Annotated in this window: 45 protein-coding genes and 1 pseudogene; 19 read left to right on the top strand and 27 right to left on the bottom strand. The window is 68.5% G+C overall.

The genetic code is table 11. The features are described from left to right. The coding region (locus IE209_RS30690; RefSeq protein ID WP_189690658.1) for an HD-GYP domain-containing protein at positions 1 to 637 on the top strand (637 nt) is incomplete at its 5' end. Positions 638 to 643: 6 nt separating this feature from the next. Here the strand turns inward: IE209_RS30690 and IE209_RS30685 are convergent. Beyond that, positions 644 to 1,579: an inositol monophosphatase family protein gene (locus IE209_RS30685; RefSeq protein WP_189690657.1), complete on the bottom strand. Its 936-nt coding sequence runs from the start codon at positions 1,577 to 1,579 to the stop codon at positions 644 to 646. Between the two features lie 87 nt (positions 1,580 to 1,666). On the opposite strand from IE209_RS30685, the gene IE209_RS30680 reads away from it, so the two are divergent. Further along, positions 1,667 to 2,404, top strand: a complete 738-nt coding sequence (locus tag IE209_RS30680; RefSeq protein ID WP_189690656.1) for an RNA methyltransferase — start codon at positions 1,667 to 1,669, stop codon at positions 2,402 to 2,404. Positions 2,405 to 2,413: 9 nt separating this feature from the next. Continuing rightward, entirely contained in the window at positions 2,414 to 3,202 is a 789-nt protein-coding gene (gene cysE / locus IE209_RS30675) for a serine O-acetyltransferase (RefSeq protein ID WP_189690655.1), read from the top strand. Positions 3,203 to 3,209: 7 nt separating this feature from the next. Here cysE and mog read toward each other — a convergent pair whose 3' ends face one another. Both mog and yjgA read right to left on the bottom strand, forming a co-directional pair. Further along, positions 3,210 to 3,800 carry a molybdopterin adenylyltransferase gene (gene mog / locus IE209_RS30670; RefSeq protein WP_189690654.1) on the bottom strand — a complete coding sequence of 197 codons (591 nt, stop codon included), beginning with the start codon at positions 3,798 to 3,800 and terminating at the stop codon, positions 3,210 to 3,212. After that, positions 3,790 to 4,431 (bottom strand): ribosome biogenesis factor YjgA, encoded by a 642-nt coding sequence (gene yjgA, locus IE209_RS30665; protein WP_189690653.1) that lies wholly within the window; start codon positions 4,429 to 4,431, stop codon positions 3,790 to 3,792. Before yjgA ends, mog begins: the two co-directional genes overlap by 11 nt. An 86-nt stretch (positions 4,432 to 4,517) precedes the next feature. Here yjgA and pmbA point away from each other — a divergent pair, with 86 nt between their 5' ends. Next, positions 4,518 to 5,888: a metalloprotease PmbA gene (gene pmbA / locus IE209_RS30660; protein WP_189690652.1), complete on the top strand. Its 1,371-nt coding sequence runs from the start codon at positions 4,518 to 4,520 to the stop codon at positions 5,886 to 5,888. Between the two features lie 4 nt (positions 5,889 to 5,892). On the opposite strand, the gene IE209_RS30655 is transcribed toward pmbA, so the two are convergent. The 4 genes from IE209_RS30655 to IE209_RS30640 all read right to left on the bottom strand — a co-directional run bounded on the left by IE209_RS30655 (position 5,893) and on the right by IE209_RS30640 (position 9,661). Further along, entirely contained in the window at positions 5,893 to 7,491 is a 1,599-nt protein-coding gene (locus IE209_RS30655; RefSeq protein WP_189690651.1) for a DUF6600 domain-containing protein, read from the bottom strand. 85 nt (positions 7,492 to 7,576) lie between these two features. After that, positions 7,577 to 8,035 carry a GatB/YqeY domain-containing protein gene (locus tag IE209_RS30650; protein ID WP_189690650.1) on the bottom strand — a complete coding sequence of 153 codons (459 nt, stop codon included), beginning with the start codon at positions 8,033 to 8,035 and terminating at the stop codon, positions 7,577 to 7,579. An 83-nt stretch (positions 8,036 to 8,118) separates the two neighbouring features. Continuing rightward, positions 8,119 to 8,331 (bottom strand): 30S ribosomal protein S21, encoded by a 213-nt coding sequence (rpsU, locus tag IE209_RS30645; RefSeq protein ID WP_007833691.1) that lies wholly within the window; start codon positions 8,329 to 8,331, stop codon positions 8,119 to 8,121. A gap of 118 nt (positions 8,332 to 8,449) precedes the next feature. Beyond that, the gene (locus tag IE209_RS30640) at positions 8,450 to 9,661 is read right to left on the bottom strand and encodes a BaiN/RdsA family NAD(P)/FAD-dependent oxidoreductase (RefSeq protein WP_189690649.1); all 1,212 of its coding nucleotides are present in this window, start codon (positions 9,659 to 9,661) and stop codon (positions 8,450 to 8,452) included. Positions 9,662 to 9,691: 30 nt separating this feature from the next. On the opposite strand from IE209_RS30640, the gene IE209_RS30635 reads away from it, so the two are divergent. The 4 genes from IE209_RS30635 to IE209_RS30620 all read left to right on the top strand — a co-directional run bounded on the left by IE209_RS30635 (position 9,692) and on the right by IE209_RS30620 (position 12,570). Beyond that, on the top strand, positions 9,692 to 9,964 hold the full coding sequence (locus tag IE209_RS30635) for an HPr-rel-A system PqqD family peptide chaperone (RefSeq protein WP_189690648.1): 273 nt from the start codon (positions 9,692 to 9,694) through the stop codon (positions 9,962 to 9,964). Then, positions 9,961 to 10,860 carry an HprK-related kinase A gene (locus IE209_RS30630; RefSeq protein WP_189690647.1) on the top strand — a complete coding sequence of 300 codons (900 nt, stop codon included), beginning with the start codon at positions 9,961 to 9,963 and terminating at the stop codon, positions 10,858 to 10,860. The genes IE209_RS30635 and IE209_RS30630 overlap by 4 nt, the downstream gene beginning before the upstream one ends. Further along, positions 10,857 to 11,927 (top strand): nucleotidyltransferase domain-containing protein, encoded by a 1,071-nt coding sequence (locus IE209_RS30625; RefSeq protein ID WP_189690646.1) that lies wholly within the window; start codon positions 10,857 to 10,859, stop codon positions 11,925 to 11,927. The genes IE209_RS30630 and IE209_RS30625 overlap by 4 nt, the downstream gene beginning before the upstream one ends. A gap of 121 nt (positions 11,928 to 12,048) precedes the next feature. Next, entirely contained in the window at positions 12,049 to 12,570 is a 522-nt protein-coding gene (locus IE209_RS30620) for a hypothetical protein (RefSeq protein ID WP_189690645.1), read from the top strand. A gap of 21 nt (positions 12,571 to 12,591) precedes the next feature. Here the strand turns inward: IE209_RS30620 and cobA are convergent, their stop codons facing one another. The 8 genes and pseudogenes from cobA to IE209_RS30580 all read right to left on the bottom strand — a co-directional run bounded on the left by cobA (position 12,592) and on the right by IE209_RS30580 (position 22,915). After that, entirely contained in the window at positions 12,592 to 13,380 is a 789-nt protein-coding gene (cobA, locus tag IE209_RS30615) for a uroporphyrinogen-III C-methyltransferase (RefSeq protein ID WP_189690644.1), read from the bottom strand. Continuing rightward, positions 13,377 to 14,285, bottom strand: a complete 909-nt coding sequence (gene ybiB, locus IE209_RS30610; RefSeq protein ID WP_189690643.1) for a DNA-binding protein YbiB — start codon at positions 14,283 to 14,285, stop codon at positions 13,377 to 13,379. Before ybiB ends, cobA begins: the two co-directional genes overlap by 4 nt. Positions 14,286 to 14,359: 74 nt before the next feature. Next, entirely contained in the window at positions 14,360 to 17,137 is a 2,778-nt protein-coding gene (locus IE209_RS30605; RefSeq protein WP_189690642.1) for a nitrate reductase, read from the bottom strand. Positions 17,138 to 17,151: 14 nt separating this feature from the next. After that, positions 17,152 to 18,354: pseudogene (locus tag IE209_RS30600) on the bottom strand (NAD(P)/FAD-dependent oxidoreductase); the annotation flags it as partial. A 22-nt stretch (positions 18,355 to 18,376) separates the two neighbouring features. After that, complete coding sequence (locus IE209_RS30595) at positions 18,377 to 19,180, bottom strand: ABC transporter ATP-binding protein (protein WP_189690640.1); 804 nt, start codon at positions 19,178 to 19,180, stop codon at positions 18,377 to 18,379. Beyond that, positions 19,177 to 20,100, bottom strand: a complete 924-nt coding sequence (gene ntrB, locus IE209_RS30590) for a nitrate ABC transporter permease (protein ID WP_189690639.1) — start codon at positions 20,098 to 20,100, stop codon at positions 19,177 to 19,179. The genes IE209_RS30595 and ntrB overlap by 4 nt, the downstream gene beginning before the upstream one ends. Before the next feature lie 21 nt (positions 20,101 to 20,121). After that, positions 20,122 to 21,378, bottom strand: a complete 1,257-nt coding sequence (locus tag IE209_RS30585) for a CmpA/NrtA family ABC transporter substrate-binding protein (protein ID WP_189690638.1) — start codon at positions 21,376 to 21,378, stop codon at positions 20,122 to 20,124. Positions 21,379 to 21,697: 319 nt separating this feature from the next. Next, complete coding sequence (locus IE209_RS30580) at positions 21,698 to 22,915, bottom strand: nitrate regulatory protein (protein ID WP_189690637.1); 1,218 nt, start codon at positions 22,913 to 22,915, stop codon at positions 21,698 to 21,700. Positions 22,916 to 22,981: 66 nt separating this feature from the next. On the opposite strand from IE209_RS30580, the gene tsaD reads away from it, so the two are divergent. Beyond that, positions 22,982 to 24,010, top strand: a complete 1,029-nt coding sequence (gene tsaD / locus IE209_RS30575) for a tRNA (adenosine(37)-N6)-threonylcarbamoyltransferase complex transferase subunit TsaD (RefSeq protein WP_189690636.1) — start codon at positions 22,982 to 22,984, stop codon at positions 24,008 to 24,010. A gap of 42 nt (positions 24,011 to 24,052) precedes the next feature. Here tsaD and IE209_RS30570 read toward each other — a convergent pair whose 3' ends face one another. Beyond that, the gene (locus IE209_RS30570) at positions 24,053 to 24,439 is read right to left on the bottom strand and encodes an Hsp20/alpha crystallin family protein (RefSeq protein ID WP_189690635.1); all 387 of its coding nucleotides are present in this window, start codon (positions 24,437 to 24,439) and stop codon (positions 24,053 to 24,055) included. Between the two features lie 100 nt (positions 24,440 to 24,539). Between IE209_RS30570 and IE209_RS30565 the strand changes: the two genes are divergently transcribed. Further along, positions 24,540 to 25,814, top strand: a complete 1,275-nt coding sequence (locus IE209_RS30565; protein WP_189690634.1) for a branched-chain amino acid ABC transporter substrate-binding protein — start codon at positions 24,540 to 24,542, stop codon at positions 25,812 to 25,814. A gap of 3 nt (positions 25,815 to 25,817) precedes the next feature. Here IE209_RS30565 and IE209_RS30560 read toward each other — a convergent pair whose 3' ends face one another. Continuing rightward, positions 25,818 to 26,042, bottom strand: coding sequence for a hypothetical protein (locus IE209_RS30560; RefSeq protein WP_308433239.1), 225 nt, complete (start codon positions 26,040 to 26,042; stop codon positions 25,818 to 25,820). A 78-nt stretch (positions 26,043 to 26,120) separates the two neighbouring features. Here IE209_RS30560 and IE209_RS30555 point away from each other — a divergent pair, with 78 nt between their 5' ends. Together IE209_RS30555 and IE209_RS30550 are read left to right on the top strand one after the other, a co-directional pair. Beyond that, positions 26,121 to 27,296 carry a pyridoxal phosphate-dependent aminotransferase gene (locus IE209_RS30555; RefSeq protein WP_268245984.1) on the top strand — a complete coding sequence of 392 codons (1,176 nt, stop codon included), beginning with the start codon at positions 26,121 to 26,123 and terminating at the stop codon, positions 27,294 to 27,296. 227 nt (positions 27,297 to 27,523) lie between these two features. Beyond that, entirely contained in the window at positions 27,524 to 28,405 is an 882-nt protein-coding gene (locus IE209_RS30550) for a LysR family transcriptional regulator (RefSeq protein WP_229883144.1), read from the top strand. Here IE209_RS30550 and IE209_RS30545 read toward each other — a convergent pair whose 3' ends face one another. The 5 genes from IE209_RS30545 to IE209_RS30525 form a co-directional block, all read right to left on the bottom strand. After that, entirely contained in the window at positions 28,406 to 29,251 is an 846-nt protein-coding gene (locus IE209_RS30545; protein ID WP_189690630.1) for a M90 family metallopeptidase, read from the bottom strand. After that, the gene (locus IE209_RS30540) at positions 29,248 to 30,060 is read right to left on the bottom strand and encodes a UDP-2,3-diacylglucosamine diphosphatase (protein ID WP_189690629.1); all 813 of its coding nucleotides are present in this window, start codon (positions 30,058 to 30,060) and stop codon (positions 29,248 to 29,250) included. The genes IE209_RS30545 and IE209_RS30540 overlap by 4 nt, the downstream gene beginning before the upstream one ends. Beyond that, the gene (locus IE209_RS30535; RefSeq protein ID WP_189690628.1) at positions 30,060 to 30,566 is read right to left on the bottom strand and encodes a peptidylprolyl isomerase; all 507 of its coding nucleotides are present in this window, start codon (positions 30,564 to 30,566) and stop codon (positions 30,060 to 30,062) included. Before IE209_RS30535 ends, IE209_RS30540 begins: the two co-directional genes overlap by 1 nt. Before the next feature lies 1 nt (position 30,567). Continuing rightward, positions 30,568 to 31,251, bottom strand: coding sequence for a peptidylprolyl isomerase (locus tag IE209_RS30530; RefSeq protein ID WP_189690627.1), 684 nt, complete (start codon positions 31,249 to 31,251; stop codon positions 30,568 to 30,570). Between the two features lie 66 nt (positions 31,252 to 31,317). Then, positions 31,318 to 31,890: a tetratricopeptide repeat protein gene (locus IE209_RS30525; RefSeq protein ID WP_189690626.1), complete on the bottom strand. Its 573-nt coding sequence runs from the start codon at positions 31,888 to 31,890 to the stop codon at positions 31,318 to 31,320. A gap of 186 nt (positions 31,891 to 32,076) precedes the next feature. Here IE209_RS30525 and cysS point away from each other — a divergent pair, with 186 nt between their 5' ends. Genes cysS through IE209_RS30500 form a run of 5 tightly spaced genes read left to right on the top strand, consistent with a single transcriptional unit; the run spans position 32,077 to position 36,407 of the window. Then, on the top strand, positions 32,077 to 33,480 hold the full coding sequence (gene cysS / locus IE209_RS30520) for a cysteine--tRNA ligase (RefSeq protein ID WP_189690625.1): 1,404 nt from the start codon (positions 32,077 to 32,079) through the stop codon (positions 33,478 to 33,480). A gap of 45 nt (positions 33,481 to 33,525) precedes the next feature. Beyond that, positions 33,526 to 34,191 (top strand): DNA-3-methyladenine glycosylase family protein, encoded by a 666-nt coding sequence (locus tag IE209_RS30515; protein WP_229883143.1) that lies wholly within the window; start codon positions 33,526 to 33,528, stop codon positions 34,189 to 34,191. A 22-nt stretch (positions 34,192 to 34,213) separates the two neighbouring features. Next, positions 34,214 to 35,188 carry an acetyl-CoA carboxylase carboxyltransferase subunit alpha gene (locus tag IE209_RS30510; protein WP_145552555.1) on the top strand — a complete coding sequence of 325 codons (975 nt, stop codon included), beginning with the start codon at positions 34,214 to 34,216 and terminating at the stop codon, positions 35,186 to 35,188. Positions 35,189 to 35,195: 7 nt separating this feature from the next. Then, the gene (locus IE209_RS30505; protein ID WP_189690624.1) at positions 35,196 to 35,858 is read left to right on the top strand and encodes a histidine phosphatase family protein; all 663 of its coding nucleotides are present in this window, start codon (positions 35,196 to 35,198) and stop codon (positions 35,856 to 35,858) included. A gap of 9 nt (positions 35,859 to 35,867) precedes the next feature. Continuing rightward, the gene (locus IE209_RS30500) at positions 35,868 to 36,407 is read left to right on the top strand and encodes a methylated-DNA--[protein]-cysteine S-methyltransferase (RefSeq protein ID WP_189690623.1); all 540 of its coding nucleotides are present in this window, start codon (positions 35,868 to 35,870) and stop codon (positions 36,405 to 36,407) included. Here the strand turns inward: IE209_RS30500 and IE209_RS30495 are convergent, their stop codons facing one another. The 5 genes from IE209_RS30495 to IE209_RS30475 all read right to left on the bottom strand — a co-directional run bounded on the left by IE209_RS30495 (position 36,408) and on the right by IE209_RS30475 (position 41,744). Next, positions 36,408 to 37,196, bottom strand: coding sequence for a crotonase/enoyl-CoA hydratase family protein (locus IE209_RS30495; protein WP_189690622.1), 789 nt, complete (start codon positions 37,194 to 37,196; stop codon positions 36,408 to 36,410). It lies immediately after the preceding gene. 181 nt (positions 37,197 to 37,377) lie between these two features. Next, positions 37,378 to 38,376, bottom strand: coding sequence for an acyl-CoA dehydrogenase family protein (locus IE209_RS30490; RefSeq protein WP_189690621.1), 999 nt, complete (start codon positions 38,374 to 38,376; stop codon positions 37,378 to 37,380). Between the two features lie 16 nt (positions 38,377 to 38,392). After that, positions 38,393 to 39,547 carry an acyl-CoA dehydrogenase family protein gene (locus IE209_RS30485; protein ID WP_189690620.1) on the bottom strand — a complete coding sequence of 385 codons (1,155 nt, stop codon included), beginning with the start codon at positions 39,545 to 39,547 and terminating at the stop codon, positions 38,393 to 38,395. Further along, the gene (locus IE209_RS30480; RefSeq protein WP_189690619.1) at positions 39,544 to 40,779 is read right to left on the bottom strand and encodes a CaiB/BaiF CoA transferase family protein; all 1,236 of its coding nucleotides are present in this window, start codon (positions 40,777 to 40,779) and stop codon (positions 39,544 to 39,546) included. Before IE209_RS30480 ends, IE209_RS30485 begins: the two co-directional genes overlap by 4 nt. Next, a complete protein-coding gene (locus tag IE209_RS30475) occupies positions 40,776 to 41,744 on the bottom strand; it encodes a Bug family tripartite tricarboxylate transporter substrate binding protein (protein ID WP_189690618.1) in 969 nt (322 codons plus the stop codon). Before IE209_RS30475 ends, IE209_RS30480 begins: the two co-directional genes overlap by 4 nt. Before the next feature lie 149 nt (positions 41,745 to 41,893). On the opposite strand from IE209_RS30475, the gene IE209_RS30470 reads away from it, so the two are divergent. After that, the gene (locus IE209_RS30470) at positions 41,894 to 42,151 is read left to right on the top strand and encodes a helix-turn-helix domain-containing protein (protein ID WP_189690617.1); all 258 of its coding nucleotides are present in this window, start codon (positions 41,894 to 41,896) and stop codon (positions 42,149 to 42,151) included. A gap of 3 nt (positions 42,152 to 42,154) precedes the next feature. Continuing rightward, positions 42,155 to 43,504 (top strand): M16 family metallopeptidase, encoded by a 1,350-nt coding sequence (locus tag IE209_RS30465; protein WP_189690616.1) that lies wholly within the window; start codon positions 42,155 to 42,157, stop codon positions 43,502 to 43,504. Positions 43,505 to 43,553: the final 49 nt, after the last annotated feature.

Genomic DNA, 43,553 nt, shown 5'->3' with positions numbered 1-43,553 from the left:
GATCCAGGACGTGACCATCATGGCCATGGCCTCGCTCGCGGAGACGCGCGACAACGAGACCGGCGCGCACATCCGGCGCACCCAGCTGTACGTGCGCCGGCTGGCCGAGCAGCTCAAGGACCACCCGCGCTTCTCGGGCCAGCTGAGCGAGCGCACCATCGAGCTGCTGTACAAGTCCGCGCCGCTGCACGACATCGGCAAGGTCGGCATTCCCGACGAGATCCTGCTCAAGCCAGGCAAGCTCACGGCCGAGGAATTCGAGATCATGAAGACCCACACCACGCTGGGCCATACGGCCATCGCCGAGGCGGAACAGCGCCTGGGCATGAAGGTGGACTTCCTGTCGCTGGCCAAGGAGATCGCGCTGTCGCACCAGGAGAAGTGGGACGGCTCGGGCTATCCGCAGGCGCTGGCGGGCGAGGCGATCCCGCTGTCGGCACGGCTCATGGCGCTGGCCGATGTCTACGATGCGCTGATCAGCAAGCGCGTCTACAAGCCGGCCTTCCCGCACGAGGAGGCCGTGCGCATCGTCGTGGAAGGCCGGGGCAAGCATTTCGACCCCGATGTGGTCGATGCCTTCCTGGCTGTGGCGGAGGATTTCCGCCAGATCGCGGTGACGCACCGCGACGAGGACTGACCAGGCTCAGGCAGCGCCCTTGTCGTCCGCGGCATCGCCGTCCGGCATGTCGGTGCTGCCGTCGGCCTTGTCGTCGGTGCTCGCGCTGTCCGACAGCGTGAGCTTCTGGCGCACGCCGGCCTTCTCGCCGGCGCTTGCGAACTTGCTGTACTTGCCGACCAGTCCGATCAACAGGCCATAGATCTTCGGGTTGGCGGCCAGGCATTCCTTCTGGTCCAGGAAGTCGGCCTCGCCCGACAGGTTGCCGATCAGACCGCCGGCCTCGGTCACGAGCAGCGAGCCCGCGGCCGCATCCCAGGGCGACAAGCCCTTTTCGAAGAAGCCGTCGGTGTAGCCGGCCGCCACGTAGGCCAGGTCCAGCGCCGCGGCGCCGGGGCGGCGGATGCCGGCCGTGCGCTGCATCACGTCGCCCATCATGGCCATGTATTCCTTGAAGTTGTCGCCCGGGCGGAACGGGAAGCCCGTGGAGATCAGGCACTCGCCCAGCCGCGTGCGGCGCGAGACGCGGATGCGGCGGTCGTTCAGGTAGGCGCCGCGGCCGCGCGTGGCCGTGAACAGGTCGTTGCGCGTGGGGTCGTAGACCACGGCCTGCTCGATGCGGCCCTTGACGGCCAGCGCGATGCTGACGCAGTAGAACGGGAAGCCGTGGATGAAGTTGGTGGTGCCGTCCAGCGGATCGATGATCCAGACGAATTCGGAGTCCTTGGCACCATGCTCGGAGCCCGATTCTTCCGCCAGGATGCCGTGGCCCGGGTAGGCCTCCAGCAGCGTCTGGATGATCGCGGCCTCCGCGGCCTGGTCGACCTCGGTCACGAAGTCGTTCACCTGCTTCTGCGAGACGCGCACGGCCTCGACGTCGAGCGCGGCGCGGTTGATGATGGCGCCGGCGGCGCGTGCGGCCTTGACGGCCACATTGAGCATGGGGTGCTGGTTGAACGACATGGTTTGTGAGGAGGAGCGGGGCGGGGCGGTCTGCGATCAGGCCGGCGAGAATCGCGGGATTTTACCGATGCTCTCGCCATCCCTGCCATGCGCACCCGTTTTGTCCTGATCCGCACCAGCCATGCCGGCAACGTGGGCGCCGCCGCGCGCGCCATGAAGGTCATGGGCTTCGACGACCTGGTGCTGGTCGCGCCGCGCTGGCCCAACGTGCTGCGACGCCAGGAAACCATCCAGCGCGCGAGCGGCGCGCTCGACGTGCTGGAGAAGGCCCGCATCGTCGAGACGCTGGACGAGGCGCTGGACGGCATGGACCATCTGTGCGCCACGGCCATGGTTGCGCGCGACTTCGGCCCGCCCACGCGCGCGCCGCGGCCGCACTTCGAGACGCTGCTGGCCCCTGGCACTGCGCGCCCCGGCGGCGTTGCCTTTTTGTTCGGCTCCGAGCGCTTCGGCATGGCCAACGAGGATGTCTACCGCTGCAACGTGGCCATGAGCATTCCCACGAATCCGCAGTTCGGCTCCCTGAACCTGGGCGCGGCGATCCAGGTCGTGGCCTACGAATGGCGCCAGGCCCTGGGCGGCTACGCGGTGCAATCGAACACGGCCGAGCACCAACCGGCCGATGCGCGCCAGCTCGGCGGCATGCTGGAGCACTGGCGCGAGGCCCTGATCGCGCTCGACTACCTGGATCCGGCCGCGCCCAAGAAGCTGATGCCGCGGCTGAACCAGCTGTTCAACCGCGCCCAGCCCAGCGCCGAGGAGATCCACATCCTGCGCGGCATCGCCAAGGCCATGCTCAAAGCAGCGGAACGGGCAAATCGCTAGACTCGCCCGATGTTTTTCGCCCGACTGCGCACCGACATCCGCTGCATCCTCGAGCGCGACCCCGCCGCGCGCAGTGCCTGGGAGGTGCTGACCTGTTACCCGGGCATCCATGCGCTGATCCTGCACCGGCGCGCGCACTGGTGCTGGAACCACGGCTTCAAGTGGCTGGGCCGGGCCATCTCGCAGTTTTCGCGCTGGCTCACGGGCATCGAGATCCATCCGGGCGCCAAGATCGGCGAACGCGTGTTCTTCGACCACGCCATGGGGGTGGTGGTCGGCGAGACGGCCGAGATCGGCGACGGCTGCACGATCTACCAGGGCGTGACCCTGGGCGGCACCTCGCTCTACAAGGGCACCAAGCGCCATCCCACGCTGGGCCGCGACGTGGTGGTCAGCGCCGGTGCCAAGGTGCTGGGCGGTTTCGTCGTGGGCGACGGCGCCAAGATCGGCTCGAACGCGGTGGTCATCAAGCCGGTGCCGGCCGGCGCCACCGCTGTGGGCATCCCGGCGCGCATCATCATGCCCAAGGGCGAGAACGCAGGCGACGCGGCCATGTCCACGCCGCGCTTCTCGGCCTACGGCGTCACGCCCGAGGACGATCCGCTGAGCCAGGCGATGCGCGGCCTGATCGACAGCACGGCAGCGCAGGACCACCAGATCGCGCTGCTCTGGAAGGCCGTCGAGCAGCTGTCGCGTCAGCGTTCCTTCGGCAATGCGCAGGGCGACTGCGTGCCGCAGGATGCGGCGCGCGCCGAGTGCTTCGAGGCCGAGAAGCTTGCGCAGCTGATCGGCAAGTAGGCCGCGCTCAGCCGGCCGGCGGGCGCCGCGCCGACTTGGGCCGGAACGCGGCGCAGACTGCGTCGTGCGTTTGCAGGTAGGGGCCGCCGATCAGGTCGATGCAGTAGGGCACGGCGGCGAAGATGCCGGGCACCAGTTGCTGGCCCTCGGCGTTCTTCAAGCCTTCCAGCGTCTCCTGGATCGCCTTGGGCTGGCCGGGCAGGTTGACGATCAGGCAGCGCCCGCGCACCACGGCGACCTGGCGCGACAGGATGGAGGTGGGCACGAAGCGCAGACCGATCTGGCGCATCTGCTCGCCGAAGCCCGGCAGCTCCTTTTCGGCCACGGCCAGTGTGGCCTCGGGCGTCACGTCGCGCGGCGCGGGGCCGGTGCCGCCGGTGGTCAGCACGAGGCTGCAGCCGGCCTCGACCAGTTCGATGAGCGTGGCGCTGATGCCGGCCTGCTCGTCCGGGATCAGGCGCTCGTCGAACGTCAGCGGGTTCTGCAGCGCGCGGGCCAGCCAGTCGCGCAGCGCGGGCAGACCCTTGTCCTCGTAGACGCCGGCGGAGGCGCGGTCGCTGATGGAGACCAGGCCGATGCGTGCGGGTTCATGCGCCATCGTCTTCCTCCTCCTGGGGTGCGGCCTCGTCCGTCTGGTTCAGCTGCTCGCGCAGCAATTGGAAGATCTCGCGGTAAGCGCGGCCGTGGCGCGGCGCCAGGCCGGGCTTCTCGGGCACGGCATCCTTGCGGGCCTGGCGCACCAGCGCGCGCAGCTGCTGGGCGTCGGTCGCGGGGTATTGCGTCATCCAGCGCGCCAGGGCCTCGTCGTCCTCCAGCAGCACGGTGCGCCATTGTTCGGTGTGGTGCAGCAGTGCCGCCTCGCGCGCCGGGCCGCGGCGCTGCTCGGCCAGGGCCGCGCGGGCCTGGTCCACGGTGTCGTCGTCGAGCTTGCGCATGAGCTTGCCAACGAACTGCGCCTGACGGCGCCGGCCTTCGAAGTTGGTGATGCGGCGCAACTCGGCCAGGGCGTCGGTCAGCTTGTCGGGCAGGCCCAGCTGTGCCAGCCGGTCGGCGCGCAGGGTCAGCAGTTCTTCGCCCAGCTCCTGCAGCGCGTCGCTCTCGCGCTTCATGTCGGTGCGGCTGGCACCGTCCGTGCCTTTGAGTTCGGCCTTGAGCTCCAGGTCCAGCGCGCTGCCTTCGGCGACGAACTGGCCCCGCACGAAATAGCCTTTTTTGGGTTTGCGCGACATCGGGAAAACGGTGGGGAAGGGTGGGGGCAGGGATGCTGCCCGGGCGGCCGGGCCAAGCCGGTGCGGCCGGTATCATAGCCGGCAACATGAATGCATCTTCCCAAGCTGCCGCGGCCGGCTTCAGCTACAGCCGTCCGTTTTTCCAGGAACTCGTGGAGCAGGCCCTGGCCCATGCCAAGAAGATCGGCGCCACCGATGCCGGTGCCGAGGCTTCGGAGGGCTGTGGCCTGTCGGTTTCGGTGCGCAAGGGCGAGCTTGAGAACGTGGAGCGCAACCGCGACAAGTCGCTGGGCGTGACGGTCTATGCCGGCAAGCGCCGCGGCAATGCCAGCACCTCGGACTTCTCGCCTGCGGCCATCCGCCAGACCGTGCAGGCTGCGTTCGACATCGCGCGATTCACGGCCGAGGACCCGGCAGCCGGTCTGCCCGATCCGCAGGACATGGCGACCGAACAGCCCGACCTCGACCTGTTCCATCCCTGGGACGTCGACTCCGAAGGGGCGGCCACACTGGCGCTGCGCTGCGAGGCCGCCGCCTTCGCGACCGACAAGCGCATCACCAACAGCGAGGGCGCGGGCGTCTCGGCCCAGCAATCGCACTTCTTCACGGGCCACAGTTCGGGCTTTCGCGGCGGCTACGCGAGTTCGCGCCATTCGATCTCGGTCGCGCCCATCGCGGGCCGTGGCGCGCAAATGCAGCGCGACGCCTGGTACAGCTCGATGCGCAATGCCGAGGAGCTGGCCTCGCCCGAGGCCGTGGGGCGCTACGCCGCCGAGCGTGCCTTGTCGCGCCTGAAGGCGCGCAAGATCAAGACGGTGGAATGCCCGGTGCTGTTCGAGTCGCCGCTGGCGGCCGGGCTGGTGGGAGGCTTCGTGCAGGCTGTCAGCGGTGGCGCGCTGTACCGGCGCAGCAGTTTCCTGCTCGATGCGCTGGGCAAGGCGGTGTTTCCCGAGCACATCGACCTGCTCGAAGACCCCTTCGTGCTGCGCGGCAAGGGCAGCTCGCCGTTCGACGAAGAGGGCGTGCGCGTGGCGGCACGCAAGGTCGTGGACGCAGGGCGCGTGCAGGGCTATTTCCTGTCGACCTATTCGGCGCGCAAACTGGGCATGCGCACGACCGGCAATGCCGGCGGTTCGCACAACCTGGTGCTGCAGTCGCGCCTGACCCACCCCGGCGACGACCTCGATGCCATGCTGCGCAAACTGGGCCGCGGCCTGTTCGTGACCGAACTCATGGGCCAGGGCGTGAACTACGTGACGGGGGACTATTCGCGCGGGGCCAGCGGTTTCTGGGTCGAGAACGGCAGGATCGTCCACCCGGTCGAGGAGATCACCATCGCCGGCAATCTCAAGGACATGTTCCAGGGCATCGTCGCCGTGGGCGCCGATGCCTACAACTACGGCGCCAAGACCGTGGGCTCGGTGCTGGTCGAGCGCATGAAGGTGGCTGGCAGCTGATCGGCTAATCGCGGTTGCCGAAGCGGCCGCCGCGCTCGCGTTCACCGGACGGCTGCCGCAATTCCTGGGGTGGTGCGGCACGCGGAGGCTGCGGCCGGTCCTGGCGCTGCTCACGCATTTCGCGCTGTTCGCGCCGCTCCATGTGATCGCGCAGGAAGTTGCCCTGTGGGCGCTGCGGCTCCTGCATCTGGCGTTGCTGCGCCTCCTGCTGCTGACGCAGCTGTTGCATCTGGCGCATCTGCTGCTCCTGCGCGGCCTGTTGCTGCTGACGGGCCAGGTCCATGCGCTGCTGCTGCTCCTGGCGGACTTGTTGTTCCTGGCGGAGCTGCTGCTGGCGCTGCTGGAACTCCGTGCGGCCCTGGTCCTGCATCTGCTGGCGGCGTTGCTGCTGTTGCCATTCCTGTTCGCGCTGCCAGCGTTCGCGGCGTTCGTCTCCCGCGCGGCCGGGCGCGAAGCCTGGCGCCGGGGTGGCCATGACGGCCCCCGGCGGGCGCTCGCGCTGGGTGTTGCGCAGCGGCAGGCCGGGGTTGCCGCGCTCCGGGTCGCGTGGGGCCGCGCCGAAGCCGGGCCGCCAGGGTTGGCCTGGCGCCAGTGGGAACCAGTCGGTGCCCGGCGTGCGGTGCCGGCCGAAGCCCGGCGGCCGCGGCGCCGGCGTGCCGGCGAAGCCGACGAGCGCGGGGGCGTAGTACGGCCTGGGTCCGCGCGGCCCGGGCACCCAGGCCCAACGGGGGCCGATCCGCACCCAGCGCCCGTAATGGAACGGGGCGAAACCCCAGCGTGCATCGTCGAACCAGGTCCAGCCCCAGGGGTCGACCCAGCGCCACTGGCCGTGCCGGTAAGGCGCCCAATCGACGATGGTCGTGCGCGGGTACCACACCGTGCCGTAGTCGGCCGTGGTGGCCCATTCGCCGTTGGCATCGAGCTCCTGGTAACCCAGCACTTCGCGCGACAGGTATTGGGCGCTGGGCGAGCGGTCTTCGGCGAGGTTGCGGTCGGCGGCCCATTGGTCCAGTGCGTCGCGCGCTCCAGCCCCCTGGATGGCCACGGCGCTGAGGTCGCGGCCGACGTAGCGGGCCTGCTGGGCAGGCGCGAGCGTCGCGGATTGCCCGTTCTCGCCGTAGAGCGTGGCCGTGCCCGTGCGCGCCAGCACCCGGGTGCTGCCAGGTTCCACATCCAGCCGAAACTCACCGGGCCGGTCGACCAGCAGGGCGAGGTTCTGCGTGTTGACCTCGATGCGCTCATCGGGCGCCATGTCGCGGGTGCGCAGGTTGAGGCCGCCCTGCCGTAGCGTCAGGCGCAGGTCGTTCTCGTCGAGGGCGTCGATGGACAGCTCGGCGGGACCCTGCAAACGCAGGGCGTGCGCGCCGGCGTGCAGCTCCGCACGGCTGCCTGCTGCCACACGGATGCTGTCGCCCGCCGTGAACGGCCAGTTCGGATCGCCAGGCCGCCAGCTGCCATCGGGTCCGGACCATTGCACGCCGCTGTCCGACTGCGTGAGGCGGGCTGCGCGGCCGGGCGGGTCCTGCTGGGCGCCGGCGGGCAGACTGACGGCAGCCACCAGCGCGAGCGCGGCAGCCCAAATTCTCCAGATCCTTGCGGCCATGGCGGGCCTCCTTTCCAGCTTAGAACGCGCGAGCGCGCGTTTTGGTTCGCCTGCGCTGTGCAAAGACCTGTAAACCTTGGAAAGTTCAGCCGGCCAAGGCCTGCTTGACGGCGGCGGACACCTGGGCCATCTCGGCCTTGCCAGCCAGTTCGGCCTTGGCCGCGGCCATCACGCGGCCCATGTCGCCGGGGCCCTTGGCCTCGAGCCGGGCGACCAGGGTACGCACGGCGGCCAGCACGGCTTCGGCGTCCATGCGCTCGGGAAGGTAGGCCTGCAGCACGCGCTGTTCGGCGGCTTCCTTGTCGGCGAGGTCCTGGCGGCCGGCCTGCTGGAAGGCCGCGATGGAGTCCTTGCGCTGCTTGATCAGCTTGTCGACGATGGCCACGACGGCCGCATCGTCCAGCGTCACGCGCTCGTCCACTTCCTTTTGCTTCATGGCGGCCAGCAGCAGGCGGATGGTCGCCAGGCGCTCGGCGTCCTTGGCACGCATGGCGTCCTTCATGTCCTGGGTGATGCGGTCCTTGAGGGTCGTGGTGTTGTCCATGGTGCAAACCTCCTGTGAATGAAAAAAGCCCGCGCTGGGTGCACCAGGGCGGGCCTTCAACCGGTAGCCGGTCGGGTGCTGGATCAGTACAGCTTCTTGGGCAGCTGCATGCTGCGCACGCGCTTGTAGTGGCGCTTCACGGCGGCAGCCTTCTTGCGCTTGCGTTCGGCCGTCGGCTTCTCGTAGAACTCGCGGGCGCGCAGGTCGGTCAGCAGGCCCAGCTTTTCGATGGTGCGCTTGAAGCGGCGCAGTGCCACGTCGAACGGCTCGTTTTCTTTAACGCGGATGGTGGTCATGTATCTCGTTGACTGAATGGCCGGGCAAGATCGAAAGCCGTGGCCGGGGTTTCCTCAACTCAAAAGCGTATTGGCCCGCTGAGGGTAGGCCGGAGTTAGCCGGGCATTATAGCCTGATTCATGGGGCTGTAAGGGCTTGGGCGCAACTGTAGGCGCTGGACCAGGCCCATTGGAAGTTGTAGCCGCCGAGCCACCCGGTCACATCGACCACCTCGCCGATGAAGTACAGCCCGGGTTGGCGCGACTCCATGGTCTGCGACGACAGGTCGCGCGTGTCCACGCCGCCGGCTGTGACCTCGGCCTTGCGGTAGCCCTCGGTGCCGGTCGGGACCAGCTGCCAGCCGTGCAGGCTGCTGGCCAGCGCATTGAGCGCCTTGTCGGCCGTTTCGTTGGCCGGTCTCTGCCACCCGGGATCGGCGCCGGTCCAGGCGGCGGCCAGGCGCGCGGGCAGGTGCTCGCCCAGCACGTTCGCGAGCAGGCGGCGCGTGCTGAGCTTGGCGTCCTGCAAGGTGGGCAGCAGTGCGACCTGGGGCGACAGGTCGATGCCGATCGGCGTTCCGGGCTTCCAGTAGCCGGAGATCTGCAGCACGGCGGGCCCGCTGAGGCCGCGGTGCGTGAACAGCAGGTCTTCGGAAAAACTGGTGCGGGCCTTCTTCTCGCCGGTCGCGATGTCCACTGGCAGGGACAGCCCGGCCAGTTGCGCGAAGGGCTCCCAGGCTTGCTCGTCGAAGGTCAGCGGCACCAGCGCCGGCCGCTGTTCGACCAGGCGCAGGCCGAACTGGCGCGCGATCCGGTAGCCGTAATCGCTGGCGCCGATCTTGGGAATCGACAGACCGCCGGTCGCGACCACCACGGAGCGGGTCCGTACCTCGCCGCGGTCGGTGGCCAGCAGGTAGCGGGCGGGCGCATCGCCGGTGGTGCGCACTGCGTGCACGGCACATGGCTGCCAGCGCGTGACAGAGCCAGCCGCGCATTCGCGCAGCAGCAGGTCGATCAAGTCTTCGGCCGAGCGGTCGCAGAACAGCTGGCCACGGTGCTTCTCGTGGAAGCCGATGGCGTCGCGCTGCAGTAGGGCGATGAACTGCTTTGGCGTGAAGCGTGCGAGAGCGCCGCGGCAGAAATGGGGGTTGTCGGACAGGAAGTTGCCCGGGCCGACGTCCAGGTTCGTGAAGTTGGCCCGGCCGCCGCCGGAGATGCGGATCTTTTCCGCGACCTTGGCGCTGTGGTCCAGCAGCAAGACCCGCAGGCCGCGCTGGCCCGCGATGCCAGCGCAGAACAGGCCGGCGGCGCCAGCGCCGATGATCACGGCATCGAAGGAAGGTAAGGTCATTCGCAGTTATGCTACCCGGCCGTGACGACCATGACCCCCACCCATGAGGCCGGCCCGTGTTGGCATTTGGCTGTCGAATCTCGACTTCAGTTTCGCCAATGGGACAGCGAGTGCGTGGTCTTTCACGGTGCAGCGGGCGATACCCATCGCGTACCACAGGCGGTGGCCCAACTGCTGCAGGCGCTGGCTGGGCAGCCAGACGACGCCCAGGCGCTGTCCGAGCGAATCGACCTGCACCTGGACGACGTGCAGGCAGCGCTGGAAGAACTGCGCAGACTGGGCATCGTGGTGCGCGGCGCATGAAGTTGTCCGAGCTCGCCGATGCCCAATTGCGCGAAGCGCTGCGCACCGGGCTTGCGCTGGCAACTGGCCCCTTCAAATTCCGCATCACCTCGCACACCGAGCCGGTGTTTCAAGGCCTGCGCAGGCTATATGGGGACTTTCAGGTCTGCGACGGCGGCTTTTGCGACTACACAGTGCGGGTGGACCGTGTCCGCGGTCTGCGCGCGCGCTTTCGCCCTCAGGTCAGTTTCGATTTCGACGGCGTGCAACCATTCAAGCCATTGCCCGCGAACCACGCCTACGCGTTGCTGGAATGGGGGCTCAACTGGTGCATCGCAGGGCATGCACACCACTATCTGCTGCTGCATGCAGCCGTGTTGGAGCGCAACGGCAAGGCCTTGATCCTGCCCGGTAGCCCTGGCGCCGGCAAGAGCACGCTGACTGCGGCGCTTGCGCTCAGTGGGTACCGCCTGTTGTCCGATGAAATGGCCATCATCGACCGCGACGACGGGCTGCTGGTGCCGCTGGCACGGCCGGTCAATCTCAAGAATGCGTCGATCGACATCGTGCGCCGCCTCTCTGTGGACGCTGTGCTGGGCGAGGTGGCCTACGACACCCACAAGGGCACCGTCGCGCATCTCAAGCCGCCGTCTCCCAGTGTCGCCATGGCGCACCAACGCGCCACGGCCGCCTTCGTCATCTTTCCCCGGTGGCAACCGGATGTGAAGGCCGCCTTGACCACCCGTCCCAAGGCGGACGCCTTCATGCATTTGACCAACCATGCATTCAATTACCCGGTGCTGGGCAGTGTGGGCTTCGATCTCGCGGCAGCACTGATCGATGCCTGTGCGTGCTACGACTTCACTTACACGCAGTTGCCCGAGGCACTGGCGGTCTTCGACGCGCTCACGCGATGAAGCTGCTGGAATCCCCGCTCATCGTTGCCTTGCGCGCTCCGACGCAGATGGCCCGGTTTTCGGACGCGGACTGGGACATCGGTCTCCGCCAGGCCAGGGCCACGGGCCTGCTCGGGCGCCTGGGGGTGCTGGCCGAGGCGGCGGGGGTGGACGTGCCGCCATGCGTCCGGCCGCATTTTTCCGCACTGCGCAGCATTGTGGCGCGCCAGCAGAACGCAGTTCGCTGGGAAGTCCGGCAGATTGCGCAAGCACTGGAAGGGCTGGACGTTCGTACCGTCCTGCTGAAAGGTGCCGCTTATGTCATGGCCGACGCACCGAGTGCTGCCGGCCGCATGTTTGCCGACATCGACATTCTGGTCCCGCGCGAGCGGCTCGGCGATGTCGAGCATGCATTGTTCATGGGCGGTTGGATGATCGAGGGCGTGAGCCGCTACGACAACATGTACTACCGCAGGTGGATGCATGAACTGCCGCCGATGGTCCACTTGCGCCGGCGCACCAGCCTCGATGTGCACCACAACATCCTGCCGCAGACGGCCCGCCTCCAAACCCGCCCCGATTTGATCCTGGCGTCCGCGGTGCCGCTCCCGCAATTCACGCAGGTCTTCGTTCCGGCGCCGCAGGACCGCATCCTGCACTCCGCAACACACCTGTTCCACGAGGGGGAATGGAGCACGGGGGGCCTCCGTGATCTCAGCGACCTGGATCTCCTGATGCGTGCCTATGCGGCCGACGACGCCGACGGGAGCCGCCTGGCAGCGCGCGCGTTCGAGCTGAACCTGCAAAAGCCCCTGCTGTATGCCGCGAAGTACCTGGATGTGGTTTTTTGCACGCCCCTCGCTACCGAACTACGGCAACATCTCGCCCGCGCCGGGCTGCGGGAGTCGGCCTGGATGGACCGGTTGTTCATGACGGCATTTGCGGGAGCCCATGCCAGCACCAGTTCACGCAGTGCTGGAATGGTGAGGACGACGCTCTACGTTCGGGGGCACTGGCTTCGCATGCCTTTGCATCGTTTGATCCCACATTTGGTCTACAAGGCCATCGCAGACGAGCCGTCAAGATAGTCGATTTTTCTTACATTAATGAAGAACGGGCGCAGCGAGAGAGTGTAAGCCTATGATTCTCAAGAATTATTTTTCTGGCGCGAAGCTTGCTGTGCAACGCCAAAATGCTTGAAAGTTTTCAATGAACACGCAAAAGCCTGGAGAAGTGAGCCGCCGCCGACTCGCAAAGGGAGCAGCCATCGCTCCCGTGGTGTTGTCGTCCCTCCTGTCCAAAAGGGCGCTGGGCAACACTTATTTGTGTACTGTGTCTGGTCAAGTCTCCGGCAACATGTCGCCGAATGGCAATGACGAGCCGATTTGCGCCGGGACACCCCTTGCGACCTACGTCGATCAGTACAAGACCAGCCCGGTCAAGTTCAAGGAGCTGTTCGGGACGGACAATCGTTGGCACAACGTGCTGTTGAAGGACATTCTCCAGGGCTACAGCGGTCCTCTAGCGATCTCGGGTTCGAAGCTCTTGGCGCAGCGGGCGGCGGTTGCATATCTCAATGCGTCGAAAGATCCGTCCTACTACGTGAACCAGACCGATGTCCGTGGCATGTTCATCGCCGTGTTGGACAGCAAGGATTACATCCGCCCCAGTGGCGGAACCATGCCTTACGACAAGGCTGACAACCTGCTGCAGTTGCTGGCGGGGTTCTAGACCCGGAAGCAGCGGCCTCGCTTACGAGGCCGTGCGGCACTCCTGCTCCTGTGCCGCGAGCTGGGCGACGCCATGGACGACGTCACCCACCACAATGATCGCCGGACTGGCGATTTTTTTTGCCTCGATCAATGCTGTGAGCCGGTCCAGTCGGCCGGTGCAGTAGGTTTGTGTCGCACGGCTGGCGTCCTGAACGATGGCCACCGGCGTCGCGCTTGGAAGGCCCTTCAGGAGGCCTGCCTGCAGCCGATCGGCTTCCCGTACGCCCATGTAGATCACCAGGGTGAGCTTGAGCGCCCGCGCGCTGGCGCCGGCTTGTTCCCAATCGGTTTCCTCGGCCCCGGGCTTGGCGTGTCCTGTCAGGAAAACCACGCCACGGGCATGCTCGCGGTGGGTCAATGGAACGCCCAGCGAGCTTGCGGCGGCCAGTGCAGAAGTGATGCCGTTCACAACGCTGCAGGGAATGCCCGCAGCTCTCAGATGTTCCACCTCCTCGCCGCCGCGGCCGAAGATGAAGGGATCTCCTCCCTTGAGGCGCACCACATGTTCGCCATCGCGCACGGCCATGACCATGAGCTTCTCGATGAAGGCCTGCGGCGTGCTCTTGCAGCCGCCGCGCTTGCCCACGTGGACGATGCGGGCGTCCGGCCTGGCCCAGGCCAGCACCTCGGGGTTGACGAGGTCGTCGACCAGCAGGACGGTCGCGGCCTGGATCGCCTTGACCGCCTTGAGAGTGAGCAGTTCGGGATCGCCGGGGCCTGCGCCGACCAGCGTGCAGGTGCCCAGCGGCGGGGTGGTGGTCTTGTTCATGCGTGGGACGTCAACTGGAGGATGTGGTCGACCTGGGCGGCGATGGCCGCCGGGACGGGAAGGCGGCCAGCCAGCACGCTGCGCGTGTACTCCGCTGTGTCGGCCGCAGCGATCGACGCCGGCAGCCCGGGCACCTCGGCCTGCGTGCCGGGCTGCTGCGCTTGCAAGGTCATCGGGCGGCCGCGCACGAAGCCGTCGAGCTGCGGGGTGCGGCGCGGATCGCTGACGACTTCGCCTTCCAGGCCGCGCGAGAGCAGGGCCGTCATGCCCAGCAGTTCGAACAGCTCGGTCATGACCGTGGCGAATGCCGGATGGGTGTAGCTGCCGACCACCACCGCCGGGCCATCGACGGGCTGCATGAGCTTGACCACGCTGTGCCCGGCGTTGCGCAGGCCGACCACGCGGCGCACGTCGAGCAGGCGCTTGAGCCCAGGATGCAGCAACTCGGTGCCGACCACCGCCACTTCACCCTCGCCGATCCGACGGATGCCGGTCCAGGCCGGTTGGTCGAGCAAGGCCAGCACCTCGCTGGCCAGCACACGGCTGCCTTCGGTAGCGCTGCCGTGCACCAGCACTGGCAGACCTTCGCGCGCAAGCAGCAGCGCCAGCAGCGGCGTCAGCACCGGCAGCTTGCGCGCACCGTTGTAGCTGGGCAGCACGACCACAGGGCGATGGCTTGCCGGCAGCTTGGCGACACGGGCATGCGTGGCGTCCAGGAAACCGGCCATCTCTGGCGTGGTCTCCCCTTTGACGCGCATGGCCAGGCAGAAGGCGCCGACCTCCAGGTCGGTGACCCTGCCGTCCAGGATCTGTCCGAACAGATCGGCCGCCTGCTCGCGCGCGAGCGGCTTGGCGCCGCGTGCGCCGCGGCCGATTTCCTTGATGTAGTGCGCAATGCTTCCCATGGGTGGGGCGATTGTCCCGCAGGGCTTATGCCGGATCGTGAGTCGGCTTATGCCTTCGGCGCGCTGCAGGGCATTCATGCGAGCGCCGCGGTGGCGCGCACCATGCGCTTGAGCTCGGGCACGCACGAGCCGCAATTGGTGCCGCATTGCAGCGCGCCCTGCAGCGCGGCCAGGCGCTGCGCGCCGCTGCCGCTGCACTGCCCGAGTCTGTCGCGGATGGCCGACTCGCTGACGCCGAAGCAGCTGCACACGATCTTGCCGCGCGACTGGACACCGGCCGGTGCCTTGGCCTGGAACGACAGCAACTGGCGGCCGAAATCCTGCGCCGGCAACCGGTCTTGCAGCAAAGCGCGAAGCCAGGCCTCGGCGCGCGTGTCGCCGGCCAGCAGCACGCCGACCACATGGGCGGTTGCGCCATCGCGCTGCAGCCGCACGGCGCGGCGCTGGCCACGCCGCGGGTCGGCATAGCGCAGCGTGTCCAGACCCGACAGGCCCAGCACTTGCTCGATCTGTGCCAGCAGAGCGCTGTCGGGCGCCGCGCGGTCAGCAGCGCGCAGCAGCACGCCGGTGTGCCCCGTGCCGTTGCCCGTGGCGCCGAATGGCACGCAGCTCACGAAGGGCAGGGCGTCGGCTAGCGCACGCAACTGCGCGCGCGCCTGCAGCGCCTCGCCGTCCGGCAGCCAGGCCATGGCCAGCAGCGACCACGGCAGTTCGGCCTTGAGGATCTTGACGGCCGTGTGCTTGAGCTCGGGCTGTTTGGAGACGGGGCAGTGCTGCGGCGTGGTCAGGGCGTTCACGCCGGCCAGTGCCATGCCCGTGCTGCTGCGCCCGCCCAGGTACTCCGGGCCCCAGTGCATGGCGATGAAGGCCTGCGAGGCGCCCAGGTCGGCGCTGGCCACCACGGGCACCACGATGCTGCCGCGCCGCGAGCTCACATGGACCAGGTCGCCGTCGGCCAGGCGGTGGCGCGCCATGTCCTGCGCATGCATCTGCACCACGGGTTCGGGCACATGGCCGAACAGCCGGCCCAGCGTGCCCGTGCGGCTCATGCCGTGCCATTGGTCGCGCAGACGGCCGGTGTTCAGTGAAAAGGGATAGTGATCGTCGCGCGGTTCGGCCACGGCCTGGTAGGGCGCGGCGACGAAGCGCGCCCGGCCATCCGTCGTGGCGAAGCGCCCATCCTCGTACAGGCGCGGCCTGCCCTGCGTGGCGCCTGCGGGCAACGGCCACTGCTGCGGCGCGGCCTCCAGCATGGCGTAGTCCATGCCGGTGATGTCCAGGTCGCGGCCGCGCGTGGTCTCGCGGTGCTCGTTCCAGACCGATTCGGGCGTTGTGTAGGGGAACAGCGCCGCGCCGCGCCCGAGCCGCTCGGCGAGCCGGCACGCGAAGTCGGCCGCGATGTGCCAGTCGTGCCGCGCCATGCCGGACGGCGGCACGGCCGCGCGCACGCGCGAGATGCGCCGCTCGCTGTTGGTCACCGTGCCTTCCTTCTCGCCCCAGGTGGTGGCCGGCAGCAGCAGGTCGGCGAAGGCGCAGGTGGCGGTGCCGGCGAAGGCCTCCTGCACCACGACGAACTCCGCGCGCTGCAGCGCGCGCCGCACCGTGGCCTGGTCGGGCATGGACTGGGCCGGGTTCGTGCAGGCGATCCACAGCGCGCGGATCTCGCCGTCGGCCGCGGCCTCGAACATCTCGATGGCGCTCTTCCCCGGCTGGGCCGGGATCTGCTCCACGCCCCAGAACGCCGCCACCTCGGCGCGGTGCGCGGCATTGGCCAGGTCCCGGTGCGCCGGCAGCAGATTGGACAGCCCGCCCACCTCGCGCCCGCCCATGGCATTGGGCTGGCCGGTCAGCGAGAACGGGCCCGCGCCGTGGCGGCCGATCTGCGCCGTGGCCAGGTGCAGGTTGATGAGCGCCGCGTTCTTGGCCGTGCCGCTGGACGACTGGTTCATGCCCATGCAGTACAGGCTCAGCGTGGCCGGCGAGGTGGCGAACAGGCGCGTGGCCTGCAGCAGCGCGTCCTGTGCGATGCCGCAGACCGCAGCGACGCGCTCGGGCGTGCACTCGCGCACCAGGGCCGCGAGTGCGTCGAAGCCACTGGTGTGGGCCGCGATGTAGGCGGGCTGCGTCCAGCCTTCGCGCAGCATCAGGTGCAGCATTCCGTGGAAGAGCATCACGTCGGTGCCGGGCAGCAGGGCCAGGTGCAGGTCGGCGATCTCGCAGGTGTCGGTGCGGCGGGGGTCCACCACCACGATCTGCAGGGCCGGATTGGCGCGCTTGGCGTCCTCGATACGTCGGAACAGGATGGGGTGGGCCCAGGCCGTGTTGCTGCCCACGATGAACAGGCATTCGGTGTGCTGGAGGTCGTCGTAGCAGGTCGGCGGCGCGTCCGCACCCAGGGTCTGCTTGTAGCCGGCCACGGCGCTGCTCATGCACAGACGCGAGTTGGTGTCGAGGTTGTTGGTGCCGATGAGACCCTTGGCCAGCTTGTTGAAGACGTAGTAGTCCTCGGTCAGCAACTGGCCCGAGAGATAGAAGCCCACGGCATCCGGTCCGTGCGCAGTGATCACGCTGGCAAAGCGCGCCGCCGCGCTGTCCAGGGCCGCATCCCAACCGAGGGGCTGCGGGGCTGCGCCGCGTGCGGCGCGCTGCATGGGCTGCAGCAGCCGGGTCTGGCGCGTGACCTCGGGCGTTGCCGTCAGGTGCAGGGTCGAGCCCTTGGTGCACAGGCGGCCGAAGTTGGCAGGGTGTTCCGGATCGCCGCGTACGCCCGTGATCTGGCCATCCCGGGACGCGATGACCACGCCGCAGCCGACGCCGCAGTAGGGGCAGGTGGAGCGCGTCTCGGTCGTCATGGCGTTGCGGCAGGCTCGCCGAACATGAGCTGGTCGCGGATGGCCTGCACGCTGCGGCCCTCGCGCAGCAGCTGCATGTACCAGTTGCCGTCCACCGTGTCACCGTACAGGCAGGCGCCGACCAGTTTGTCGCCCTGGATCACGAGCTTCTTGTAGACGCCGCCCAGCGCATCGCTCAGGACGATCTCCTCCGTGCCCTCGCCGCCCTGGAAGCTGCCGGCAGAGAACAGGTCGATGCCCGTGACCTTGAGCTTGGTCGAAGTCAGCGAGCCCTGGTAGCGGCCGATGCCATGGTGGGCCAAGTGGTTGGCCGCCACCTTGCCCTGCTCGAACAGCGGTGCGACGAGGCCGTAGGCGATGCCGCGGTGCTGCGCGCACTCGCCCACTGCATAGATGCGCGCATCGGTCACGGTCTGCATGGTGTCGTGCACGACGATGGCGCGCTCGCAGTGCAGGCGCATCTGCTGCGCGAGCGCGATGTTGGGGCGGATGCCCACGGCCATGACGACGACGTCCGCTGGCACTTCGCGGCCGTCCTGCAAGCGCACCGCGCGCACGCGGCCGGCTTCGTTGCCGAGCAGCGCGGCCGTGTGCGCATGGAGCAGGAACTGCAGGCCGCGCTGCTCCAGCGCGCTGCACAGCAGTTCGCCGGCGACGCGGTCGAGCTGGCGCTCCATGAGCCATCCGCCGTGGTGCAGCACGCTGACCTGCATGCCACGCAGCGCCAAGCCGTTGGCCGCTTCCAGGCCCAGCAGGCCGCCGCCGATCACCACCGCATGCCGGTGCGTGCGGGCCGCCTCGATCATGGCCTGGGTGTCGGCGATGTCGCGGTAAGCGATCACGCCCTCCAGATCCTTGCCTGGCAACGGCAGCATGAACGGGTTGGAGCCCGTGGCCAGCAGCAGCCGGTCGTAGGCCGCCTCGGTGCCGTCCTCGGCACGCACGGTGCGGCGCCGGCGGTCGACAGCCACCACCTTCTTGCCCGCATGCAGCGTGATGCCGTTGGCGCCGTACCACTCCCAGGGGTTCAGCACGATCTCTTCGAGCGTCTGCTCCCCGGCCAGCACGGGCGACAGCATGATGCGGTTGTAGTTGGGGTGCGGCTCGGCACCGAAAACCGTGATCTCGTACAGGTCGGGCGCGATCCTGAGCAGCTCTTCCAGCGTGCGCACGCCGGCCATGCCGTTGCCGACCACCACGAGTTTCATCCTCTTCACCGGTTCGCTCCCGCCGCGCCGCTCAGGCGGCCTTCTCCACGTGGCCCTGGCGGGTGTAGAGGAAGTCGATCACCGCCTTGCGGTACATGACGTAGTTGCGGTCCTCAGCCAGCTCCACGCGCTGGCGCGGGCGGGGCAGATCCACTGCCAACACTTCGCCGATGGTGGCGGCCGGGCCGTTGGTGAGCATCACGATCTTGTCGGAGAGCAGCACGGCTTCGTCCACGTCGTGGGTGACCATGACCACCGTGCTCTCCGTCTTCTGCACGATGGCCAGCAACTCGTCCTGCAGCTTGGCGCGCGTCAGCGCATCCAGGGCACCGAAGGGCTCGTCCATGAGCAGCACCTTGGGCTCCATGGCCAGCGCGCGCGCGATGCCCACCCGCTGCTTCATGCCGCCGGAGATCTCGCCGGGGCGCTTGTGCGTGGCGGCGGTGAGGCCGACCAGGGCCAGCGCGGCTTCGGTGCGCTGCTTGAGCTGCGCCCTGGTCTCCTTGGCGCCGAACACGCGCTCCACGCCCAGGTGGACGTTCTCGAAGCAGGTCAGCCACGGCAGCAGCGAGTGGTTCTGGAACACCACGGCGCGCTCGGGGCCGGGGCCGGCGATCTCCTTGTTGGCGCACAGCAGCGTGCCCTGCGTCGGCCGCGTGAGGCCGGCGATCAGGTTCAAGAGCGTGGACTTGCCGCAGCCCGAGTGGCCGATCAACGCGACGAACTCGCCCTTGGCCACCGTGAGGTCGATGCTCTGGAGAGCGACGAACCGACCACGCGGTGTGTTGAAGGCCTGCTCGACGCCCTGGATCTCGATGTACTTCCGATCGTTCATGACTTCACCTCTTCGAACGTGAATGCCGATGCCAGTTTGACGAGTGCGGCCTCCAGCAGCAGGCCGACGATGCCGATCACGAAGATGGCGATGATGATGTTCTTGACGTTGAGGTTGTTCCACTCGTCCCAGACCCAAAAGCCGATGCCCACGCCGCCGGTCAGCATCTCGGCTGCCACGATCACGAGCCAGGCCGTGCCCACCGCCAGGCGCACGCCGGTCAGCATGTAGGGCAGCACGGCCGGGAACAGGATCTTGGTGACGATCTTCCATTCCGACAGGTTCAGCACGCGGGCCACGTTCATGTAGTCCTGCGGCACGCGCTGCACGCCCACCGCGGTGTTGATGACCATGGGCCAGATCGAGCAGATGAAGATGGTCCAGATGGCGGCCGGGTTGGCGCCCTTGAAGACCAGGAGGCCGATCGGTAGCCAGGCCAGCGGCGAGACCGGGCGCAGCAGGCTGATGAGCGGGTTGAACATGCGCGACAGGAAGGTGAAGCGCCCGATCGCGAAGCCGGCGGGGATGCCGACCAGTGCCGCCAGGCCGAAGCCCAGCGCCACGCGCTGCAGCGAGGACAGCACGTTCCAGCCCACGCCCTGGTCGTTCGGGCCGTTGCGATAGAAAGGGTCGCTGAACACCTCGACGGCCTGGGCCCAGGTGTCGCGCGGGGTCGGGATGCTGCCGGCGGTGGCGACCGAGACGATCTCCCAGAGCACGACCAGCAGGCCCAGGCCGGCCAGCGGCGGCAGCACGCGCAGCCACAGGCCGCGCCAGTCGAACGGCGGCTTGCGCACGGCGGTGGGCGGGGCCGTGCGGGCCGCGTCGTTGGCAGCAGCCTTGGGCACGACCTTGAGGTCGCGCACGGGGGGCTCGGGCGGCGCGGCCTCGAGCGGGGCATGGAAGACAGCGGAAACCATAGGGTGCTCCTTCTGCGGCGCTCAGGCCTTGACCTTGAAACCGTCGGCGTACTTGGCCGGATCCTTGCCGTCCCAGACCACGCCGTCCAGCAGGCGGCTGGTGCGCATCACGTCCTTGGGAATGCCGGCCTTGGCGGCCGTGGCGGCCTGCTTGTACAGGTCGATCTTGTTGATCTGCTTGGCCACGCCCAGGTAGTCCGGGTGCTCCTTGAGAAGGCCCCAGCGCTTGTGCTGGGTCAGGAACCACATGCCGTCCGAGAGGTAGGGCATGCCCACCATGCCGTCGTTGTAGAACTTCATGTAGTTCGGGTCGTCCCAGGTCTTGCCCAGGCCGTTCTGGTAGCGGCCCAGGATGCGCTGGTTGATCACGTCCACGCTGGTGTTGACGTAGGCCTTGTCGGCCACGGTCTCGGCCATCTTCATCTTGTTGGACAGGCTGGCGTCGATCCACATGCTGGCCTCCAGGATGGCGGCGACCACGGCGCGGCAGGTGTTCGGGTTCTTCTGCGCGAACTCGGCCGTCGTGCCCAGTGCCTTCTCGGGGTGGTCTTTCCAGATGTCCTGCGTGGTGACGGCGGTGATGCCGATGCCGTCGGCCACGGCGCGGTGGCCCCAGGGCTCGCCCACGCAGTAGCCATCCATGTTGCCGATGCGCATGTTGGCCACCATCTGGGGCGGCGGAACCGTGGTGATCTTGCTGTCCTTCATCGGGTTGATGCCCGCCGAGGCCAGCCAGTAGTACAGCCACATCGCGTGCGTGCCGGTCGGGAAGGTCTGGGCGAAGGTGTATTCGCGCTTGTCCTTGGCCATCAGCTGCGCCAGTGAGCCGGCGTCCACCGCGCCCTTGTCGGCCAGCTTCTTGGACAGCGTGATGGCCTGGCCGTTGTGGTTCAGGTTCATGAGTACGGCCATGTCCTTCTTGGGGCCGGAGACGCCCAGGTGCACGCCGTACACCAGGCCCCACAGCACATGGGCCATGTCGAGCTCGCCATTGACCAGCTTGTCGCGCACGCCGGGCCAGCTGGCCTCCTTGCTCGGGATGATCTTCACGCCGTACTTCTGATCGATGCCCAGCACCGAGGCCATGACCACGCTGGCGCAGTCGGTCAGCGGGATGAAGCCGATCTTCACTTCCTTCTTTTCGGGCGCGTCGGAGCCCGCGGCCCAGGCGCCGCGCGCGACCAGGTCGCCCAACAGCGCGGTGGTTGCCACGGCGCCGGCTTTGCGGATGAAGTCGCGCCGTGCCGGTGCCGGGCGGGGAAAGGCGGATGGGGTCATGCGAGCTCCTGCAATGAAAGGAAGCGGAAAAACAAAAACGGCGCCCATTTCTCGACCGCGCGTGCGCGGTACGGAGAAATGGACGCCGTTGTCCAGTTGGCTGGTGAGCCTGAAACCCTGGCCGCCTTTGGCCGGGATCGTGGCTCAGCCTATGCAGTTCGCGTGCCAACCTTCAGTTGGTGCACGATCGGTTGCAGCAACCTTTGTGAATCAATGACTTGGCGCTCCGACCCTGGACTGCTCAGCCGGGTGGCAGCGCGCAATCGTGGTGCATGGGCGCTTGGGCGGCACAAAACTTGTGCGGCGCAGCAGCTCGATCTCAGAGGTAGTCGGAGAGCGCCAGCACCGACTGCGCCACGTCCAGCAGCTTGCGGTTCTGGTTCATCGCGGTCTGGCGCAGCATCTTGTGAGCGTCCGCCTCGCTGAGCTTGCGAGTGGCCATCAAGAGGCCCTTGGCGCGTTCGATGATCTTGCGTTCGTTGAGCGAGGCACGCACGGTGTCCAGCTCGTCGGTCATCTGCTGCAGCCGGCGCGCCTGGTCCTGCACGAGGTCGAGGATGGAGCGCTCCAGGTGCGGCCCGTAGCTGGGCGCCGGCTCGCCGGTGTCGGCGCCTCCGGCCGCACGCACCAGCGCATCGCGGATGGCCTCGTGGTTGCGCAGTTCGTCGCGTGCCTTGGCGATGCGCGAGGCGCACAGCTGCAGCAGCTGGGCCGCCAGCAGCTCCTCGACGCCGCGCATGGCGTCGATGCGCTGCGTGCAGCAGTCGTACCAGCCCTGGGCCAGTTCCGGGTCGAGCAAGCCGTCGGCGCGTGGCGTGCAGCCGATGCGGCGCAGCCGTTCGAGTTCGGCCTGGGTACGCGTGTCCACGGCTGTGCGCCAGGCCGCCTGCGCCGCCGTATCCGAGAAGTCGAGCGCGATGCGAAAGCACCGCTCCTGTGATTCGATGAGTTCCAGCCACTGCTGGGCGCGGCCGCTCTCCATCTGGCCTTCGGCGAAGCAGGCGCCGCCGAAAGCGCGTTCCTGGCCGGCGAACTCCTTGCCCTGCATGAAGTTGAACAAGGCCACGAGCGCGCGCGAGATCTGCGGATCGGTCGCGCTGTCGGCGGCCTCGAACACCACTTGCAGCAAGCCGGCCACGAGCCGCACGAAGGCGGCCGTGGCCGCCTGTGGCGTGATCGCCAGGGCGGCGATGTCGCGGCGCAGCGCGGGCAGTCCGTCCAGCGCCTGCAGCACCGTGGCGATGCGCCCGAACAGCCGTGCGCCGTTGCGCACCGCGGTGCCCTGGGTGTCCATCGCGTCGAAATGCCGGCGCAGCTGCATGGCGGCGGCATCGCATTCGCGCAGCTGATCTTCGCGGGCCTGCGCGAAGCGGGTGCCGCGCGAGCCGAGCAGCAGGTTGGACAGCCCGCGCTCGCGCTGCAGCGCATGCACGAGCTGGCCGATCAAGCCCACCAGCTCGCCGGTGAGCGCGAGCTGTTCGAGGTCGCCGATCTCGCATTCGCGCGCGGCGATCAAAAAGTGCAGTCCAGATTTCATCGTGGTGGCCATGGAATTCAGAGCAACAACCGTGCCGCGCCCGCGGGCTCACTACACTCGCGCCCCATGCTGGTATTGGGATTCGAGTCTTCCTGCGACGAAACGGGCGTGGCGCTGGTGCAGTCGGAGGGCGCGCAGCTGCCGCGGCTGCTGGCGCACGCGCTGCACAGCCAGGTGCGCATGCACGCCGATTACGGCGGGGTGGTGCCCGAACTGGCCAGCCGCGACCACATCCGCCGTGCGTTGCCGCTGGCCGAGACCGTGCTGCGCGAGGCGGGCCGCAGTGTCGCCGAGGTCGATGTCGTCGCCTACACGCGCGGACCGGGCCTGGCAGGGGCGCTGCTCGTCGGCGCAGGTGTGGCGTGCGCGCTGGGGGCGGCGCTCGACAAACCCGTGCTGGGCGTGCACCACCTGGAAGGGCATTTGCTGTCGCCCTTCATGAGCGCCGATCCGCCGCAGTTTCCGTTCGTGGTGCTGCTCGTGTCCGGTGGCCACACGCAGCTCATGCGCGTGGACGGTGTGGGCCGCTACGCCATGCTGGGCGAGACCATCGACGACGCGGCTGGCGAGGCCTTCGACAAGTCGGCCAAGCTCTTGGGCCTGGGCTACCCAGGCGGACCGGCGTTGGCGCGCCTGGCCGAGCAGGGCGATGCCAAGGCCTTCGCGCTGCCGCGGCCGCTGCTGCACAGCGGCGATCTGGATTTCTCGTTCGCCGGCCTCAAGACTGCTGTGCTGACCCAGGCCAGGAAGCTCGGCGACGCGCTGCCCGAGCGCAGTGCCGACCTGGCGGCTTCCACGCAGGCCGCCATCGTCGACGTGCTGGTGCGCAAGTCGCTGGCCGCGCTCAAGGAGAGCGGGCTGCAGCGCCTGGTCGTGGCGGGTGGGGTGGGGGCGAACCGGGAACTGCGTGCGCAGCTCGATGCCGCGTGCGCGAAGAAGAAGGTGCGGGTGCATTACCCGGAGCTGGCGCTGTGCACCGACAACGGCGCCATGATCGCCATGGCCGCTGCCATGCGCATGCAGGCCGGCGTGCAACACGCCGACAGGCGTTACGCCTTCGACGTGAAGCCGCGCTGGCCGCTCGACGCGATCTGAGGGAGCAGACGGCGCCGGGCGGGGTGCGGAGCGCGGAGCAGCTTACTGGATGGCCAACGGGGTCACGTTGCTCTGCGGCAGCTTCTTGGCCAGCTTGAGCGTCAGCACACCGTTCTCCAGCGTCGCGCTGCTTGCAGCGGCATCGATCTCCAGCGGAAGTTCGTAGGCGGCCTTGACCTTGCGTGCTGCAGCCTCGGTGCTCTCGATGCGCACCACGGCGCCTTCGATGCCGATGTTTAGCTGGTCCTTGGCCACGCCGGGCAGGTCGACCGACAGCGTCCAGCTGTTCTCGTCCTGGCTCAGGCTGTGGCCCTTGGTGCCGCTTTGGCGCACGTAGGCGACGTCGTTGAAGAAGCGCTCGAAGCTGCGGTCCAGCGTGCGCAGTGCGGGGCTGTAGCTGGCCTGGCGGATGACGGGGGCGAAGAACATGGTGGAACTCCTGATCTCTTTACACTCCGCGGCTCTCACCGTGAGCGCCGCATGCCTCCAATCTGCGTGCAGCGCTTTGATTTTCAAGAGGATTTTTTGAATGCAGGTAGCACGTCGACGGGTCTTGAAAAGCGCTGCAGCAGCGCTATCTGTGACGGCCTTTCCGTTCGTGGCCGCACAGCCCGCACCCGTGCGCGTGGCCATGATCGAGACCTTGAGCGGCCCGTTCGCCAACACCGGCGAGGCCGTGTTCCGCAACCTCGTGTGGGCGGCAGAACGTGTGAATGCACGCGGCGGCGTGAACTTGTCCGGCGGTGCACGACCGCTGGCCATCACGCGCTACGACAGCAAGGGCCAGAACGAGGAGGCGCTGAGTGCACTGCGCTCGGCCATCGACGATGGCGTGGGTTTCGTGGCGCAGGGCAATTCGTCGGCGACGGCGGCAGCCTTGCTCGATGCGCTGAACAAGCACAACGAGCGCGAACCCAGGCGGCGCGCGCTGTTTCTGAACTACTCGGCCGTCGATCCGGTCCTGACCAACGAGCGCTGCAGCTTCTGGCACTTCCGCTTCGACGCCCATGCCGACATGCGCATGGCCGCGCTCATGGAGGTGCTGCGCGAGGACGAGACGGTCAAGAGCGCCTACCTGATCGGCCAGGACTACAGCTTCGGTCAGGCCGTGTTGCGCGAAGCGCGGCGGCAACTGCAGGTTCAACGGCCCGACATGGCCATCGTCGGTGACGAACTGCATCCCATGGGCCGCGTGAAGGACTTCCTGCCCTATGCGGCCAAGATCAAGGCCAGCGGCGCGGGCGCTGTCATCACGGGCAACTGGGGCAACGACCTCACGCTGCTGGTCAAGGCGGCGCGCGAGTCCGGCTTCGAGGGCAAGTTCTACACCTTCTACGGCAATGCGTTGGGTGCACCTGCGGCGCTCGGTGATGCCGGCATCGGCAAGGTCATCGCTGTGGCCGACTGGCTGCCCAACCTGCCGGGTGCAGCGAGCGAGGCCTTCTACCAGGCCTTCCGCCAGCGCTACCCAAAGCCTGCGGACGACTATGTCCACATGCGCATGCAGCTCATGGTCGAGGCCCTGGCCCAGGCCATCGAGAAGGCCGACAGCCTGGACGCCGTGAAAGTGGGGCTGGCGCTGGAGCAGGCGAGTGTCACGCTGCACGGACAGAGCGGCCGCATGCGGGCATCCGACCACCAGTTCCAGCAGACCCTGGTCGTGGGCGTGATGGACCGCCAGGGCGCGCCGGGCGTCAAGTTCGACGTGGAAGGCTCGGGCTACGGCTTTCGCGTGGTCAAGCAGGTCGCGGCCAGCCGCGCCGCGCTGCCGACCAGTTGCCAGATGGCGCGCCCGGCCGCTTGAGGCTCAGCTTGCGTAGCCGGCGCAGGCGCCGGCGTTGGGCCGGCCCTTGCATTCGCGGAGCAGCCGGCGTTCGCGTTCGCGGGCGCTTTCCTGCGTACTGCTCGGGATGAACTTGGGCGCGGCCGCTTTCCGCTTCGGCGGCGGGCCGTTCTCGGCCTTGGCGGCCGCGGCGGGCAGGGCCGTCCACAACCCCAGCGCCAGACAGGCCGCAGACAGCGGGATGGACATGTGCATGATGGTTTCTCCCAGGGACTGCGCAGTGTGTGCCACGCACGCCGCCGCTACCATGGCCCGCAGCGTGAACCATTGCCCAATCCCATGAGAAAAGCCATCCAAGACCTCGCCGAATCGCAGATCCGTGAGGTGGCCAATGCCGGCATCGGCCGCGACGACGTGCTGCCGTTCTGGTTCGGTGAGAGCGACGAGGTCACGCCCGCGTTCATCCGCGAGGCCGCCATCGAATCGCTGCAGCGCGGCGAGACCTTCTACGCCCACAACCTCGGCCTGCCGGAACTGCGCGAAGCCATCGCGGGCTACATGTCGGCATTGCATGGCGCGATCGCGACGGAACGCATCGCCGTCACCTCCGGTGGCGTCAATGCCTTGATGCTGGCCGTCCAGTGCCTGGTCGATCCGGGCGACGAGGTGGTTGCCGTGACACCGGTGTGGCCCAACCTCACGGCCCAGCCCCTCATCCTGGGCGCGCGCCTGCGCTGCGTGCCGCTACGGCCCGTGGATGGGCAATGGACATTGGACCTGGACGCGCTCCTGGCCGCCATCACCCCGGCCACGCGGCTGCTGATCGTCAATGCCCCGAACAATCCGACGGGCTGGACACTGCGCGCCGAAGAGCAGGCCGCGCTGCTCGCGCATTGCCGACGCACCGGCACCTGGATCCTGGCCGACGAGGTTTACGAACGCCTGTATTACGCGCCCGCAACGCTGGCCTGCGCGCCAAGTTTCCTCGACCAGGCGGAGCCCGACGACCGGCTGGTGGTCGTGCACAGCTTCTCCAAAAGCTTCTTGATGACGGGCTGGCGGCTCGGCTGGCTGGTGGTGCCCGCCACGCTGACCCAGGCCATGGGCAAGCTGATCGAGTTCAACACCTCCTGCGCCAGCGTGTTCACGCAGCGCGCTGCACTGGCCGCGCTGGCACGCCGTGACGAGGTCACGCCGCGCGTCGTGGAGCATTTGCGCCAGTGCCGTGACACGCTGGTGCCGCTGCTGGCCGCCATGCCGCAAGTGCGCGTGTCGGCGGCCCAAGGGGGCATGTACGCGTTCTTCCAGCTGGAAGGGGTCGACGATTCCCTGGCCGTGGCCAAGCGGCTGGTACGCGAGGCCGGCTTGGGGCTGGCGCCGGGCTCGGCCTTCGCCCCGCAGGCCCAGGGCTGGTTGCGTTGGTGCTTCGCCTCGCGCGACCCGCAGCGATTGGTCCAGGGCGCAGAGCGACTGGGCCGCTGGCTGAACGAGCAGCGAGCGTGAGCGATTCTGCATACCTACGTATTTGCACTTAATTGCATACATAAAAAAGCTGTTATCTTTTTGTTTCGTCACAAAACCAGGTGTATTCACCCGGAAACGTGAAATTTTTGTGTACTGCGTTACAACTCGCCGCTTTAAGATTTGTTCACTCTGGTGCCGAATCGGGTGTCCGGAGTTGAGCCGAGCAAGTTGTCTCCTACAGGTGTGCGATGGACCGAATTTCCGCGATGCGTGTGTTCAGTGAAGTGGTGACGCGTGGCAGCTTCACGGCGGCCGCCAACACCTTGGGCATGTCCAGGGCCATGGTGACCCGGCACATCGGCGAGCTCGAACGCTGGCTGGGCGCACGCCTGTTGCAACGCTCCACGCGCCGCCTGTCGCTGACCGAGGCGGGCGAGGCTTGCGTGGTGCGCAGCCGCCAACTGCTCGAACTCGTCAACGATGTGGAGCAGGTGGTCGGCCAGCGCGACACGGAGCCGCACGGCCAGATCCGCGTGCAGTGCAACCCCGCATTCGGCCAGGCCTACCTGTCCGCCATCTTGGTGGACTACCTCGCGAAGTACCCGCGCACCAAGATCGATCTGGTGCTCAGCGACCAGCCGCTCAATCTCGTCGACGAGCGCATCGACCTGGCCATCCGGATGACCAACGAGCTGGATCCCGCGCTGATCGCCAAAAAGCTCAGCACCTGCCGTGCCGTGCTGTGCTGCACGCCAGCCTACCTGGAAAAGAACGACGCTCCCAAGACGCCAGACGACCTGACGCAGCACAACTGCCTGTCCCATTCGCGCGTGGAAAAGAGCCAATGGAGCTTTTCGCGCCAGGGCGAGGAATGCCTGGTGCAGGTCTCGGGCAGTTTCAGTGCCAACGACACCATGAGTCTGGTGGAGGCGGTCCGCGCCGGCGGTGGCCTGGCCGTGTTGCCGAACTATGTCGTGGCGCCGATGCTGCGCGACGGCGAACTGGTCAGCGTGCTGCCCGACTGGCATGCCGACGAGCTGGGCATCTATGCGTTCTACATCTCGCGCCGCCACCAGCCGGCGAGCCTGCGCACGCTGCTCGATTTCCTGAATCAGCGCCTGGGCAGCACGCCGCTGTGGGAACGCTGATCAGCCTGACCGGAAGAATGCGTCCAGCGAAGGCAGTAGATCGGGGAAATCCGCGCTGAAGCGCGGGCGGTTCACGAAGTAGGCCTCGCAGGCCACCGCGAAGAATTCGTCCAGGCTTTTGCTGCCGTAGCTGTCCAGCCAGGGCAGTTCCCCACCGAAGCGTTCGGCGACCACCACTTGGTCGCAGAACTGCGCATAGGCTTGCTCCCAGATCTCGAACCACTGACGGCGTGCGTGGGCTGCGCTGCGCGCGCCCATGAAGCCGGGCGGCAGGGGAGGGCAGCCATCGGGCGCGCCATCGGCCATGTCGAGCTTGTGCGCGAACTCATGGATGACCACGTTGTAGCCTGCGCCCGCGCTGTCGCCCGCCTCGCGGACGGCCTGCCAGCTCAGCATCACCGGCCCCTGGTCCATGGCCTCGCCGGCCAGCACTTCGTCGTAGGCGTGGACCACGCCGGTCTCGTCGACGGTTTCACGGCGCGCGACGACGTCGCCGGGCTGCACCACGATGCCGACGAAGTCGGCGTACCAGCGCAGCACAGAGCCGCGGCCGGGCGTGCCGCCGCCCGGCCGGGCCGCGAGGTGCAGCAACGGCAGGCAGGCCTGGGCGGCGATGGCGATGGCCATTGAATCGGTGACCTGCAGGCCGTCGGCGCCGTGGAATTCCTTTTGGGCCAGGAACTCGGCGCTCAGCGCGCGCAGGCCTTGCTGCTCGTCGGGGGAAAGGGCCTGCAGAAAGCCATAGTCGGCCAGCACGGCCTGCCAGAGCGGATCGGGGATGGCGCGCGGCGCGCGCTGCCACCAGCGCTGCCACCAGCGCAGCAGCCGGCCCCAGCCGCCGCTCATGCAGCGGGTGTGACGGCGATGCGCCGGGGCGGGGCGTCGGTGGCCAGCCGCAGCAGTTCCAGCCGCGGCGGCTGGGCCGTCGCTTCCCAGTCGCTCATGACGATGCGCTGCAGGCCTTCGCCCAGGTCGTGGTCGGCCGGCATGTGGGTGTGGCCGTGGACCAGGGTGTCGCTCTGCGCGGCGCGCAGCCAGGCGCGGGCCGCGTCGGCATCGACGTCGGCATAGCCCAGGCCCTGGTCTTTGCGCTGTTCGCTGGCCTGGCGGATCTGCCGTGCCATCTGCCGACGCATGGCCAGTGGATGCTGCAGCGAGGCCTTCTGCCAGGCCGGGTTCTGCACCTGCAGGCGGAACCGCTGGTAGGCCACGTCGTCCAGGCACAGCGCATCGCCGTGGCTCAGCAGCCAGCGGCGGCCGCCGAAAACCAGCAGCGTGGGGTCGTGCAGCAACTGCATGCCGGTGGCGGCCAGCCCGGCGGCGCCGAACAGGAAGTCGCGGTTGCCATGCATGAAGTACACGGGCCGCTGCGCCGCCACGGAACGGATCACTTCGGCGCACTGCCGTTCGAACTGCCCGAGCGGACTGTCGTCGCCCACGGCCGGGTCGAGCGCATCGTCGCCGACCCAGACCTCGAACAGGTCACCCAGCATGAACAGCGCATCGGCGCGGCTTAGCGTGACGGCCTGTCGCCAAGCGGCGAACGTGGCCGGCTCCTCCGGACGCAGGTGCACATCGGACAGCAGTTCGATGCAGCGCCAGTCGCTGGGCGCGACGAGTTCGGCGAACGTCGGCAGGGCCGGCTGCGGCTGCATCAGAGTGCGACGGCCTTCTCGATGACCACGTCTTCCTGCGGCACGTCGTCGTGGAAACCCTTGCGGCCCGTCTTCACGGCCTTGATCTTGTCGACGATCTCGGTGCCGCCGACGACCTTGCCGAACACGGCGTAGCCCCAGCCCTGGGCCGAGGGTGCGGTGTGGTTCAGAAAGGCGTTGTCGACCACGTTGATGAAGAACTGCGCCGTGGCCGAGTGCGGGTCGTTGGTGCGCGCCATGGCCAGGGTGTACTTGTCGTTCTTCAGGCCGTTGTTGGCCTCGTTGTTGATCGGCGCATCCGTGGCCTTTTGCTTCATGCCGGGCTCGAAGCCACCGCCCTGGACCATGAAGCCCGGGATCACGCGGTGAAAGATGGTGTTGTCGTAGTGGCCCTTCTTCACGTAGGCCAGGAAGTTCTCGGCGGACTTGGGCGCCTTCTCGGCGTCCAGTTCGATCGTGATGACGCCGTAGTTGGCAATGTGCAGTTCGACTCGGGGTTGGCTCATGTCATTTCACCAGGGTTGCGGATTGGATGAGGATGGGCGTCTGCGGCGCATCCGTTGGGAAGGGGCCGCCCGGGCCGGTCGGCACGGCCTTGATCTTTTGTACCACGTCCATGCCGGCGACGACCTTGCCGAACACCGTGTAACCATAGAGCTGCGGCGCACCCACCAGCTGGGCGCGCGGCACGTTCTCGTAGGTGCGGCCCTGGTAGGTGAACTTGGCGACCGGGTCGCCGTCGGGGATCTGCACCGGATCGAGAAAGGCGTTGTCGGCCACGTTGATGAAGAACTGCGACGAAGCCGAGTTCGGATCGTTGGTGCGCGCCATGGCCAGCGTGCCGACCACGTTGCGCGGGCCGCCCTTGGCCAGCGCGGCGCGGCCTTCGTGTTCGACCGGCGCACGCGTGGCCTTTTCCTTGTAGTTCTTGTCGTAGCCGCCGCCCTGGACCATGAAGTTCGGGATCACGCGGTGGAAGATCGTGCCGTCGTAGTGCTTGTCGCGCACGTACTGGAGGAAGTTCTCCACCGTCTTGGGCGCCTTGTCGGGGTAGACCTCGACCGTGAAGTCGCCCGCGCTGGTCTTGAACAGCACGCGCGGTGCATCGGCGGCATGGCTCAAGGGCGCAAGCGCGAGGCCGGCAGCCAGCACGAGGGCGCGGCGCGACAGTGAAAGCAGACGAGCGGTCATGTGGGACGGGGGTGGTGGAATGCGAAGACGTGCCGCGGCAGGCGGCACGTGGCGAGCGGGCGCGGCTTACTTGCCGCTGGCGCGCGGCTTGGCGGACTGGGGCGCCAGCATGGTCGTCAGTGCCGCGACCTTCTGCGTGGCTTGCGGGTTGTTGGCCTGCAACTGCAACGAGCGGCTGTACGACTGGCTCGCCAGCTTGGCGTAGACGTCGCCCAGGTTCTCGTGCGCGGTGGCGTAGTTCGGGTTCAGGCGGATCGCCATCTCCAGCGCCGCGCGCGCCTTGTCGTACTGGTTCTGGCCGGCGTACAGCACGGCCAGGTTGTTGTAGGGCTCGGGCAGTTCGGGGAATTCCTGCGTGATCTGCGTGAGGGTCTCGACCGCTTCCTCGGGCTTGCCCTGCTCGGTCTGCACCACGCTCTTCAGAAAGCGCATCTGCGGATCGCGCGGTTTGCCGGCCAGGTACTGCTCGACCTTGGCGCTGGCTTCGGTCAGCTTGCCGGCGCGCACGAGTTGGCCGACCTCGGCATAAGGGTCGGCTTGCGCGATGGCCGCCTGGCCGGCCCAGGCCGCGCCAGCGATGGCGAACACGCGCGCCAAATGCAGGGCGGAAGGCAGGATGCGGGATAGCGCTTGCTTCATAGAACCTCTTGCTGCAATACGTAAAGACAGCCTGCGCACGCGGCTATAGAATGCCGGCGATTCTAGCCGAGGGGGGTGTGCGGCCCGGCGCAGCGCCAGCGCGGCCACCCTTGTGAACAAGCGGGCCAGGACGGCCCGATCGACCCCCAGGATGTCCCCGAACAGTCCTGTGTTTTCCCGGATTCCATGAGTTTGCGCATCTACAACACGCTGACGCGTGCGTTGGACGTTTTTTCGCCGATCGAGCCCGGCCATGTCCGCATGTACGTCTGCGGCATGACCATCTACGACCTGTGCCATGTGGGCCATGCCCGCATGATGATGGCCTTCGACGTGGTGCAGCGCTGGCTCAAGTGCAGCGGCCTGCGCGTGACCTACGTGCGCAACATCACCGACATCGACGACAAGATCATCCGCCGTGCCGTGGAGCGTGGCATCACGATCCGTGCGCTGACCGACGAGATGACGGCGGCCATGCACGCCGACATCGGCGCCCTGGGCATCGAGCCGCCCACGCACGAGCCGCGCGCCACCGAGTACGTGCCGCAGATGCTGGGCCTGATCGAGACGCTGGAGGGCAAGGCGCTGGCCTACCGCGCCAACAGCGGCGATGTGAACTTCTCCGTGCGCAAGTTTCCGGGCTACGGCAAGCTGTCCGGCAAGTCGCTGGACGAACTGCGTGCGGGCGAGCGCGTGGCCGTGCTCGATGGCAAGGACGACCCGCTGGACTTCGTGCTCTGGAAGGCCGCCAAGCCCGAGGAGCCCGCGGATGCGCAATGGGACAGTCCCTTCGGCCGTGGCCGGCCCGGCTGGCACATCGAATGCTCGGCCATGAGCTGCGCGCTGCTGGGCGAGAGCTTCGACCTGCACGGTGGCGGTGCCGACCTGCAGTTTCCGCACCACGAGAACGAGATTGCGCAGAGCGAAGGCGCCAGCGGCAAGCCATTGGCGCGCTTCTGGGTGCACAACGGCTTCGTGCGCGTGGACAACGAGAAGATGTCCAAGAGCCTCGGAAACTTCTTCACGATCCGCGACGTGCTCAAGAAGTACGACGCCGAGACGCTGCGCTTCTTCATGGTGCGCACGCACTACCGCAGCCCGCTCAACTACAGCGACGCGCATCTGGACGACGCCCGCAGTGCGCTGCGCCGGCTCTACACGGCGCTGGAGTCGGTGGCCCCGGCCGAGCTGGCGATCGACTGGTCCCAGCCGCACGCCGCCCGCTTCAAGGCCGCGATGGACGAGGACTTCGGCACACCCGAGGCTGTGGCCGTGCTGTTCGACCTCGCAGCCGAGGTCAACCGCACGCGGTCTGCCGAGACCGCTGGATTGCTCAAGGCTTTGGCCGGTACGCTGGGTTTGCTGCAGGGCGACCCGGTCGCGTTCAAGCGGTGGCGCCCCGCCGATGCGGTGGAAGGCAGAGCAGCCGGCCTGACGCCCGAGACCATCACCGCGCAGATCGCCGCCCGCGCTGCCGCCAAGGCTGCCCGCGACTTCGCCGAGGCCGACCGCATCCGCAAGAGCCTGCTGGAGCAGGGCATCGTGCTCAAGGACAGCCCGACCGGAACCACCTGGGAGGCCGCGCAGTGATGCATGCTCCCCTGGCGCCGCGCGCTGTCGCGGCGAGGATGGCCCATGGCAGCTAGGGCGCGCAAGATGGCCGACATGCCCGTGGTGCAGGTCTACACGCCGGAGTACTGGCAGGACGCCTGCCGCCACCTGGTGCGCAAGGACCGCGTCATGAAGCGGCTGATCCCGCAGTTCGGCGACGCCTGCCTGGAAACGCGCGGCGACGCCTTCATCACGCTGGCCCGCAGCATCGTCGGCCAGCAGGTCTCGGTGAAGGCCGCGCAGACCGTGTGGGACCGCTTCGCACTGCTACCGCGCCAGCTGACGCCGGCCAGCGTGCTCAAGCTCAAGGTCGACGACATGCGCGCGGCCGGCCTGTCGGCCCGCAAGGTCGAGTACCTGGTCGACCTGGCCCTGCATTTCGAATCCGGCGCGCTGCACGTGCGCGACTGGCACGCGATGGAGGACGAAGCCATCATCGCCGAGCTCGTCGCGATCCGCGGCATCGGCCGCTGGACCGCCGAGATGTTCCTGATCTTCCACCTGATGCGGCCCAACGTGCTGCCGCTGGACGACATCGGGCTCATCAACGGCGTGAGCCAGAACTACTTTTCCGGAGACCCTGTGAGCCGCAGCGACCTGCGCGAAGTGGCGGCCGCCTGGGCCCCCTTCGCCAGCGTGGCCACTTGGTATATTTGGCGATCACTCGACCCGCTGCCGGTCGGGTACTGAACAGGAAAGAAGGAGAGCGGCTTTGCCCAAAAGAACCTTCCTCGATTTCGAACAGCCCATTGCGGACCTCGAATCCAAGATCGAAGAGCTGCGCTACGTGCAGACCGAGTCCGCCGTCGACATCTCCGCCGAGATCGACCAGCTCGGCAAGAAGAGTCTGCAGCTGACCCGCGACATCTACGGCGTGCTGACGCCGTGGCAGATCACCAAGATCGCGCGCCATGCCGAGCGGCCTTACACGCTCGACTACGTGAACGAGATCTTCACCGACTTCGTCGAGATGCACGGCGACCGGCACTTCGCCGACGACCTGTCCATCGTCGGCGGGCTGGCGCGCTTCAACGGCCATGCCTGCATGGTGCTGGGCCACCAGAAGGGCCGCGACACCAAGGAACGTGCGCTGCGCAACTTCGGCATGACCAAGCCCGAGGGCTACCGCAAGGCCCTGCGGCTCATGAAGACGGCCGAGAAGTTCAAGCTGCCCGTGTTCACCTTCGTCGACACGCCGGGTGCCTACCCGGGCATCGATGCCGAAGAGCGCGGCCAGTCCGAGGCCATCGGCCGCAACATCTACGAGATGGCGCAGCTCGAGGTGCCCATCATCACGACCATCATCGGCGAGGGCGGCTCCGGCGGTGCGCTGGCCATCGCGGTGGCCGACCAGGTGCTGATGCTGCAGTACTCGATCTATTCGGTGATCAGCCCCGAGGGCTGCGCCTCGATTCTGTGGAAGACCTCCGACCGCGCGCAGGACGCAGCCGATGCGCTGGGCATCACGGCGCACCGGCTCAAGGCCCTGGGCCTGATCGACAAGATCGTCAACGAGCCCGTGGGCGGCGCGCACCGCGACCACAAGCAGATGGCGGCCTTCCTCAAGCGCGGCCTCAACGACGCGTTCCGCCAGGTCAGCGACCTCAAGGTCAAGGAACTGGTGGACCGGCGCTACGAGCGGCTGCAGAGCTACGGCCGCTTCAACGACACCAAGGCCGACAAGTAGGCCGGCGATGGCAGGCGCCGCACCGCTGCATGTGAGCCGTGGACTGGAACGCCTGCCGGCACTGTGTGCCGCCGCTGGCTGCCAGCTGCCAGAGGGGCTGCAGCGCTTCTATTTCCTGCGCCACGGGCAGACCGCGCGCAATGCGCTGCGCATCTTCCAGAGCATCGATGAGCCGCTCAACGAGACCGGCTTGGCCCAGGCCGAGCAGGCCGCGGCGTGGCTGGCCGAGGAACTGGCCGGCAGCACAGGCGTGCACATCGTCTGCAGCGATGCGCCGCGCGCGCTGACCACGGCGCGCATGGTCGCGCGCCGGCTTGCGCACGAGGAACGCCTGCATGCGGGCCTGCGCGAGCGCCATTTCGGCGCGTTGATCGGCACCTCGTCGGCCCACATCGACTGGGATTGCGCGCCCGAGGGCGGCGAGACGCTGGACCAGTTCGTCCACCGTACGCTGGTCGCCCTGGCCGAAGCCGTGGCCCATCCAGCGCCCGTGGTGGTCGTGGCCCATGGCGGCACGCTGCACGTGCTGGCCTGCGCGCTGGGCGTGGTGCTGGATGCGGCGCTGCTTGCCAACGCCACGCCGCTGCGCTTCGACCGTGCAGGGGTCGGCTGGGCCGTCACGCGGCTGGGCAGCGCAGCCCCGGCGGAAGCCGCACCCAATCTGGCCTGAGCCCTGGCGATGGCCGCTACGGGCCTGTACCTGTTCGACACGGCCATCGGCCGCTGTGGCATCGGCTGGGGCCCGCGTGGCATCGCTTCCGTGCAGTTGCCCGACCGCAGCGAATCGCGGCTGCTGGCCCGGCTGCGCCAGCGCCTGCCCGGCGCGCAGATCGCTTCACCGCCCGAGGCCGTGCGCGGCGCGGCCGAACGCACGACCGCGCTGCTCGCTGGCGCGCGGGACGACCTGCTGGACATCGCGCTCGACATGGACGGCATCGCGCCCTTCCACCAGGCCGTCTACGCGCGCGCCCGCGCGATCCCGCCGGGCCGCACCATCACCTACGGCGAACTCGCGGCCGACATCGGCGAGCCCGGTGCCGCGCGTGCGGTCGGCCAGGCCCTGGGCCTCAACCCCTTCGCCCCCATCGTGCCCTGCCACCGCATCCTCGCGGCCGGTGCGCGCTCGGGCGGCTTCTCGGCGCCCGGCGGCGTGGACACCAAGCTGCGCATGCTGCTGGCCGAGCACGCCGCGTTCGGCGAACCGGGCCTGTTCGACTGATCAGCTGAACTTGGGCGCGCGCTTCTCGATGAAGGCGCGCACGGCTTCCTCGTGGTCTGCCGTCTTGTGCGCGATGGCCTGGTAGCCGGCCGACATTTCCAGCAAGGACTCCAGCGTGCTGTTCTGGCCTTCGCGCAGCAGCCGCTTGGTCATGCGCAGCACACCGCCCGGGTTGGCCGCGATCTTGGCCGCCAGCGCGCGTGCCTCGGCCATGAGCGCCTCGGCCGGCACCACACGCGACACCAGCCCGCAGGCCAAGGCCTGCTGCGCGTTGAGCGCCTCGCCCGTGAAGGCCATCTCGGCCGCCTTGGACATGCCGACCGCGCGCGGCAGCAGCCAGGCCCCGCCGTCACCGGGCACGATGCCGACCTTCACGAAGCTTTCGGCGAAGGTGGCGTTCTCGGACGCGATGCGGATGTCGCACATGCAGGTCAGGTCCAGCCCCGCGCCGATGGCCGGGCCGTTGATGGCGCAGATGGTCGGCACGTCCAGGTGGTAGAGCGCCTTGGGAATGCGCTGGATGCCGTTGCGGTACTCCTCGCGGATCACCTCGGGCGACAAGGTGCTGCCGAAGAAGCGCTGCATGTCCTTGACGTTGCCGCCCGAGCTGAACACGGGGCCGGTGCCCGTGATGATGACGGCGCGCACCGAGGTGTCGCGGCGGATCGCGTCGCAGGCCTGCATGAACTCGTCGACGGCCGTGTTGCCGGTCAGCGCGTTGCGCGTTTCCGGCTGGTTCATGGTCAGGATCAGGATGGCGCCGTCGCGCTCGGTGGTCAGGAAGCTCATGTTCTGTTTTCCGGTGAATCGTCCACGGCGCTGCGCACCGTCCCTTGCGTCTGGAACGCAGCGGAGCTGGTGGCCGCGGAGCAGGCCAAGTCAGGGCACCCGCGGAACTGGCTCTGCCAGGCCGCTGGGTGCGCCCCCTTCGCGCAGCAGAAGGGGGAGCGGCGAAGCCGCCTGGGGGTTGTCATGCGAGTTCCGTGGCGGCGCGGATCGTATCGAGCACGAGGGCCTCGCCGCTGTCCAGGTGGCGACGGCCGGCCACGCCGTGCCAGTAGGACTCGCTGCCGGCGGCCTGGCGCCACGCGTGCAATCGGCGCGTGTAGAGCTGCAGGTCGAACTCGGCCGTGAAGCCGATCGCGCCGTGGATGGCGTGGGCCATGCCGGCCACCTCGAGCGCGGCTTCGCTGGTGCGGGCCTTGGCAATGGCCACGTGCAGCGCTTCGGGGACGAGGTCGGTGGCGCGGCAGCCCAGTTGCGCAGCCGTGCGCGCGGCGAACACATGCTCGGCCATGACCGCGAGCTGGTGCTGGATCGCCTGGAACTTGCCGATGGGCCGGCCGAATTGCTGGCGCTCGTTGGCATAGGCCAGCGTGCGGTCGAACGCGGCACGCAGGGCGCCGGCCAGCTGGGCGGCGTACAGCACCGCCTGCAGCAGGTGCAGTGCCTTGGCATCGCCCTGGACGGGGGTGCCGGCCTCCCAGGCCTGAGCGGGCCAGCGCAGCGCCACGTCGAGCACGAAACCGGCAGGCAGGGCCTGGGCGGTGGCCACGGGCAGCAGCCGCACGGCACCGCCTCGCGCCACCAGCACCTGGTCGGCCACGCGGCCTGTGCGCACCAGCGGGCAGACCAGCTCGCCGTTGCCGGCTTCGGCCTCGGCGAACACGGTGCTGCCGCTTGGTGCGGCCACGCCGGCGCGCGCCAGCCAGCCGCGCGCGAGCACGGTCTCGCCCAGTGGCACGGGCAGGGCATGCGTGCCGCACAGGCTCAACACACCGAAGACCTCGTGCAGCGCCAGGCCCGCGCCGCCCTGGGCTTCAGGCACCAGCGCGTCGGCGAAGCCGGCCTGCTCGATGGCCTGCCAGAGCGTGCGGTGGTCGCCGCCGGCCTCCATGGCGCGCACGGCATCAGGGGTGGAGAGGTCACGCAGCAGTTGCGCGACCGCGTCGGAAAACAAGTCGTCCATGGTCTCCTCGTCCTTCTCAGCGCAGGCCCAGGCCGCGCGCGATCATGCCGCGCAGGATCTCGCGCGTGCCGCCACGCAGCGAGAACGAAGGCGCGACCTGGGTCACGTAGTCCAGCGTCTGCAGCAGTCCCAGCGGCACGCTGCCCTCGGGCCGCGAGAACAGGTCGTCGGCGATGGCCGCCGGGATCAGCTGCTCCACGCCCGTGCCCAGGTCCTTGACCAGCGCGGCCTCGACCAGCGGGCTCTCGCCGCGCGTGAGCCTCTCGGTCACGGCCACCGACATGGCGCGCAGCGGCGCCAGCGCACAGACGATGCGGCCGGCCAGGCGTTCGGCTGCGGGCGTGCGGCCGTCCTGGCGCACCCAGGTCGCCCATTGGTCGAACAGCACGATGCTGGAGAACAGCCGCTCGGGCCCGCTGCGCTCGAAGGCCAGTTCGGCATTGACCTGCTCCCAGCCCTTGCCCTCGGCGCCGACCAGCGCGTCTGGGTCCAGCTGCACGTTGTCGAAGAACACCTCGCAAAAGTGCGCGTCGCCCGACTGGTCGGTGATGGGCCGCACGCGCACGCCCGGCGCCTTCAGGTCCACGATCAGCTGCGACAGGCCCTTCTGCCGGTCCTCGGGCGCGCCCGAGGTGCGCACCAGCGCGATCATGTGGCTGCAGTGGTGGGCGTTGGTGGTCCAGATCTTCTGGCCGTTGAGCAGCCAGCCTGTGCCGTTGGGCGTGGCGCGCGTGCGCACGCTGGCCAGGTCGGAGCCGGCGCCAGGCTCGCTCATGCCGATGCAGAAGTAGGACTCGCCGCGGCAGATCGGCGGCACGTAGCGCTGCTTCTGGGCCTCGGTGCCGTAGCGCAGGATCAGCGGTGCGCTCTGGCGGTCGGCGATCCAGTGCGAGCCCACGGGCGCGCCCCAGTTCAGGAACTCCTCGACCAGCACGTAGCGCGCAAAGGCGCTGCGTCCGCCACCGCCATAGGCCGGCGGCAGCGTGATGCCGAGCCAGCCCTGGGCGCCCAGCTTGCGGCTGAAGGCCGGGTCGTAGCCGCTCCAGGATTTGGCGCGCACGTGGGCGGGCACGTCCTTCAAGGCCTCGGCCAGGAAGGCGCGCACGGGGGCGCGCAGGGCCTCGTCCTCGGGGGGGATTTCTGTCAGGGTCAGGGAATCAAGTGCGCTCATCCCAAGGCACCTTTCTGTTGAAGTTCATCGATGTCGTTCTCGCTCATGTTGAGGACGTCGTGCAGCACCGCGCGCGTGTGCTGGCCCAGCTGGGGCGGGGCCTCGCGGTACTGCACGGGCGTGTCCGACATCCTGATGGGGTTGGCCACCAGCGCCACCTCGGCGCCGGCCGCGTGCGGCATGGCCATCTGCAGGCCGCGCGCGCGCACCTGCGGGTCGGCGAATACATCGGCGATGGTGTTGATGGGCCCGCAGGGCACGCCGGCCTTCTCGAGCAGCGCGATCCATTCGGCCGTGGTCCGTTGCACCGTGGCCGAACGCAGCAGCGGGATCAGCACCTCGCGGTGCTGCAGCCGGTCCGCGTTGCGCACGAAACGCGGGTCGCTCGCCCATTCGGGGTGGCCGGCCGCCGCGCAAAAGCGCGCGTACTGGCCGTCGTTGCCCGTGGCCAGGATCATGTGGCCGTCGGCGGTCGGGAAGTCCTGGTAGGGCACGGTGTTGGGATGCGCGTTGCCCATGCGCTGGGGCGCCTGGCCGCTGTGCAGGTAGTTCATGGCCTGGTTGGCGAGGCAGGCCACGCCCACGTCGAGCAGCGCAAGGTCGATGGACTGGCCGCGGCCCGTGCGCGCCCTGGCGTGCAGCGCGGCCTGGATGGCGTTGGCCGCGTACAGGCCGGTCAGGATGTCGGTCAGCGCCACGCCCACCTTCATGGGGCCTGCGCCGGGCGCGCCGTCGGGCTGGCCCGTGATGCTCATGAGCCCGCCCATGCCCTGGATCAGGAAGTCGTAGCCCGCGCGCTGCGCGTAGGGGCCGGTCTGGCCGAAGCCCGTGATCGAGCAGTAGACCAGGCGCGGGTTCAGCGCCGACAGCGTCGCGTAGTCCAGGCCGTAGGAGGCCAGGCTGCCGGTCTTGAAGTTCTCGACCACCACGTCGCTCTGCTGCGCGAGTTCCTGCAGCAGCCGCTGGCCCGCGGGCGTCTGCATGTCCACCGTGATCGAGCGCTTGTTGCGGTTGGTGCAGAGGTAGTAGGCCGCGTCCGTGGTCGGCGCGCCCTGGCCGTCGCGCACGAAGGGCGGGCCCCAGGTGCGCGTGTCGTCGCCGCTGCCTGGGCGCTCGACCTTGATGACCTCGGCGCCCAGGTCGCCGAGCAACTGCGCGGCCCAGGGGCCGGCCAGCACGCGCGAGAGGTCCAGCACGCGGATGCCCGCGAGGGCGCCTTGCGCCTGTGTCATTGCAGCTCGACCTTGGCCTGGCTCGCGATGCGCTTCCACAGCCGGATCTCCTCGGCCTGGAAGGCACGCATCTCCTGCGGGCCGCCCTGCATGACCTCGGCGCCGATGCGCTCGTAGAAGGCGCGCGTCTCGGGCATGCGTTCGATCTGCGTGAGCAGCGCAGCCAGCTTGTCGGCCTCGGCCTTGGGCGTCTTGGCCGACACCATGGCGCCGACCCAGGTGTAGGCCGTGAAGCCCGCCAGGCCCGCTTCCGTGGCGGTGGCGACCTCGGGCAGCGCAGCGGTGCGCTTGTCGGACGCCACGGCCAGCGCGCGGATGCGCCCACCCTTGACCATCTCCTGCGCGCTCGTCATCTCGGCGAAGGCCAGCTCCACGGTGCCGGCCGCGACCGCCGCCACGGCCTCGTTGGCGCCCTTGAAGGGCACGTGCGTGGTCTGCACCTTGGCCGTGTCGTTGAACAGTTCGGCCATGAGCTGGTAGCCGGCCGAGCCGGCGCCGTAGTTGAGCGCGGTCGGCTTTGCCTTGGCTGCGGCGATCAGCTCGGCCAGGGTCTTGTGCGGCGAGCTGCCCGGCACGATCAGCAGCGCCGGCGAGCGCATCATCATGCTGAGCGGCGCGAAGTCCGTGACCGGGTCGTAGGGCAGGGACTTGAACAGCGCCACGTTGACGGCCAGCGTCGAGTTGCTGCCGACGAAGACCGTGTAGCCGTCGGCCGGCGCGGCCAGCACGGCCTGCACCGCGAGGAAGCCGTTGGCGCCGGCCTTGTTCTCCACCACCACGGGCTGGCCCGTCAGCGCCGAGAGCTTTTGGCCGAAGTAGCGGGCCGAGGTGTCGGTGCCGCTGCCGGGCGGGAAGGGCACGACGAACTTGATCGGCTTGTGCGGGAAGTCCTGGGCCTGGGCCGGCATGCCGGCAAGACAGCTCAGGGCGGCGGCGAGGGCCAGCAGGGCGCGGCGGTGCGGCATGCGCTTGTCTCCATCATTCTGGTGGCGCCGACCATAGCGCCGCCCCTATAGGGCGTCCAATACCGATTTGGGGCCATCTGATACCGGCATCGAATCAGGCGGGCGGGCCCTGCGGTCTGTCACGCCGGCAGCGCGGCGACAATGCCGCGATGACCCAAGGCAAGCGCATTTCCACAGACATCGGCGACCACGCCTTGCAGACCATCCGGGCACTGGGGGCGGCGGCCAAGGCCGCGCGGCTCGCGGCAGGCGAGGGCCAGGCCGCTGCGGCCGCGCGCCTGGGCGTGCACGTGCAGACCATCGGCCGCGTCGAGGCGGGCGAGCCCGGCGTGTCCATCGGCCACATGGTCGGCCTGCTGGCGCTCTACGGCGTCGTGGTCCGGCCGCAAGCGCCGCAGGACCGCTGAGCCATGGCGCCCCATCCACAGGCGGGCGGCGCCGCGGCGCTGCGCACGCTCGCGAACGGCGTGCGCCTGCTCGCCGTTCCCATGCCGCATGTGCAGAGCGTCAGTGTGGGCGTCTTCTTGCGGGTCGGATCCCGCGACGAGACGCCGGCCACCAACGGCATCGGCCATGTGCTGGAGCACATGGCGTTCAAGGGCACCGCCACGCGCTCCGTGCAGGCGATCAATCTGGACGCCGAGCGGCTGGGCGCCGATGTCAACGCGTTCACCGGCAAGGATGCCACGGGCTACTTCATGACGGGCCTGGGCCGGCATGCCGGGCAGCTCTTGCGCATGACGGCCGACATCGTGCTGAACAGCACCTTCCCCGCGCACGAGCTGCAGCGCGAACTGCAGGTGATCCGCCAGGAGGCCATCGAGTACGACGAGGATCCGCAGGACAGCGCCGACGACCTCCTGGACCGTGCCATCTGGGGCGATGCCCCCATGGGCATGCCCGTGATCGGCACCCTCGCCAACATCGAAGGCTTCTCACGCGACGACCTGCTGCGCCACGTGCAATCGCACTACGTGGCGGACAAGACCGTCGTCGCCGCGGCCGGCAACTTCGACGTCGCGGCCTGGATGGCGCTCGCGGCGGAGCTCTTCGGCGCGATGCCCACAGCGCACGATCCCTCGGCCACAAGGCCTCCGGCGCCGGCGGCCTATGTCGGTCAGGCCGTGGTGCGGCGCTTCACGCAGGTCTCGCAGGTGTTTTTGAACATCGCCTACCCGGTGGCGCCGGCGCGGCCTGATGCGATGTCCCAGCAGCGCTGGCGCCTCGTGGCGGCGGTGGCCGCGAACCTGTTCGGCGGCGGCATGTCCTCGCCCCTGGTCGACACGGTGCGGGAAAAGCTCGGCCTGGCCTACACCGCCGAAGCCACGATCGACAAGGGTGACGTCTGGGCCAACTTCGTCGTGCACGCGGTGACGACCCCGGACAAGCTGGACGCGCTGGTCGCGGCCACCGGCGAACTGCTGCGCGCGCAGGCGGCAGCGGTCGATCCCGTGCACCTGGAGCGGGCCAAGAACCAGCTGGCCGTGGCGCGCGTGCGTGCCGCGGAACGCACCTATGCCACGATGGAGCAAGCCGTCGAAGAACTGCAGGCCAGTGGCAGCGTGCTGTCGCTGGCCGACGCGCTGGCCACGGTCGATGACATCGGCGCGGACGAAGTGCGCGCGATGTTCCAGCGCATGCTGGCCCATGCGCCGGCGCTGGCGATCACGGGCAAAGGCGCCAGTGCACGGAGTGCGCGGCAGCTGGCCGCGCGCCTGTCGGGATCCGGCCCCGGACGGACCCGGTCGGCAGCGCCTTAGCCCGGATCTTTCGTGAAGAAGGGGTCGGCAGCCTCGTGCCGAGGCGCGT

Origin of the sequence: Pseudorhodoferax aquiterrae (assembly GCF_014652235.1) — a bacterium.
Lineage (GTDB): Bacteria > Pseudomonadota > Gammaproteobacteria > Burkholderiales > Burkholderiaceae_C > Pseudorhodoferax > Pseudorhodoferax aquiterrae.
This window is presented reverse-complemented; position numbering and strand designations above follow the sequence as displayed.

Coding starts and splice junctions, on each gene's coding strand:
- IE209_RS30565 (WP_189690634.1), top strand. CDS start 24,540: ATGCAGGTAGCACGTCGACGGGTCTTGAAAAGCGCTGCAGCAGCGCTA.
- IE209_RS30545 (WP_189690630.1), bottom strand. CDS start 29,251: ATGAGCGGCGGCTGGGGCCGGCTGCTGCGCTGGTGGCAGCGCTGGTGG.
- IE209_RS30535 (WP_189690628.1), bottom strand. CDS start 30,566: ATGAGCCAACCCCGAGTCGAACTGCACATTGCCAACTACGGCGTCATC.
- IE209_RS30525 (WP_189690626.1), bottom strand. CDS start 31,890: ATGAAGCAAGCGCTATCCCGCATCCTGCCTTCCGCCCTGCATTTGGCG.
- IE209_RS30605 (WP_189690642.1), bottom strand. CDS start 17,137: ATGACGACCGAGACGCGCTCCACCTGCCCCTACTGCGGCGTCGGCTGC.
- IE209_RS30550 (WP_229883144.1), top strand. CDS start 27,524: ATGCGTGTGTTCAGTGAAGTGGTGACGCGTGGCAGCTTCACGGCGGCC.
- ybiB (WP_189690643.1), bottom strand. CDS start 14,285: ATGGGAAGCATTGCGCACTACATCAAGGAAATCGGCCGCGGCGCACGC.
- IE209_RS30580 (WP_189690637.1), bottom strand. CDS start 22,915: ATGAAATCTGGACTGCACTTTTTGATCGCCGCGCGCGAATGCGAGATC.
- IE209_RS30625 (WP_189690646.1), top strand. CDS start 10,857: ATGAAGCTGCTGGAATCCCCGCTCATCGTTGCCTTGCGCGCTCCGACG.
- IE209_RS30500 (WP_189690623.1), top strand. CDS start 35,868: ATGGCCGCTACGGGCCTGTACCTGTTCGACACGGCCATCGGCCGCTGT.
- IE209_RS30630 (WP_189690647.1), top strand. CDS start 9,961: ATGAAGTTGTCCGAGCTCGCCGATGCCCAATTGCGCGAAGCGCTGCGC.
- IE209_RS30620 (WP_189690645.1), top strand. CDS start 12,049: ATGAACACGCAAAAGCCTGGAGAAGTGAGCCGCCGCCGACTCGCAAAG.
- tsaD (WP_189690636.1), top strand. CDS start 22,982: ATGCTGGTATTGGGATTCGAGTCTTCCTGCGACGAAACGGGCGTGGCG.
- IE209_RS30595 (WP_189690640.1), bottom strand. CDS start 19,180: ATGAACGATCGGAAGTACATCGAGATCCAGGGCGTCGAGCAGGCCTTC.
- ntrB (WP_189690639.1), bottom strand. CDS start 20,100: ATGGTTTCCGCTGTCTTCCATGCCCCGCTCGAGGCCGCGCCGCCCGAG.
- cysS (WP_189690625.1), top strand. CDS start 32,077: ATGAGTTTGCGCATCTACAACACGCTGACGCGTGCGTTGGACGTTTTT.
- cobA (WP_189690644.1), bottom strand. CDS start 13,380: ATGAACAAGACCACCACCCCGCCGCTGGGCACCTGCACGCTGGTCGGC.
- IE209_RS30485 (WP_189690620.1), bottom strand. CDS start 39,547: ATGAGCGCACTTGATTCCCTGACCCTGACAGAAATCCCCCCCGAGGAC.
- rpsU (WP_007833691.1), bottom strand. CDS start 8,331: ATGACCACCATCCGCGTTAAAGAAAACGAGCCGTTCGACGTGGCACTG.
- IE209_RS30465 (WP_189690616.1), top strand. CDS start 42,155: ATGGCGCCCCATCCACAGGCGGGCGGCGCCGCGGCGCTGCGCACGCTC.
- IE209_RS30570 (WP_189690635.1), bottom strand. CDS start 24,439: ATGTTCTTCGCCCCCGTCATCCGCCAGGCCAGCTACAGCCCCGCACTG.
- IE209_RS30530 (WP_189690627.1), bottom strand. CDS start 31,251: ATGACCGCTCGTCTGCTTTCACTGTCGCGCCGCGCCCTCGTGCTGGCT.
- IE209_RS30655 (WP_189690651.1), bottom strand. CDS start 7,491: ATGGCCGCAAGGATCTGGAGAATTTGGGCTGCCGCGCTCGCGCTGGTG.
- IE209_RS30680 (WP_189690656.1), top strand. CDS start 1,667: ATGCGCACCCGTTTTGTCCTGATCCGCACCAGCCATGCCGGCAACGTG.
- IE209_RS30560 (WP_308433239.1), bottom strand. CDS start 26,042: ATGTCCATCCCGCTGTCTGCGGCCTGTCTGGCGCTGGGGTTGTGGACG.
- IE209_RS30685 (WP_189690657.1), bottom strand. CDS start 1,579: ATGTCGTTCAACCAGCACCCCATGCTCAATGTGGCCGTCAAGGCCGCA.
- IE209_RS30515 (WP_229883143.1), top strand. CDS start 33,526: ATGGCAGCTAGGGCGCGCAAGATGGCCGACATGCCCGTGGTGCAGGTC.
- IE209_RS30505 (WP_189690624.1), top strand. CDS start 35,196: ATGGCAGGCGCCGCACCGCTGCATGTGAGCCGTGGACTGGAACGCCTG.
- IE209_RS30585 (WP_189690638.1), bottom strand. CDS start 21,378: ATGACCCCATCCGCCTTTCCCCGCCCGGCACCGGCACGGCGCGACTTC.
- pmbA (WP_189690652.1), top strand. CDS start 4,518: ATGAATGCATCTTCCCAAGCTGCCGCGGCCGGCTTCAGCTACAGCCGT.
- cysE (WP_189690655.1), top strand. CDS start 2,414: ATGTTTTTCGCCCGACTGCGCACCGACATCCGCTGCATCCTCGAGCGC.
- IE209_RS30470 (WP_189690617.1), top strand. CDS start 41,894: ATGACCCAAGGCAAGCGCATTTCCACAGACATCGGCGACCACGCCTTG.
- mog (WP_189690654.1), bottom strand. CDS start 3,800: ATGGCGCATGAACCCGCACGCATCGGCCTGGTCTCCATCAGCGACCGC.
- IE209_RS30495 (WP_189690622.1), bottom strand. CDS start 37,196: ATGAGCTTCCTGACCACCGAGCGCGACGGCGCCATCCTGATCCTGACC.
- yjgA (WP_189690653.1), bottom strand. CDS start 4,431: ATGTCGCGCAAACCCAAAAAAGGCTATTTCGTGCGGGGCCAGTTCGTC.
- IE209_RS30650 (WP_189690650.1), bottom strand. CDS start 8,035: ATGGACAACACCACGACCCTCAAGGACCGCATCACCCAGGACATGAAG.
- IE209_RS30635 (WP_189690648.1), top strand. CDS start 9,692: ATGACCCCCACCCATGAGGCCGGCCCGTGTTGGCATTTGGCTGTCGAA.
- IE209_RS30640 (WP_189690649.1), bottom strand. CDS start 9,661: ATGACCTTACCTTCCTTCGATGCCGTGATCATCGGCGCTGGCGCCGCC.
- IE209_RS30475 (WP_189690618.1), bottom strand. CDS start 41,744: ATGCCGCACCGCCGCGCCCTGCTGGCCCTCGCCGCCGCCCTGAGCTGT.
- IE209_RS30480 (WP_189690619.1), bottom strand. CDS start 40,779: ATGACACAGGCGCAAGGCGCCCTCGCGGGCATCCGCGTGCTGGACCTC.
- IE209_RS30540 (WP_189690629.1), bottom strand. CDS start 30,060: ATGCAGCCGCAGCCGGCCCTGCCGACGTTCGCCGAACTCGTCGCGCCC.
- IE209_RS30490 (WP_189690621.1), bottom strand. CDS start 38,376: ATGGACGACTTGTTTTCCGACGCGGTCGCGCAACTGCTGCGTGACCTC.